The following is a 52,093-nucleotide window of genomic DNA, read 5'->3' on the forward strand; positions in this document are numbered from 1 at the left end:
AATTTTTCGGCTCGCTCGATTTTCCTCAGCATGTAACTTTGCGCGTTCAGCTGCAGTCACAACGCCGTCTGACTTCGCTGCACGCTTATCAGCTTGAATCTTTGCCTCCCTCATTTCCAAATTAGCCGTTTCTCTTGAAGTTAATTCACCCGATTGCACACCTTCTGCAATTCTCTTCTGTTGATTAATTTGGCGCTGACGAACGTTGGGTGTCGCGGTCGTTTGCGCAAATGCAGGGATTGCAATTGCGATTGAAACTAAAGTTGCTAATAATTTCGTCATTTTCATTTCCCATCAAAAAATTAGATTGAATCGATTGCGAACAACTGTTGATAAATCACTGGCGAGCAAATCGCTCGTAGCACTATAACGCCAGAGACCACCGCCAGATGACTGATTTCTTGTAAGCAAGGTAAGCATTTGTAACGAAAAACGAAGCTTTACTTTTGTTTGCGGAATACTCAAAGTTGAATCAGCAAAGATATGTTGCCTTAATCAAAGCTTGCATCAAAAAGATCTAATCTGTCGGTACAAAAACCATCCACCCCCCAACTGCTTATTTCATGCGCACGCTCAACTTCGTTGACGGTATAGCAAAACAAGCCGAAGCCCCTATCCTTAATTTGTTTCGCCCAATTTGCTGTCAAGTGCTGCTGATTTGTATGCAAGGCAATGGCACCCGTTTTTTCTATCTGCACTCGCCAATTCGGACTGAATTCGTCCAATAGTAAGCCACGCGGAATGTCGGGTGCTTGCCGTTTCGCTGCCATCAAGGCACTTTCAGAGAAAGAAGAAAAAAGCGGTGCCTGAGCAGTCGAATCAAACTGTTGCAACCAAGTTTGCGTCAATTCCGCCACGACTTCACCTGTCTCTACTTCATAGCCGGGTGCTGGTTTGATCTCGACGTTCATCCAAATGCCCTTTTCTCGGCAGTATTTAAAAATATCTTCATACAATGGAACACGCACATTTGCGTAACGCGCATCAAACCAAGAACCCGCATCCATTTCTATCAATGTTCTCGCGAATGTACTGGACACTGTACCAACTCCAGCAATAGTTCGACCGAAATCAGGATCGTGCATGAGCACTGGAACACGATCTTTTGATAACATCACATCAAACTCAACAGCGCGAAAGCCATGTTCATAGCCGTATTGCATTGCCACCAAGGTATTTTCCGGAGCAAAAATTCCAGCGCCACGGTGAGCAACGACTTTTGGATAGGGCCACATAAACACTCCTTCAAAGCAGAATCGGACAAATTTCAGGCTTACAGCATATATGCATACAACAAATCAACACAAGACTTCACTTGGACATCTTCGCGTCTTAGATTTAACTCGCGTTCTTGCCGGACCGTGGTGTACACAAAATTTAGCTGATCTCGGTGCGGAAGTTATCAAAGTCGAACGACCTGATCAAGGTGACGATACAAGATCCTGGGGACCTCCATATTTAAAAAATCAGGACGGCAACGAGACGAGTGAAGCAGCGTATTACTTAGCCGCCAATCGCGGCAAACAAGCCATTGCCATCGATATCGCGACGCCAGAAGGTCAAGCACTTATTATTGAGCTCGTGAAACATTCGGACGTCTTGATAGAAAACTTTAAATGCGGTCAATTGAAAAAATATGGTTTGGACTACGCAACGCTGAGCAAGCTTAAACCTGATTTAATTTACTGCTCCATTACGGGATTTGGGCAAGATGGCCCTTATGCAAACCGTGCCGGCTACGACTTCATTATTCAAGGCATGGGCGGCCTGATGTCATTGACTGGCGAGCGAGACGGCATGCCAGGTGGTGGCCCACAAAAAGCTGGCATCGCGATTACTGATCTCATGACTGGCATGTATGCGACGGTCGCGATATTGGCAGCGCTAACCCACAGAGATCGTACTGGAGAAGGCCAATATATCGATTTGGCACTACTTGACGTACAAGTCGCCATGCTTGCCAACATGGGTTCAAATTACTTAACTAGCCAATCCTCACCACAGCGATGGGGCAACGCCCATCCGAATATCGTTCCCTACCAAACCTTTCCAACTGCTGATGGCCATATCATCATTGCTGCGGGCAACGATATGCAATACAAGAAATTTGTTACGATTGGCGAGCGTCATGACTTGGCGAACGATCCACGCTTTGCAACTAACCCCCTTCGAGTTCAACATCGAGAAATATTAGTGCCGTTACTCGAGGTCATGTGTAAAACGAAGACAAAACAAGCTTGGATTAGCGCACTTGAAGCCGCCGGCGTACCTTGCGGCCCAATCAACAATCTCGACGAAGTCTTTCGCGATCCGCAAGTTATCGCAAGGGAAATGCAAATTCAACTTGATCATCCCATTGCGGGGTCGGTGCCACTGGTCGCAAGTCCACTGCGCCTCTCTAAGACGCCTGTTCAATATCATCAAGCGCCCCCCACCTTGGGTCAACATACGCAAGCTTGCTTGCGCAACATTCTCAACCTCAGCGATGAAGAAATTCATGCGTTGCAGACCAAACGTATTATCTAACGCACCGGGTCGTCTTATTAGGCGCTACTCCGCAAAACGACCTGTGAATTGCTCCTCAACGGCAGTCAACTACGTCTATGTATGACACGTTATTGTCATGCGCCCGCGTATTTTTGCGATGCATCGTGCAATGCAGATCAAGGGTGAAGAATTTCTACATTTCAATACTGGAATTATTATGCGTAAATTTGCCCTCATCGCCATAGCGCTTATCATGACCCAATTGACCGGTTGCGTCGTCCACCGCTACCGAAGCGAACCTGTGCGAGACTACGGTACCTACAACAGTCAATATTCAAACCAGTACCCAAATCAATATAGCAACCAATACGCCGATCAATATGCAAGTCAATCGAATTATCAACACGATACTTATTCGAGCGCTTACCAACAAAGACCGAGCGACGTTGCCCAAATTATCAGTATCCGTCAAATCGGTGAGACGCGTGAATCAAGCGGTGGTGGCGCGGTTGTGGGTGCGATTCTAGGCGGGATTATTGGCAATCAGATCGGCCGGGACGATGGTCATTCTTCCTATCGTGGTCGCGGCCATGCATATCGCCGCGGTGGATCCGATAATGATGGAGCACGCGCAGTAGCGACTCTAGGCGGTGCGATTCTTGGCGGCGTAATCGGAAATGAAATCGACCGTGGCAATTCTGAACAAAGAAGCTTTACCGAAATTACCGTAAGAATGGCAAATGGCCAAGCACAAGCAATTTTGATGGCCTCGCCAGGTCAATTCCGGGTTGGTGACCGTGTAAGAGTTGGTTACCAAGGAGGAAAATGGATGATCTTCTAAAATAGCTAGCAATAAAAAAAGCAGCGTGTGAAGTTATTCCACGCTGCTTTTTTTTATTCAAAACAAATACCATTTTTGTTGGAAAGGCAACCTCCTTTGACAAACGCCGCCTAATCCAACCGACTTGCCTCTATTTTGCAGCCGCTTTTTTTGCTGCGCCGGCGAAATCTCCAGCATAGTAATGTGCGATTTGTTCAGGCTTCACAAATTGACGAATCGCGGCATTCACTTGATCTAAAGTCAAAGCAGCAATTTTTGCGTCAAGTTCAGCATCAAAAGCCATACTTCTTCCCAAATACAATTGATTGCGTAAAGCACCCGCTAACGCAGGATCTTGCGCGCGACGCAATGCATAGGTTTGTGCCAAAGCTTGTTTTGCATCCGCCAATTCAGCCGCTGTGATGCCGTCTTTCACAAATACAGCCAATTCTTCCTTGATCGCGTTTTGCAAACGTTCTAAATTTTGCGGTGCGAACATAGCAGAAATCGCAAACGTTGCAGTCTTATCTAATGCGGGTACGGATACAAAACTACCGACACCATAGCTAATCCCTTCTTTCTGGCGAATACGGCCAAACAAACGCGATTTAATGCCGCCACCCAACACATTATCGGCGACTAACAGTGCTGGATATTCCGGCGCACGGTCATTCAATTCAAATGGCAATTCAGCCATATAAATCGCATTCGCTTTATCAGGTGTTTCCAATTTTACAGACGCGCTTTCCGCGGGAATTGCCAGAGTTGGAATACGGGTAAATGGACTAGCGCTTTTCCAATCGCCAATGACGGTTGCCAATTTTGCTTTCACGCTTGCGACATCGAAGTCACCGACCAAACTCAATTCAGCATTACTTGCACCGTAGAAGTTTTTGTAGAAATCTTTGACAGCATCCAATTTCGTTGCGCTGTACTCCGCGATACTTTCATCGATTGTCGAAGAGTAACGAATATCGCCTTTCTTGTAAGGAGCATTTTTCTTCGCTTTCATCGCCTCAGAAACGACTGATTGCGGCTCACTACGTGCACTTTCCAACGCAGAAAGATTTTCCTTGATCAAGAGCTCAAATTCGTTGGTTGCAAAGCTTGGCGCACGCAAAACTTCGCGCAACACATCCAACAATGCTGGTAAATTTGCGCGGACAGTATCGAAACTCACCGTCACGTTTTGTCCAGACCCAGATACATTCAATTTTGCTTTCAACTCACCTAATTTGGTGTCTAACTCTGCGCGTGTGAACTGGCTAGACCCGCGCATCAACATATCCGCTGCGAGATCGGCTGGCACTTTTTGGCCAAACAATGAAGTTTCATTTCCTAAATGTAGGCTGAGACGACCACTCACAGTTTCACCACGAGTCTTTTTACTCAACAATGCCACTTTCGCGCCATTTGCCAAGTTGAATTTTTCCGTCCGTTTATCAATATTTGCTGGTGTTGCGTCAAACGTCTCACCCGCTGCCACTTTCGCACGTCCTTTGTAGCCATCCACCAATTTTGCAACATCTGGGACATCAGGAATTTCAGCGCGGTCAGGTGCAGCGACTGGAATGAACTGGCCAAAACTACGATTGTCGGCTTTAAAGTAATTCTTCGCGACGCGATTAATATCCGCCAAGCTCAAAGCTTCAACGCGGTCACGTTGTAAGAAAAATAAACGCCAGTCACCTAATGCTATCGATTCAGACATACTCACGCACAAACGTTGCGGATCGTTGATCGTTTTCTCCAATTCATTCAGAAGATTCGTTTTTGCGCGCTTCAACTCGGCTTCGGTCACTGGATTCGCACTTAAACCTTCGACTGTTTCGATCAAAGTCTTTTTGGCTGTATCAACGCTTTGGTCCTTGCTCAACATGGTTAAATACATTGAGTAACCTGGTTCGGCCAATTGAAAAACGATGTTTCCCACACCAACCGCTTGTTTCGTTTCAACCAACTGTTTATGCAAACGCCCATTTGGTGCTGAACCTAAAATATCACCCAACGCTGCCAACGCGGCCGCATCTGCGTGACTGCCTGGCGCCGTTGGATATAGCACTGCGGCCATTTGTTGATCTGTTACGCGACGTACAGTCACTTCACGAACGCCGTCCCGTGCTTGCTCACGAGTCCAAGTTTTTTCTAATTGGCGGGTCGGTTTAGCGATCACACCAAAGGTCTTTTCGATATATGCCAAGGTTTTTTCAGTATCGAATTTACCCGCGACCATCAATACAGCATTGTCAGGTTGATAGAATTTACGATAAAAACCTTGCAGATTCTCGATCTTGACACCTTCAACGTCGGCACGTGCGCCGATGGTATTGTTGCCGTAGTTGTGCCAGTCAAATGACACTGCGGCTAGTTGCTTCCACAAAACACGGAAAGGATTATTTTCGCCAATTTCCATCTCATTACGGACAACCGAGAATTCCGTGTCGAGGTCACTTCGAGCGATTTTGGAATTGATCATACGATCTGCTTCCATGCTCAGCGCCCATTGCAAATTATCTTCGCTTGCTGGAAAAGTCTCATAGTAGTTGGTACGATCATAGAAAGTCGTGCCATTGAATTGCATGCCACGCTTACTCAATTGATCCATCAAATTGCCACTTGTCTTTGTCCCTTTGAACAACAAATGCTCCAATAAGTGCGCCATCCCAGTTTCGCCGTAACTCTCATGGCGTGAACCAACCAAATAGGTCACGTTGACTGTTGTCGTCGGTTTGGATGCATCCGGTGCTAACAACACACGCATACCATTCGCCAGACGATATTCAGTAATTCCTTCAACTGATGTGTAATTCACGGCAGGCGACACTTTCGCAGTTGCTTTTGTCGCTACCTTGGCATCCGCAGCAGACACCGACAATGGTGCATTCAAAGCCCCAAAAGCGAGAGCAAGGGTTAGGCAAATTGGTTTTAATTTCATGTGATATCCCATCAATGATTAAGGTCGTGGTGCAGGAAATGCTGTGATATTCAGTCCCGCCAGTGCTACAAGTATTTCTTATCGTTAATTCAACAAAAACGAAGTCAGCAGCATAACAAATTTGACTTGTTTTGCGTTGGCTTTCTGATGAAATTCCCATTAAACCGGACGAAAGTTCGAATTGGTGACTCGAAATTAGCTCGCTAATCGAACTAAGCAAATCGAGTCGATGAATTTTCTTTCCATTACTTTCTATTACTTTCTATTACTTTCTATTAAGCAATGCGGCTGCTCTTTATTATCCCTCTCCGTATCTACCAGTATCCACCATGTAATGACTTAACGACTTCAAACCATTAACTTTATGGCAAAATCTAGATCGTTTTTCGCTGAGATATTGATGAAAACGCCGTCGGACAAAGTGTGTGTAGAGCTAAAATGTGATGTTTTGCCGAATTCTATCGGCACCGACACAATCCCCCCCAGAAAAGGAGAAAAGATGAAAATAAGAAAGATGGTATTCAGTACGGTGACTATGGCAATTGCCGGCCTTGGTATGAGCGCCCAAGCCTTCGCAGATGGACGTGGCTTCACCGTCGAAGATATGGTGAAAATGGAGCGTGTCGTCAGCCCCGTTGTTTCCCCTGACGGAAAGTTAGTCGTGTACGCGCAACGTAGCACGGATGTGGAAAAGAATCGCAGCCGATGGGATCTGTGGCAAATCGATCTCACCGATGCACAAGCCGTCCCGAGAAAACTCACTAACCTTGGTAGCAACAATGATGGCAACAATTCTGGTCCTCAATGGTCAGCAAAAGGTGACGCCATCTATTTTGTGTCAAGTCGTTCGGGTAGCGGTCAAGTTTGGCGTCTTCCCATCGCTGGCGGTGCGGCTCAAAAAGTCACGGACTTCCCCATTGATGTCGAAAGTTTCAAAGTTTCACCAAGGGAAAATCGTATTGCAATCGCGATGGAAGTATTCCGCGACTGCGCCGATCTAAGCTGCACCAAAAATCGTTTAGAAGATAAAGCAAAGGTAAAAGCTTCCGGTCGCCTCCATGACAAACTGTTCATCCGTCATTGGGACACTTGGGCGGACGGTCGCCGTAATGTTTTATTTTCCTCGGCTTTAGATGCCAATCATATTGCCAGTTCACAGGCCGTCAGTTTATCCGGTGGCTTGGAGGCTGACGTTCATTCTAAACCCGATGGTGACCAAGAAGATTACACGTTCACACCGGATGGCAATCAAATCGTTTTTTCTGCACGTATTGCGGGCAAAACCGAGGCTTGGTCAACCAATTTTGATTTATTCAAGGTACCCGCGACTGGCGGTTCTGCGCCTCAAAATCTCACTGCCGAAAACCCTGCTTGGGACGCGAAACCAAGCTTCTCTCCCGATGGAAATACCCTCGCTTACTTGGCGATGAAGCGACCTGGCTTTGAGGCAGATCGCTTTCAAATTATGTTAATGGATGTCAAAACAGGTAAGAAACGTCCACTTGCTGAAAATTGGGATCGCTCTGCCACGAATCTAAATTGGTCAGCCGATGGTCAATCACTTTTTACGACTGCATTCGATCTAGGTCAGCTACGATTATTTAAGATTGATATCGCATCTGGCAAAGTAAGTGCCCTCAGCGATCAAGGTTCGGTTGCGGGCTACGACATACAAGGTAACAGTGCCGTCATTGCCAAAGCCGATTTGCGCTCGGCTGTCCAGCTATTCCACTCTGATCTCAACAAAGCCAATTGGCGGCAAATTACCTCCGTCAATCAACAAGCCCTTGCCAATGTCCGTTTCGGTGACTTCGAGCAGTTTAGTTATGCGGGGGCAAAAGGTGAAAAAGTGTATGGCTATGTGATGAAACCTTGGAACGCGGAGGCAGGTAAAAAATATCCAGTTGCATTCATCGTCCATGGTGGGCCACAGGGAAGCTTTGCGAATAACTGGAGTTATCGCTGGAATCCGCAAACTTACGCGGGCGCTGGCTACGCTGTCGTATTTATCGACTTCCACGGCTCTCTCGGCTATGGACAAGCTTTTACCGACTCGATCAGTCAAGACTGGGGCGGCAAGCCACTCGTCGATCTGAAACTAGGAATGGCTGCAGCAGCGAAACAATTTCCATGGCTAGATAGCAGTAAAGCTTGTGCACTCGGTGCATCCTACGGTGGCTTTATGATGAACTGGATCGCAGGAAATTGGAGCGATGGATTTAAATGTATCGTCAACCACGCTGGGATTTTTGATAGCCGATCTATGTATTACACCACAGAAGAACTTTGGTTTACCGAATGGGAAAATGGTGGTCCGTATTTCAAAGTGCCAGCTAAGCATGAAAAATTCAATCCTTCCGCGCATGTGACGAAATGGAAGACTCCAATGTTGGTCACACAAGGTGAACTCGATTTCCGCGTACCCAGTGCACAATCGTTTGGCGCCTTTACTGCCTTACAGCGTCAAGGTATCGACAGCCAATTATTGACCTTTCCGGATGAAAATCACCACATCTTAAAACCTGCCAATTCGATCCTATGGCATAACACTGTCTTAAATTGGATGAACAAACATTTGAAATAAATTTCAGGCAAGTTCATTAAAGGCGAGTGAAATAAAAAAGGGAGTGCAGCTTGAATGCACTCCTTTTTTTACATGGATCCATCACGATGTTCCAAGCCGCTAGAAAATAGTCGCTTAGTGGTCGCCTAGTAGTCGCTAAGCGTTAGTCAATAAACGATAGTCGCGATGAAAAAAAAACATCAAGTCAAATGCATATCAGTTGCCGCGATACCGATTAAGCTAATTGCGACTTGGGTATCAGTTGGTGTCACTGCTGCTGCAATTTTCATCCCTTGCGTAATGGCCTGATCTGACGAGGCGTAACCCAATCCCCAATCAATCGCAAAGGTTTTAGCAACCGCAATCTTATTGTCGAGCAAGTCCGCAACCCAACCCCAAGTCGTATTCCCTTTAAAACCATGTGCTGCGTCTAGTATGGTTGAAACCAGACTTCCCCGATTCGCCTTGCCACTCGATAACTCGCCGTTCCAATAGCTCAATCCATCTGCATCAGCCCCATCGCTACGCCCCAATACATTTCGGTAAATCACATTAATGAAATCGGTATTACTCATGGTGGCAGAAAAACCTGTGTAGTCAGAAAATTGCACACCCGCATTATAAAAAGTCTCGGCGATCGTATTGAGCTTTTGCCCATTGAGCATTTCACTAGTCCAATAAGCCAAGCCATCAGCGTCTGGAACACGATTAAAAAAGGCCACATACAGCTCAATTAAGCGTTGCACATCTGCCGCTGGCGCTGATTTTGTCAACGCTTGAATTTGCAAATTCACCGTCATATCACTAAATTGCAGGTTCTCGATACTATTTAGCGTGTCGGTCGCAATGCTGCCAGATTTCGACACGACAGTGAGCGTGTCGCCGACCCGACTCAGCTTAAATCCATTCAATTTTTCCGCATAAACGACGGTATCATTCCCAGCATTCCCGGAAATCGTGTCACTCCCGACACTACTCGTTAAGACATCGTTACCTGAGGTTCCATTAATGAATTCACCGATCGCTGTTTTAAAGCTATAGCTCGTGAGTGCGCTCGATGCATTGCCACTGCTATCTTTAAAAAGCCCCGCCGACATTTGGAGAACATAATTCTTCCCATACTGCAGATTCACCGTTGGGTTCACCGTCAAAACATTCGATGCAATACTTAGCTGCGCGCTGGTTTGAACATCAAAAGTTTCAACGACAACGCCCTCGCTCGTTTTCAGCTGTATCGTTCCCGCCCCCTTCACGATCGGCTCGTTAAAAGTCAATACGAGATCTCGATTGACTGCCACATTACTTGCCTGGTCGACAGGGCTAAACGTGATCACCGATGGGCCTATGGTATCCGCAAAATAGGTCGTCAAATCGATAATGTCACGGCCATTATTGAACGCTAAGCGTTCTACATTGATCAGGGTTGCATGAAATTGTGAGCTAGCGCCTGACACTGTATCGACCTGAATCGTGCCGTCGGCGTTCTTGCTAATCTGGTACTCACGTCGCAATGATGTGCCCAAATTCAAGGTATCGATTCCACCCAAGCCGTCAATCACGAATGTTCCAGGATTCACCACTAACCACGAGTCGTCCTTGTCTGTGCCTTTGATGGTTGCCATATTGCTTCCTTCCTTGTGTTTAACCGTACGCGACCTAAATTTAAGGACCTAAGGGTTTCGTTTGATAAATAAGCCCAGCATGATCGACAGCCAAATAATTCACGCCCGCTTGCTCCAAAAATTCCAAGCCATCGGCCTCAAGCAACATGGCTATGGTAGTACAACTACCTGCCATACTTGCGAGCGGAGCCGTCACGGATATCGAGCGCCAATAGCGTACTGGCCATCCAGTCTGGGGATTGAGAATATGGCAGTATCGCTGTCCATCCAAATCGAAATATCGTTGATAATCACCACTTGTTGCAAGCGCCCCTTGGGCAATCGGCATGGTCGCTAAGATTTGTTCGGGTGCACGTGGATTCTGTATCCCAATTTGCCAATCCGATCCATCTGGTTTTGGGCCAATAACTCTTAAATCTCCCCCGAGATTTACGTAGCCCGACTTTATGCCATTTTCCATCAGTTTCTGCGCTGCACGATCGACTGCATACTCCTTGCCAAATCCACCAAAGTCCAATTCCATTCCAACCTTAGGCAATTTGATTTGTTGATCGTGACGTTCAACATCTGTCCAACCAATCAAATTTTGATAGGCAGCGAGATCTGCCTCACTAGGTAAGCGTGCCTCATCGAAGCGCCACACTTGACGTAAAACACCCGCCGTAATATCAAAGCGTCCACGGCTCGACCGATATAAGATGTCCGCATAGTTCAGCAATGACCAAGTTTCGGTATCGACTTCAACCGGTGCATACCCAGCGGCCTGATTGATCTGACTGATCACACTCATGTCGGAATAACGCGAATACTTTTGTTGAATACGCAGTACTTCCTCGATCGCGCATTTCACTGCTAGCGATTCCGCGCTATCACCATTTGTATTGTTTGAGCTCGGTGTCGCACTATCAGGTTGAGACGCGATCACAATTTCACAATCGCACGCCATCGCTTTAAAAGGGTGGCGATGAATTGACATCATTGAATTTTCTCCGCGTTTTGGCATTAAAACTGACGACTCAATCCCAACTGTATCGTTCGAGCGTAAAAAGTCGGCAAACCCAAACTTCCCGTCCCAAACAACTTTAACCCAGCGGCCTGTCGATATTGTTCGTACTTCAAGTCCACTAACCAATCCTCACCCAATTTTTTACTCAGCTTGAATCCGTAAGTCACGGCACCAAATCCAGAAACCCGATGATCTTCTGAATAATGAATTGCGCCTTCTGGTGGGTTCGGTGGAAATGGAAAATCCGCAGGTCCCGCATCAACATAAAAATCAGCGGCAGTTTGGCTATGTAAACGCAAACTCGGTGTTAGCGTCCAATCATTCGACAAGTTTTGAACATAGTCGAGATTGAAGGTATGAGCCTTAATACCCCAGCTATCAAGATAGTAACGATAAGCAAAACGCGTCGACGCATCAAGCGCATCCCAATGGTGATTCCAACGCAGATTCCAAGTTTTGTTATCACGCTCTCTTGGACGCTCATCAAAGACTTTATAAGGATCTGAAAAATAACCGCGACCACGCGAGAACCCTATCCCTAATTGCACAATATCGACGGGGGTAAGTACTTGGGACACACTCAGTAGTACATCCCGCACTGTCTTTTTTTCATTTTGTACCAGTTGGTTCGCAGGATTAATCACATCATTGCTCGCACCTGCGGCAAATGCATACGTGGTATTCCTATCCACTGAGGAAAAATTCGCTTGAAACATCAAACCTTTGGAGATGTAATCCTCTTCATGCGAATAATTTAGACCCAAGGTATAACTACTATTTTCGTAATAACGCGTCAGGTCCATATCCGCTGCATTGCGTCTATCCTGCATTTTTTTTAAACCCGAGCCGTGATATGCCGGTGATGCTCCCGATATCGCATCGGTCGTGATTGAGCTGCCGAACATCCAGCTGCCGGCGAATGGTGCAATCAGCTTCAACGCAGTCGCCTTCACACGAATCCGGTCTGCATTACTTTGATAATCAAAATAGTCTAGCTGTTTGATCGCTAACGATCCCTGTTCAGGCGGCTCATCTGCACAGGCTGGCGCGCTCGCCACGAGAGACATACTGGCGGCCAAGAGTAGGGAGCCGACTCCCGCATTCGCTTTCTTCAACGCCGAATCATCTAAATGAGTTTGCATAGTGTCTATTAATTGCAACCGCAGCCACCGCCGCCCACGCCATTACCACCGCTGGCGCCCTCTTTACTAAAATAAATATGATCATTAAATTTGCCGTCCAATACATCACGGTCAAATTTCATGTCTTGACGTGCCAACTTTCCTTTTTCCCACGCTTGCACTTTCGGCAGTTGGGCGCACCCCGTCACCGAGAAGAGGACTAGCAAAGTGAAGCAGATTTTTTTTGATGTGGCATAAAACAACATGCATCTCCTCCAAACAGGTTTGATTGAACAGGCCATGTTGCATGGTCGATCGAATTCAAGACGACGACACACTCTAGCAGTTTTCCGATCGCTCGCTCAATAGTTTTGACTCAATTTAAAGACGAATCAGGAAGTCACTACGATAAAAATTGTTACAGCATGTATCCATGGTTTTTTTATCTTTACGCTTGCACAAGACTCTCTTCTTATTTTGTCCCGCATAAAGAAAAATCTTCTACAATACTTCTACCAACCATTTCGGAGCGAAGCCATGACGATCTTTAGCGACATCCAGCGAACCGCAATCGCCTCGCTCTTATTGCTTAGTTTTGCCAAAGCATATGCCATTGAAAAAGGGCAAATTGCACCTGATTTTTCCTTACCAAGTCAAAGCAAACAAATCAAACTCAGTGATTATCGCGGCAAAGTGGTGTACCTCGATTTCTGGGCATCTTGGTGCGCGCCATGCAAAAAATCGTTTCCCTGGATGAATGCATTGGAGGCAAAGAATGCAGCAAAAGGACTACGTGTGATCGCGATCAATGTTGATGCCAAAACAGAGGATAGTCAGATCTTCTTAAATAAAGTTCCCGCACAATTTGCCATTGCATTCGATAACAAAGGTCTAACTGCGACACAGTATCAAGTCGCTGCGATGCCGAGTAGTGTTTTAATCGATAAAGATGGCAAAATTATTGCTATTCACAAGGGATTTAATGAAGAATCAGCAAAGACAATCGAAGCAGAAATTGATGCGGCACTCGCCAAATAAGCCTTGCCAAAACGCAATTTTTCAATATCGCTTGAATCCCACTTTTACCTATTAACGAAGGTATAAAAAAACCCTTTCCTGCAAGCAGAAAAGGGTTTAAGGGCCCACACTAAAAAAGACCGGCTTGCGTCTCGAAATTTGCGACTTGAGTCCGTCAATACCCAAACGCAAGCCGTATAACTTATTGCGCTAAGGCTTTGTTCTGCGCATCCAGCCAGACTTTCAAAGGCGCAAAGTAATCCAAGATCGCTGAAGCGTCGAGTTGATCTTCTCCCGTCACGGCTTTCAGTGCTTCATTCCATGGACGACTGGTTCCCATTTCCAACATAGCTTGGAACTTCTTGCCAGCAGCTTGATTTTCGTAGATAGAACAACGATTTAGTGGACCGCTATAGCCTGCTTCGCGGCAGAGCGCTCTGTGCAATTGAAATTGTAAGATCGTCGCTAGGAAGTAACGTGAATAAGGCGTATCCGAAGCAACGTGATATTTTGCACCCGCATCAAAACCATTCGCAGCAGCCGGAGCTGGACGTTTTACGCCTTGATATTTCTCACGTAATTCCCACCACACTTTGTCATAATCTTGTGGCTTGACGTCACCGGCGTAGACTTTCCAGCGCCATTGATCAACCAAATAACTGAATGGTAAGAACGCGACTTTTTGTAAAGCGCGATCCATCAACACGCCGATGTCCTGTGAAGGATCTGGCACTTCACTCAACAATCCTAATTTATTTAGATAATTGGGAGTCACCGACAACGCCACCGTATCACCGATCGCTTCGTGGAAACCATCGTTTGCACCACCTTTAAACAACAAAGGCTGCTTGCGATAAGCGAGATCGTAATAGATGTGTCCCAATTCATGATGAATCACCAAAAAATCTTCACTCGTTTGGTTAATGCACATTTTAATCCGTACATCTTGATCGCCATCCACGTCCCACGCCGATGCGTGGCACACCACTTCGCGGTCACGCGGTTTAGTCAATTGAGAACGTTGATAAAACGATGCTGGGAGCTTTTCCATCCCAAGTGAAGTATAAAAACCTTCTGCCATTTTGGTCATGGCTTTTGCATCCAAATTCTTTTGCTTCAATGTTTCAGCAATATCTAAATTCGCTGCGGGTCCTTGTGGCTTCACAATCGGATATAAATTCTCCCAAGACTGACTCCACATATTGCCAAACAAATGCGCCGGAATTGGCCCACTGCTCGGCACTTCATTTTTACCATACGTTTGCTGCAACTTGAGACGAACATATTGATGCAATGACTCGTAAAGCGGCTTGACTTGTTGCCATAAGCGTTCGGTTTCGGCGGCAAATGCATCGGCTGGCATATCGTATTGCGAACGCCACAAAGCGCCCGTGTCGGCAAAGCCCATTTCACGTGCGCCTTTATTCGATACGGCAACGTATTCAGCGTAGCTGTTTTTGTAACTGCTCGCAGTTTGATGCCAGCCCAACCATGCCTCTTTCATCTCCACCGGATCACGACTCTTCGCCAAAATCGCTTCCAATTGTCCTAAATTCAAACAACTGCTCTCATCCGCTGGATTTTTACAATATTTCCCTTTGCCGTAGGCGCCATTCATTTGTGCAGACAAGCGTGCATAGGCTTCACGATCTTTGTCATTGCTGAGGCTCAAACTCAACTGCAAAAGTTTAAGCTTACGGCGACTATCCGCAGATAAAGGCAGCTTGTTATAACGTCGTGCTTGGATCGCGATCTCACCGACTGCGCCCAGCAACACTTCATTCGCTTGCGCGGCGATCGCTTCGGTGTCGTCGGTAATATGTGTTTCATAGACCCATGCTGCACGTTGTGCAGCGTTTCCGAGTTTTTCCAAACGCGCTTCGGCATTTTTCAAAAAACGTTCGGCTTCCACCACAGTCGGTGCTGCTTTTTTACTCTGTGCCTGAGTGGCGAGTGGTAAACTCAAGATCGTCAGTCCAGCAACGGCGGCTGCGATTTTTTTTATGTGTAACATCTGCTCCCTTTCAAGAAATCAATACTTTGGCGATTCACTGCAATCAGTTTTAATCCGATGACAAGTTTACACCCAGAAGCCTCCAATTTAGGTAATAAAATGACATTTATTTTGATCTTATGCAGACAATTTAAGGCAGTGGCACGGCTAGACACAATGCGAACAAGCAACCGTTCACACTGAATTTCGACCTTTCGCGCAGTAGACAGTACGATCGATCACATTGTTTACGTTTTCCTTCGAACACGCTTTACGATGCGGACAATATCAACAAATAGCATTTCTAATCATCCTCATGCAATCTGTTCACACTCACATGCAGCGACTTATACAAACGTTGACACAATGCGTGCGTCAACATCTCAAAACGTTGACATGGTTGATCATCTTTAACACGGCTATCGCGCTGTTCATCACCGTCGTGCTGCGCACTGGCCAATCTTTATTGGTCAATTGGGTTTTCTCCATGTTAATCGGCTTCAGCATCAACATTGTGATTAGCGCAATGCGTTGGGTCATTTGGCGTCAACAAAAACCTCACCGTATCGCCTTTCTCATCGTGTGCATCGCGGCCGCCCCCATTGGTTACTTTATTGGCGGCTCGATAGGCATGCTGTACTACGGATACAAAGCACCCAGTTTTATGAGTGTGATGCGCAGCGGCGAGGGCATTTTGGTCATTATGAGTGCCTTCATTAGTTTATTTGGCGGCGTGTTTTTTTGGAATCAATCCAAGGTCGCGGAACTCGAAACAGAACAAGAGAAAGAGAAAGCGCGTAGCGCGGCAATCGAGCGTCAAGCGATGCAAGCGCAATTACAATTGCTCCAAGCCCAGATCGAACCCCATATGTTATTCAATACTTTAGCGAATCTTCAAGGTTTGATCGCAATCGATCCGGAACGCGCACAGCATATGCTAGGACAATTGATCCGCTATTTACGCGCCACCTTAAATTCCTCTAGAACGGAACAAACAAACCTAAAGCACGAATTCGAATTACTAGAATCTTACCTCGAGTTATTGGCGATCAGGATGGGGAAACGTCTCAGCTATCAAATTGAATTACCAAGCGAGTTAGAGCAATGCGCTATCGCTCCCATGCTATTACAACCGCTAGTCGAAAATGCGATTAAACATGGTGTCGAGCCCAAATTAGAAGGTGGCAACATATTCGTAAAGGCAGAAATGCGACAAGACGCTCTGCAACTCAGTGTGATCGACACTGGACTCGGCTTACCTCCTGACTACGATGAACACTACCGCAGCCCAGACAATCAAAGTCATGTTGGAAATGCGAATGTTCGAGAACGTTTACTCGCACTATATGGCCCAGGCGCTCACCTCCATTTAAAAAACAATGCGCCACAAGGGGTCATCGCAACGCTCACGATTCCCCAATCTCATCCGAACCACGTCTGACACGAAGACCCGCTACGGATCGAACTCACCTTAACTATCCTTGACCACACAGGCTTATGAAAACAATTCATGCTCTTATCGCTGAAGATGAAGAAATTCTTGCAATTACGCTCCAAAAATCATTGGAAAGATTATGGCCAGAACTCAAGCTAGTCGCCCTCGCTGCAAATGGTGTCGAGGCCGTCAACATGGCCCTCAAAGAATTACCAGAAATCATCTTCCTTGACATTAAAATGCCGGGCAAGACAGGGCTCGAAGTCGCGGAAGAGCTCGCAGAAGAGTGGCCCGCTGATCGCGACTTTCCACAAATCGTCTTCGTCACTGCCTATGACGAATACGCGATTCAAGCTTTTGAGCAGGAAGCATGTGACTATGTGTTGAAACCGATCAATGACGCGCGCCTCGCAAAAACTGTCCAACGTCTACAAACGAAATTGCGCGATGAAGCACCATTGCCCAACCACTCTACTGATGTGACAGGCGCCGACCACACCACTACATCGGATTCTGAATTAGACAAAATGATAGCGAGTCTGAGCAAGCTCGCTCCTGCGATTTTAGGTCATAGAACAGTGACGCCAGAACGTTTGACCATGATACGCGCTGCGGTCGGCAATCAAATTCGCATGATCCCAATTGAAGACGTACTGTATTTTGAAGCGACTGACAAATACATCAACGTGGTCACTGCCGAGCAATCAAGCTTAATCCGAATGAGTCTACGAGAATTGTTGCCACAAATTGATACGCAAATTTTTTGGCAAGTTCATCGCAGCTATATCATCAATACGCGTTACCTCCAATTTGCGACGCGTGACGAAACGGGCAAATTGAGTTTGCAATTAAAGGGCAGTCCACAAAAAGTGCAAGTCAGCCGCGTCTACGCCCATTTATTCAAGCAAATGTAAAATACCCATCAACGCACCTCTTTGTTGAATTCTAGGAAGGTACGCAATCAACAAACAGGTGCACTTCAATCTCACTTTTTTTATGCTCCCTATGCAAACTATCGATTGGCAATGTCATGACTTCTCCGCACTCAGCGTCGAACAACTTTATGCAATATTGCAAGCGCGTTCGGAAGTATTTGTGGTCGAGCAAACCTGCGTCTACCTCGACATAGACGGTGCCGACCCATCATGTCGCCATTTGATCGCGTGGACGACTGATCAACAAGTCGCAGCCTATTTGCGCATCGTACCGCCAGGACTGAAATTTGCTGAAGCCTCGATTGGCCGGGTACTAACGACCCAGTTGGGACGGGGCAGCGGGATTGGTAAGGAATTGATTGCACGAGGCTTAGCCGCCTGCCAAGCAGCATTTCCCGGCAATGATATTCGCATTGGAGCGCAACAATATCTGGAAAAATTCTATCAATCGTTTGGCTTTGTCACCGTCTCAGAAATGTATTTGGAAGACGATATCCCGCATATCGAGATGCTGTTTTCGCCTAAACAATCCTAGCAATCCACGCAGTCCTAGCAATTCTCTCAATCATAGAAATCAGCGCCAAAGACTGCACTCTGCTTGAACATACTGCAGCACCCACGAATACGGTCGGCGTCAGAGGCTACAATTGATACAAGTAATTCATTTTTACAAAAGCACGCCGCCCAGTTTTCAAAGACAAATCCTCAATGCGTTGTAGGTAACTTGGATTACCCGTCAGAGCCAAATTTTCCTGACGGTTACCATAGCCTGCGATCAAACTTGTACCGGGACTTAACATATAGCTGACCTGCAAATCCGTATTCAATTGTTTGCCAGACTCCAAGGCACTCCAGCGCGGATCGCTCGCAAGTACGTGATAATCAGCAATCAAACGCACACCCAAAAAGCGATTATGTTGATAACTCAATTTGCTCCGCCACATGAGATTACGATAGGCATTCACGACGCTCTGCCCCGTACTCAGCTTTGCCGGTAATTGCAAATCATTCCAAAGCAATTTTTCTTCTAAGCGCCACTGTGGGTGCGGTTTATACACCAGAGTCAGATCGATACTCCGGCCTCGTCCCATCGACGCTGCCGCATTTGATGTAGGCGTGTAGTTGATGCTATCCATCACACCAAATTCGGTCATCACGCTCAAACTCGGCAACCAGTCAGTTCCCAAATTAACCTGCCAACCTTGTTTTTGGTAATCCCGCCCAGCAAAACGTTCAAAGCCGCGTCGTTGATAAATTTCTAGCCAAGAATTTCGACTTGCCTCGGCCAACCCACCCAAATAGACATTCCAGTCCTGCAATTGATTATCTTGATTTCGAGTGATCTCCGTGTTCGCGTGCAAACCCAATTTTTGCAAATGCTCGTATTCGTCCAAATGCCAAATGTATTTAGCTTCTTGTTGCAGTTGCTTGACATCAGTACGAGGCAAAAACGCCAAGCTGGTCGCAAAATTGGCACTCGTATCAAGATATTTCCCCTGGTATTCCCAATGCCGACCTTGATGCTTTGCCTCAATCAACATGAGGTGGCCTTGAGTTCGACCAGCTAGCTGACTTTGCCTGAAGGCTGCATCACGATCACTGCCATCGCTGCTATCAAGGCTGACGTGACGAGATGCGATGGTCTGGCTGCGTGCAAATTGAGCCTGCCATATCCAATTTTCGTCAAATTGATAACGTCCATCGATACTCATCACCGTGTCGCGTCCCAAGGCCGACTGACCGGACATTTGTTCTTGCGGTCGTATTTGGCGTTGGGTGAACAAAGCGCCGAGCGCCAGATCATGTGTCAGGTCATTTTGGACGCGCGCCATCGCGATCGTTGCTTTCGACTCACCTTGTAGACCATCCTCCCCCGCCGCTTGATCATCGATCAGCAAGCCGCCATATGCCCAAGCCTCATGTCGACCGGTGATGCGTACGCCAGCCTGCGGTTGATGGATCCTCCTTGAAAAAAACAAAGGGCTAGGCGTGGTAAAAAAACTCGCGTTTTCTAGGAAGAATGGACGTTTTTCGGGAAACAAGACTTCATAACGCTTTCCGACAACGATTTGTGGCTCATCCGAATCGACTTCACTAAAATCAGGTTTAAGTGTGAGATCAATCGCCGTCGAATCCCCCAATACCCATTTCGCATCGAGCCCCGCTTGGACTTTATTGTCTTGTTGCCAGTAAGGACGTTGGAAATTTTCCGTATTCAGCAATTGCGAATTACCCATAAAAACAAAGGGATTGATTTGAGCATTTCGCCCGGCGCTCAATTTTTCCGGCAACTGCAGACTCGCCAATTGCGGCACAAAGCCGGCCACTTGTTTAGTGATCAAGGGCCAAAATGATTCTTCGTTCAAACGCGTAATCACCCGCCCGACACCGATCCCCCAAGTCTGCACATCGGCACTCTTAAAACGCAAACTTTTTAATGGAATCGCGATGCGCACAACATAACCATTTGCTGTAATTTGCCCTTCGGATTCCCATTGCGTATCAAAATTCACATCGGGCTCTTGCCCCTCTGTGCGCTTGGAATCTTGCTGCACACCATATGGATTCACAAAAAAAGAAAATGAACGTCGCTTATCGTGAAAGGTATCCAACTCCAACACGACAAAATCTTCCCCATCCATATTGTCGCGCTTTGAGATTTTGGCGCGAATTTGGTCGGGCTCATCTTGTGCAACAAACACCGCGTAAAAATGAGTATCGTCATAGGACAAATAAGCCGTAGTAGGACGCGAAGCGGGCACCCCATCACCCGGATTGCGCTGACGAAAATCTGTGATCGCCAAACCGGCATCGCGAGGAATTGTATCGAGATAATCCCGCAATTGCGGTGCAGACTTGGCGCGAGGGATCGTATTGTTCACAGAGCCCTGTCCAAGTTGCAATGCGCTTGAACTCGCCACACTAGAAGTCGCAGCTGCTAAAGCAGCAAAAGAAGATGCTGCGGAGTTCGCCGACATCACCACTGAAATGAGGGACAACATGCAGGCAGGGAAACACAATTTTTTTAACATAATTCTTGACAAGCTTGGCATCACGCACAATGGCCCACTTAGATTGATAAATATTCATTTAGTTCCACTACTATTTTGCGTGACAATATGAGTGAGTTTGGCGTCATTTAAGGTCGAAAATCGACGTTTTCTTCGAATCTCGCGTCACTTCAGGCGATGAACGCCATAAACGCCTTCCCCTGCGGTAAAATGCTTGCCAATCAAGTATTTAAAATCCTTTTACAAAGAATTCCGCAATGAGTAATAAACCTGACAACAAAAACGCTGAAGCCCCAGTCATCTCCAACTTCTTACGCGGCATCATCGACCGCGATCTGGCCGACGGCAAATACACGCGCGACGGCTTGCCCAATGTGATCACGCGTTTTCCGCCTGAACCGAATGGCTATTTGCACATCGGTCATGCCAAATCGATTTGCTTGAACTTTGGATTAGCACGTGACTACCAAGGTCGCTGCCACTTGCGTTTCGACGACACCAACCCAGAAAAAGAAGATCAAGAATATGTCGACACCATCATGGACAGTGTCAAATGGTTGGGCTTCGATTGGAACTATGGCGAGAAGAATGGCGATAGCTACACTGGCGGCAGCCACCTCTACTACGCCAGCAACTACTTCGACACCTTTTACGCGATTGCCGAATACTTGATCGAAGCGGGACACGCCTATGTCGATAGCCAAAGCGCAGAAGACATGGCCGCCAATCGTGGAGACTTCTCCAAGCCAGGCGTGAACTCGCCTTTCCGCGATCGTCCAGCGGCTGAATCTTTAGATTTATTCCGCCGCATGAAAGCCGGTGAATTTGCCGATGGCGCTCACATCTTGCGCGCCAAGATCGACATGGCATCACCAAACATGAACATGCGCGACCCAGCGATCTATCGCATTCGTCATGCGCATCACCACAATACCGGCGACAAATGGTGCATCTACCCGATGTACGATTACGCGCATCCACTCGAAGACGCAATTGAAAACATCACGCACTCGATTTGTACTTTGGAATTCCAAGATCACCGTCCGTTCTACGACTGGATCATCGCCCGTGCCGCCGAAGGTGGTTTCTTCAAACAACCGGTGCCACAACAATACGAATTCGCGCGTTTGAATTTGACCTATGTCGTCACCTCCAAACGTAAGCTGCGCCAACTCGTCGAACAAAACATCGTCAGCGGTTGGGACGACCCACGCATGCCAACCATCGTCGGTATCCGTCGTCGCGGCTACACACCCGAAGCGATTCAACTCTTCTGCGACCGCATTGGTGTTTCCAAGTCCGACGGCTGGATCGACTACAGCACTTTAGAAGGTGCATTGCGTGACGACCTCGACCCAAAAGCACCACGTGCCACCGCCGTCTTGCGTCCACTCAAACTGATCATCGACAACTTCCCAGAAGGTGAAGCAGTAGCTTGTACCGCACCTATCCATCCACACAACCCAGAGCTAGGCAACCGTGAATTCACGATCAGCAAAGAACTGTGGATAGAACAAGAAGACTTCATGGAAGAACCAACAAAAGGTTACTTCCGTCTCTTCCCAGGCAACAAAGTTCGCTTGCGTTACGGCTACGTGGTCGAATGCACCGGCTGCGACAAAGATGAAAACGGCAATGTCATCGCCGTGCATTGCAACTACTTCCCAGACAGTAAATCCGGCACAGAAGGCAGCGCCAATTACAAAGTCAAAGGCAACATCCATTGGGTGAGTGTGTCTGATTCCTTAGAAGTCGAAGTACGTTTGTACGACCGTTTATTCACCGACGCGAATCCAGATGCGGGGGGTAAAGATTTTATGGCTTTGCTGAATCCATCTTCACTCGAAACGATTCGTGCTTTTGTTGAGCCAGGCATGGTCAATGTTGAACCTGATACGCGTTTGCAGTTTGAACGCCATGGCTATTTTGTGGCGGATCGTGTGGATTCTGTGAAGGGTAAGCCTGTGTTTAATCGGGTGACTACTTTGAAGGATAGTTGGGGGAAGTGAGTTAACATCGCATTTCAGAGATCCGACTGTCAGTATTCCTTAAGAACTACTGTAACTTGCTGAAGATTTTGTTGCTCAATTTCAGCTTTTGGATTATTTACTAATGCTGATATTCCCTTCTCTTTTTTTTATTGCTTTCCCTTTTTGCTTTATAAATTAAGTGTGAATCAAAATGTGAATGACGTTTGACGATTTCTGATGCTAGACTTGGCCCTAGTTTTTAAATAGATTCGTCAGCTTTATTTATTTCTAGACAAAAAATAAAATTCAATGAACCTTGATCCAGTTTCCTCATGGATCCGATTTTATTTCACTTTTTTGGCATTTAAAAAGGGATGTGTTATGCAATCATCAAAAAAGACAATTCAACTTGCATTAGCATCATTAATAGCAGCCTGTCATTCAGAGTCATCGGTTGCCTCGCCGCAGCAAGCTACTGAGAGGTGTTACGGAATCGCAAAAAAAGGCCTTAATGATTGTGCATCCAAATTTGGAGCTCATAGTTGTGCAGGACAAGCGTTAAGAGACTCTGATCCTGGCGATTGGATAAAAGTGCCCAAAGGAACTTGTATCGATCGTGGGGGAATTCTTGCTGGACAATCCACGAATCCCAAAACACCGATGGCACCTGAGCCGCAAAGAGAGGTCACAAATATTAAGTCTACAGAAAGATGTTACGGGGTTGTAAAGGCCGGCCAAAACGACTGTGCAACAGTCAATGGAGTTCATAGTTGCGCTGGTCAAGCAAAAAAAAATTTTGATTCATTTGATTGGCGAAAGGTACCTGCAGGAACATGTTTGTCAATTGGAGGAAATCTAGCGCCTGGAGAAAAGGCCACAAAACTTAAAATTGCAGAAGATGAACAAATTACCCAAAAAAGCCAAAATAGTGATACTTCTATTTCAGGATTGCAAGAGCTGGTTGAAGCAGTGATAGATTTAAAGCAACTGTCCACTACCCGGCGCAGTACTCCCGAATCAAATGGGGCGAGTTCCAGATCACAGCCTTTGCCCTCCACTTCATCATCCTCCAATGGAAGCTACGCTACTTCAACGAAACAATATGTGGAAAATGCCGCACCGCGTTGCATTACGACTCGCTCACCGAAATCAGGGGAAATTGTATTTACAAATAATTGCACAGAAACCGTATGGGTACATTGGCAAGCCCAGGTAAATATCGATAAAGACCCATACATCTCCCCTGGTGCAGCTACAAAGTTAGCAGGTGGAGAATCGTACCTAACATATTCTAGTGGCTTGCAATATATGGCATGTCTTGATTACATTAATGAAAAGAAAGTACATGCAGAAAAGTGGGTTTGTTACTATGAAGGCAGATAAATGAATGAACGGCTTCAGCCATGTAGGGTGGGCACGTTTTTGTGCCCACGCGGAAGATAACTTCAAACATATAAATAATTGATTGTTTTAATACGACAATTCGCATAGCTGGGGTCAGGCCTTACATTTGACATTTTGAGAAGGCTGTCCAATTGATCCTAATTTTTTTACGAGGAGCAGGTGCTCTCATTTCAAAATTTCCCACACCCTATTACATTTTTTCCTTAATATTATTTGCAATTGGCACCGATACTAAATTTACTTTAGTACATATCGAAAAACTTCCACCCCTTTGAACAAGCTGGATTACCTCTAGGTTTAGCTATGCGATATCACATTCTTGCTTTCTCATTTCTCTATGCCATTTCAGCACTTTCAATTGCTGCCCCTCAAGATAATGCGGGCAAAAGTCAAGATACGTTCTCATCGACTATTCCCGTCACCCAACAACGCGAAATCTACGGTGGTGTAAGTTGGCTTGATCGGCATGCGCAAATCCTTGAGCGCAACAAGATAGTCAAGCCTGACCTAGTTTTTCTTGGCGATAGCATCACCCATTTCTGGAGTGGTGAACCTGTATCGTATCGTCCCACCGATGCCGCTTCATGGAAAACGGCGAACAATGGCTTAGTCGTGACAAACCTAGGCTTTGGCTTTGACTACATCGAGAACGCGATCTGGCGTATACAAAATGGCGAACTTGATGGGATCGCACCCAAGCTTATCGTCATCAATATCGGTACCAATAATCTCGGCCACAAAGGCGATAATCCCGAAGCCTGCGAACGCGGTATGAAGGCACTTCTCAACGAAGTTCGTGTTAAGCAACCCAACGCAAAAATTCTGTTGTTGGGTATCTATCCACGCTTTGAGCTCAAACTTGCTGATGCGATTGTTGACACCAACCGCCGCTACGCCTCACTTGCCAAAGATGGCGTGACTTTTCTCAACATTAGCGAGGCACTCTATGAACCTGGAAAAGCTCCTGCGCCTTCCGCACAGTTATTCCGCGATGGTCTACACCCTAACGCTGCGGGTTATGCAGTCATCGCCGAAAAGCTTGCACCGATTATCCAAAAACTGACATCCTCCTTTTAAACTTTACTGATGCATGAATGGGGTCAGTTCTAACTTTCAAGCATTAAATATTTTTTTGACGAGCACATAAAAAATACTCAAAATCACGAAGTAATCAACTAACAAAAAGTACATGTCACAACCCCACGTCATCGTTATCGGAGGTCCCAATGGTGCAGGTAAATCCACCATCGCGCCTTTGGTCTTGCGTGATTATTTAGCGATCCCTGATTTTGTGAATGCAGATTAAATCGCTGCTGGTTTATCTGCGTTTAATCCAGAAGGTGCAGCCTTAGTTTTCACACCTTAGGCACAAAACCAGTAAACCAGTGGACATCCACCACATAAAACCAAAAAAATAAGCGAGCACTCAGCTCGCTTCTATCACCATTTCAACACAAAACCACACCAACACCAACACCAACGATCTCGACACCTTAAGCTTCTCACTCACCTAAAGTCGATCAATAATGCTCGTCGTTTGGTCGAGCCCTCCTTTTTTATTTTGGAATCACGTAACAAATAAGTACAAGCGCACACTACATCATGTACAAACCGGTATCGCAACTCCAACCACGTGGCGTTTCTTTAGATGTTCTGCGTAGGCACGCAAGCGCTCTATCTGAGCGATTGCAGTACCACGCGTCATCGCTTTAGCGCGTGTAGCCTTGATAAACTCTTCTGGTGTAAAACCAAGGCGATTCAAGATCGGGGGAACGCGTTGCGACATCGCATGCTTTTTATCGCTGCGTACAATGCGTGCTGCCCAATCGACGAGCTCGACGTAATCACGTGCGGTGCATGGTAGACCTTGGGCTGGTGCGACACTGAGTGAATTGCCAAAAGGATGGAGCGGTATTTTGTTCTGTTTTGCGAGCGTTGAAGGTACTGTCGATTTCTGCCGTTTTGCCTTGGGCTCTTTGAGATCTTGTAAGCGCGGGGTCAAGCCTTACATTTGACATTTTAAGAACGCAACAAGGAGACGAAGCAAGTCATCTATTCATATATTTTTACCTCGCACCTGCAGCTTCAAAAATATTTTCGCTACCCAAGCAGCGATTATTTATCTCTCAAACTACGCACAATCGTGGTGAGTACACTTTGATCTACGCCGACGTTGTTTAAGACCACAGTGAATTTTCCATCACTCAAGCGATAGGCAATTAGGGATCGATAGTTTGCTGTTTTTCCGGGTGTCCAGAATGTTGCTTGATTGTTTTCTAAAACAACACGACCACCCAGTGCATAATTTTCGGAAGCGACATGCACCGTGCTCAGTTGTTGCAGGCTGGATGTCGACAGATATTGCGTGTTACGCAGTGCATCCATTATGGTCCGTATATCAGCAACACAGCTATAGAATGAACCTGATGCCGCAGCAAATTTCGGGATTATGCTTTGTTGCTCTTGACGCGGTTCGCTAGAAGAATAGTTTTTCGCGTCCAAGTCACTAAACGGAAAACTCGCAGCAGGCAGCCCCGTATTCGCTAAGCCCAGTGGTTCAATTAACTCACGATTGACTAGCGCTTCAAAACTTATTTTGCTAGCTCGCTCAAGCAGTGCTCGTATCAAAATCCAATTAGTTACTGAATAGTCCCAACCTTCGCCTGGTTTAAATGCGAGCGGTGCTTGTGCCCACTTCAAATAAGCGTCTTGTGCATTGATCGATGATTGCCGCAAGGACGAATCCAGCCGCAAGGCGGCCGTTGCACCATCGGGGATGCCACTTGCGTTACTCAGCAAATGACGGATCGTAACAACATCACCTGTCTGCTTTGGCAAGCCATCAAGATAACGAACGATTGGCGCATCAAGGTCTAACTGCTGCTTGTCGACAAAGCGTAGAACAATTAATGCGGTGAAAAACTTAGAAACCGAACCCACTTGAAAGCGTGTATTTACATCAAATTTACGGGTATTCTTAAAGTCTGGCAAACCGAAGCCTGAGAAATGACCAACATCTGCACGATTTTCTGCATGAAAGACGACACCGTTAAAATCATGGGGAACCACACTTTGTAGCGCGTTATTTCCCACATGCGCACGCGCTGGAGTGAAAGTAGCAAGCCACACGACAAACACAATACTTAATAATCGCATTCCTTCTCCATTTATTCGTTAAAACAATCGTAGCTCGGTATTTCGCTTCCGATTGACAGCGTTATTTTTTAAAGCAATGTAGGGCGGGTGCAACCCGCGCTGTAGCTACGCTCAAGGATTTATCGCTACAATTTTTTCATAGTTTAAATTCACCGCTCTGCATTTTGAAACTGCTGGCGGCGCGGGTTGCACCCGCGCTACATTTTTCGTCTACATTTCAGTCGCGGCTAAATTCGCTCATCTTTGTGTCGAGGACGGAAAGTTTCACACAAATTTTGAGTGCAATAAATTCAAGGTTATTGGTAATACTTAACCACCGCATGCGACTCGACGAATTGAAGTTTGCCCCAGTTTGCTTTCGCCACATCACGTTGGTTACTACGTGCATCGAGTAACGGTCTCTGCTCGGTTCCAATGCGCATCTCTAACAAGACTTCGACCTCTGCCGATTTTTTATCGGCGGCGACATTGACAGACTGTACTGTCATTTCCAAGTTGGTATAAAGCTCCTGCCCACTTTGCGCTTCTAACTTCTGTTTTGTCTCGCGAAATTCATCCACCGCTGCACAGGCCTTCGCTTTATTCAAGGTTTGAATCGCGGGGGTGACATGGGATTGATAACGTGCTTTACCAGTTAATTTTTCATGAAAAAAGTCACACACTGCCTTCGCATCACCACGGTCAAAGGCGGACATGTAGTCGCGATACATGGCTTGCACTTTGTCTTCATCGACTTTTTTTCCACCAACTAAACCATACCATGTTACGGCGGCAGCACCCACCAATACCAAAATCAACTTCGCAATCATTGATGCTTCTTTCACTTCTCAAAAAACATGATCATCAGACTTTCACTATTATGTTCAAGCAACAAGACTCAGATTGCATTAAGAAATTCAAATAAAGCTGAATGTAATCACTAGACCAGTTTATTGCACCACAATCTCAACGCGTCGATTCATTGCACGCCCTTCTTCGGTTTTATTTGTCGCAATTGGCGCGAAGTTAGCGACACCTTTCGCGATGAGACGGCGCTTATCTACGCCGGCCTGAATCAAAGCCTGCACAATGCTTTGAGCACGGGCTTGGCTTAGGCTGAGATTGCCATCGATGTTGCCGATATTATCGGTGTGTCCGACAACGATGATATTCAAATTACTCTGCACTTTGAGTGCATTGGCGAGTTCACTTAGCTGTGGTTGACTCTCTGCCTTCAACTCCGTCTTACCTGTGTCAAACATCAATCCATACAAGGAAACGTGGCCAATGTTATCTAAGCTTTGCTTTAAAGCCTCGGCGTTCACGTTGACCTGTCCCGTTGGCTGGCTTTTCTCTTCAATAATTTGGATAAAAGTGGACACCATAGGATCGACTTTTTTGCCACCACCAAATGCGAGCGAGTTATACACAAGCACGTGGGTCTTGGGCACTCTACCGTTGGCAGGAAAACTGCCAACAATCAGGCGCCCTTCTTGATTATCGATAGCGTCATAATGACTAAATCCATTGTGATGTCCGTTATCCCATTTGAATTGGCGCTCAAAGGGTTTCGCTTGATCACGCCAAGCACGATACAGGTCTTCACATTTTTGATCGCAGGTGACGCTGACTTGCATACCCGCTTTCAGCAAAGCATCGCGATAATTCCGATGAACTTCTAGCGTTGTCTTACCTACAGGCGAAAGATAATGTAAGCGCGTTTCTTTGCCTTCTAGCAGTTTCCATTCCGCTGTTTTCATACCATCCAACTTAGCGACCTTAGCTTGAGGTATGGCCGCTTCAGTCCATTCTGTCTGCAAATACCCTGTCATACGAGAACCCTGAAAGCGCTGTATCAATGGATGGTCTTGGCCTTTGGGAATATCACCAATCTGGGCAAAACTGAAAGAACTTACCGAGGTAACAGTGGCCAGCATTACGACTAACGATGCGGTACGCACGATATTCATTATTTTCTTTTTCATAATTAAATAAATGGTTAGCAATGTGGTTATTTTAGCAAATTATTTGCGATGCAATCATCGTGCATTTAAAAGCCTAAGCGCACAAAAGCTCTAAAGAGAATGTGAAAGTAATCATAGGAAATTTCTTAAAAACATATCTGACCATATCGACTTTTTTGGTGTCATAATCGCGACGACAAAAATAAAATAAATAATAGATTTTTTACCTAATTTCGAAGATATCAACAGCATTCATTTTTTAAAACACAAAAATCAAAAAGACCACATGAATCAATCTCACTCAAACAAAGACGAGGCACTTGCATCGGGCACCGCTATTGATGAAACCACTCAACTGCATACCCATCAAACACCAACCAGACCTTTATATTTGTCTTTCCTTAAGGGGATTGTCTATATCGTTTGGTGCGGTGGCGTGGCAAGCCTAGGGGCAATTTATGGGGTCACAGCTTATTCATTTTTTATGCATGTGTTGTCTGTTGGCAGCGGTGTGATGTTGACTTCATTTCTGGTTGGCGTGCCCCTCGCGATGGGATTTTTGGTCGCCTATCTTGCGGAAAAAAGAAAAATGCGAGGGGTGGCGATGGCGGGTGGCTTGACGATGCTCTCGCTGAGTCTATTCGCCTTTGCAGTAGGGGCCTTGTTCCGCGAAGGAATCATTTGTTTGGTCATGGCATTGGTTTTGTTTATTCCTTTCATGCTACTCGGTGCTTTGCTTTCAGCGATCTTCTCCTCAACCAAACCAAATCATTCTGGAAAGTTGTCAGCCGTGATGTTTGTGATGCCCTTTGCTTTCGGCAGTGTTGAACAACACTTCGATGCGACAACGGTGCATCAGCGCACAGAACGTTCCGTTTATATCGAGGCCAGCCCAGAAAAAATATGGAAACTCATTAATTTCCCTCTGAATATTCAAGCTTCAGAATTAGAAGGTGGCATCGCCTATAAAATCGGTGTGCCATATCCAATTGAAGCGCGTACTTTGGAACCGAAGGTCGGGGGCAAGCGTCAATTGGTCTGGCAACGCGGCGTGCGTTTCGAGGAAGAAATCACAGAATGGCAAGAGAATCGTCACATTGCCTGGAAATACCTATTTAGTCCTGAATCGTTTCCAAGTGGCGCATTGGATGATCATGTGGTGATCGGTGGCAAATATTTCGATATTGAAGACACCTCATACACGCTCAGCCCTGAGGGTAGTGGCACTCGACTAACCGTGAAAGTTGGTACACGTGTGACTACACATTTCAATTGGTACGCAGATTTTTGCGCGCGTTATTTGGTCAGCGATACGGCAGATACTATTTTGAATTTTTATAAGCAACGTGCGCAAGGAAGTTGAGGAGAAAACTTGACCGCCTTCAGTTCAGAATAGGCGGTATCGGGTGAGTAGGCTGGAATGCGAGGTCAAGTTTTGGTTATTTGATTCAGTATCAAGGAAAAACCCAAAAAAAGGGGCAAATATGCATTTCAAGAATAGAAATTTAACCAAGAAAATACAATCAAATCGTATTGTTCCATTAGAGCCATTGGAAAAAAGACTTACCGAATTCGTGAGACAGGCGGTTACGATCGGTACGCCAATCTCGGGGATCGTTTCAGTTGCCTACCTTTGGTCATACTTGACCTATATTGGCCGTCAGGATCAGTTATTGCCAGCGCTATCCAACGCAAAAGGATTACTCGCACTTTTCGGTGCGTCCTTGCTTTACTTTCCGCTGCTCATTTTAGCATTTCTACTGCCTGGAATATTCACCTATCGGTCATACCAATTTCTGAAGAAACACGCCCTCTTCGATGACAATATTCCACACCATCTGATGGCAATGTGCCTGATTACAGTCAATCTAATCGTAATAGCAGAAATTGCGCGTCGAGCGATGATCGATAGTTTTATTCATCTCCCGGCATGGGGCGAACTTGCAATCACACTACCTCTTCTAATGTATTTTAGTCTGCAGCGATACCGCAGGCTAAATAAGAAAGAGTACGCAAGCTTTTCCTTCCGACAGGAACTACGTTTTTGTACACTTGGCGTAATAGGATGGTTTGCTGCAATGATGGTTTGCGTGCCGTTAAGCCAAACCTTGCGCGACAATGACGTCGGCATTTTAAGTAAGATTTTTGATGCACTAGTCGTGAGTGCATCTTTACTCGCAATTGCTCCTCTGTTTGTGCGCTTGAAGCGGCAATGCATGACTTCTGCAGAGTTAATTCAAAAGATGAGTCTTGCTACAATATCGATCTTAATTATCGTACTTCTCTTTTCACCGCAAGTTTACGGACTAACACTCAAAAGAGTTGCTTATTCACTGGGGATGCGTGAGAAAGGAACAAATCGGTACATTTTGAATGCCAAATACTTTGGGCGTGATTTGAATACCCATTGGCAAGTAGAGAGGCTCGATGGCGATCTGTATTTAGTCACTGCGCGAAACTTATTCACTTTTGGCGATACGGCAATCCTATGCCCAAGCAATTACAAGAACATTTCTTCGACAGAAATTCGAAATCGTGCAAGACATGAGTGCCTTGCTTTATCCACTTCTGATATTCATCCATGGTGGCAACCATAGAAGGTGATTGATTTAAATAGATACTTCAAAATTTCTGAAGCGCAATGAGTACTCCTTCAATGAAGCAAAGCATGATCAGAAAAGAACATAAGTTTCCCCACTAATACACGATTAATAGAAAGTCGAATAAGATTTGTAGCGTCAACATTCCTATCCAATTAAAAGGAAAATACAAAAATATCGACTTGTTTTGTTCATCTAAAATCTTACATCTTACAAAAATATCGACTTGTTTTGTTCATCTAAAATCTTACATCTTCAATTCAAAAAAGTAGTGGCAAACGAAGTGAGAAAGATAAGGATTTTAATCGAAATTAATGAATTCAATCTCACTAAACGGATTCAATTGGTGGGAAATTTGTAAGACAGGCTGCTAGTCGTAGCCCTGATTGTCCAATTAAAAAAACAAAACTTTATCGTCACTAGCTAAACGTCTATCGAATACACTTGCATGTCGATTGTAACCAAACTGCCAAAAGACATGCCGTCAACAATCAAAGCCAGTTCTTGAACAGGATACAGGAAAGGAAAACATTAGAATTGTTCAGCCGTATATAGAGAACATTCTTGCAGTTTATGTGACAAATTTCTTATTGCGGTAGAGAAAAGCGAAATAGCGGAATCCATTTCAATACAAAATTCAAGCAAGTGGAGAACGTTGGGATTGCTTTGAACGTGTACCAAATGTTTTGCGCTAAATCGTTGAAGAAATGATCGCATCGACGTTGTCCTGCTTTCATTTTCAGGAAAACTCTGGGTACTGGGAATTACGAACGATTGTGGCCGATCCTTAATATAAATCATCCACAGAAAATCGTTCATTTCAGTCACCAACGCGATTCACATCACGATATTCTAACTTCCCGCAAATCCCCCACTGCCCTACACCAACTATCTGTGAAAAACAATCAAATCCTGACCTTAGCTCTGTTTCTAGTATCATGTCGAGGCAAAAAAATTCCTGACCAATTTCAAGCGATGGCAGGCGTATAGGAGAATGACGGCTGTTCATTCTAAAATTTAAGTATTTCGATGAACGTCAGAATTGTTGCCAATTGTCTGCATCGATTATCGTGGTTGTGATTGAACGTGGTTGTGACAATCAAACCTGCTACCGCAACTTAGTTTAGCCTTCCATGGCGGATATTGATCATTCTTTCATCCGCTCTTTGGCGTGCTTGAAGCTTCTCTGCCTCGCTAGCTTCAAGGAAAAATTCGGTGTTTTCGAAATATCGAGTTGCAATTGTATCTCCCATACTATTCGCAACAAAATACCAGGCCATCGCTTCGATTTTATCTCCCATATTGAGGGACATTGAGCCGAGCGTGGAGGCTGATTTGATATGTCCTTGGAGAAGTGAGGACTTCAGATCGATTCTCAATTGATCAAACTTATTGAGTTCATCCGGACTTTTTTTTCCTGACCAATTTGTGCGCTCCGCAAGCAAATTTATCGCGTACGGATTCTTTTCTCGCGCAAGTTTCCAAAGCTCATCATCTGACTTACGCATGAGATCTAGCGGAGTTAAATATTTCAACGCTTTCATTTTCTCTGGTAGATCTCTCAATTCTAGTTGCAATCTTTTCGAATACTCGTCGTCATTCAGCAGATCAGCTTTATTAATCGCTGCGCCATTCTGTTTGTTGACCGAAGCAGATCCGATCGAAAAAGGGGAGTCTTCCCATGGGCTAGATTGCCGGGACTGAATCGAACGGCTAGTGTTTGGATGAATACGAAGCTCACCATCGTCAATACGAGCGTCTAAATGGATTGGTTGTAGTTGCTCTACTACTTTTTCATCATTGAAAACTTGAGTTAACAACAGAATTGTAAACGTCGATCCGAACAATATCGAAAGAGAGATTTTCATATATAAGACGTGTGGCGCAATAAATCGTATAAATGTAGGGCGCGGCAGCCTTTTCGTTTAAATTTTTTCTACATGTTTTAGAGCAGAAATTTAATATCGAAACAGTATCGTATTTGAATCACACACGACTCCCTCGCCTTGCATCAAACACTATGAAAGCTTACCATCCATCGTAAGATTGTTCTGTACCCAAGCAGGAAATAATCTTGGTACCATCGAACTTTTTATTACTCACCCAGGCTCGACCACTATCATTGGCTTGCCGCAATCCAGTCCATGCTATGGCTCCCCATTCAGAAACCACAATGGTTTTTGCCCCTCCCATATTTTGAAATTCGCGATTGGCAGCTGCGCAAGCCGCATATCTCAAATCAGCCTCGGTAAGTATATTTTTTAGACCTTCAACAGCAGAGTATGCTGCACGTTTTCTCGCTGTGGTCGCCGAAATTGCACCTCGAGTGGCGCGGTATGCTTGGGAAGTATCGACGACAGCCAATCCATAGTATGTGTTTATGTAGCTAGTGTCTTGACGGTCTCTGAAGCCGATCGTAGTTGAAGTCGTAACACAGGCGTCGAGGCGTGGTCGATCGGCATCAGGATTTCCCCATTCTGCAAAATAGGTATTTTTGCAGTGACCCAATGGGTTAATGTCGAAATTATTGACTCTGTCAATCCTTATATAGGCGTGATTTGCGACTGTGGATCGTTCTAGCGCATGTGCCGAAACTGAAGTTGCAAATCCTAAAAGGCCTGCAGTGAAGGCTAAAACCAATTTCAATCCTTTTTTTGACTCCATTTTATCTCCGTATAAATTTGTATTCCCTCGTCTAAATGTCGAGAATCCAGATATTCATCGACATTCATCTAAAATCGAAGAGCGCAGAAGGGTATCGCCCGCCAACGGTAATTGCAAAAACGAATGTCCTCACCAAGCATTCACTACCAAAAGACCATTTGGTTTAGAAGCAATGACACGTGGTTAGATTGTCATTTTGCACATTTATTTTATATGTTTTTTTTATTATCTTTCTAGCCTGTCTGAGGTACCATCGATGAGGCATTGACAAGAGAAATTAGCCAATTAAAAAATTCAATTGGTTTTTTTTGAGAACGCTGCGAGTACAGATTCAACCAGATTTTTCCAGCTATCTATTGACGCCAATGGGTTGGATCACAGAGCAAGGTCACAAGTTTTGCAATAACGAATGTTTCACTTCATGCACCATTACTCATCATTGCTCTTCAGAGTCCACAAGATCATTCATCAAATCACCTTACTACTCGGCTAGCATTTTTTTATCGAGAAGACCAAAAAAATAGTCCATCGATATAGAACGACCGAACGAACGTAAATGGTTAAAAAACGATGCAATTTAAATTGCATGCACGTCTTATCGATTCAACTTTACATTCTCTATGCAGTACCATAAATACTTAAAATTGCTTTTTTATGTATACCAAATTACTATACATTTTAAGCATTAATAATGCTTAAAATTTAAGTCAACTTTAGGCTAGAAAGAGCATTGGCGTAGATTCCAATTTCCATCTCGAAAGGACAATAAATGCCCGATCAAAATCGCTTGTCGCCAGCATTAACCGTCGCACTACCAGAAAGATCATCATTTCTACTACCCGCCCTAACGATTTGGTGTAGCTTCATCATTTATTTAGCTGCACGAAAAGCTGATCTAAACATTACTTTTTTGTTGCGCAAACTTGGGCATATGCCAATATCCACATTGACCATCTATTCAATGCTCGCTGCTTTTACCGTTTTTCTTTTAGGGCATATCGTTGACCTAATAAGCCAAATCATGTTCGAACGCCTACTCGCGGATAAGCTAGATGGTTTTCCGCATGAAAGGATTGTTCCAACTGAATACACCACTAAGCGCTACAAGAATTTTTTGTTGAGAAAAATTTCGAATTTTAAATTACCGACATTTTTCTACACTGGTGCAAAATTGTTTGTAGCAAGTATGATTATGATCGCGGCGATCAAAATATTGGAACGTATTCCAAACTTGCATCCTCTTTCAGTTTTTTTACTGGAGAACTTGCTGAACTACTCTTATTTCGCCTTATTGACTTCAATCGCATTTGCATTGATGGCAGCTGCAATCAAATACGCCCCCATTAAAACGCTAAAAAAGCGCCGCAAATTTATTGCCAGACTTCGCCACAACACTCGTAGGAAAATACGAGCGAATTTATTTCTCCAAGTTTTATCTAAATTTCTGCATTGGTTGTTCATTACTTGCTTTTTCATCCCCCTATTCGCCTACGACATTATTGATCGAAACATACGGGCGCTATTTCGATTAAACAAAGAAATTGACAGGCAGACCTTTACCCGTTTCGAATCTGTAATCGCTAAACGTCTCAATGTGAAATGGGTTGAGCTACAAAATAATGACAGATTCTGGCTTCCATTCTTCATACTATTGTCGAGCAATCATGCCGCATTAAAATTGATACAATCGATTCGCTTGGCGTCAATTTTTTCCAGAAATCAAGCATTAGCATGCTTCATCGCAGCTGGTTTCTTTGCAGGTGCATTTCGTAGCCAGTTACCAGCGGTTAGCGGCCTATTAAACAAAGACCACACGATTAGTATCGCCATAGTATTATTTTGTATGGGCTGCTTTTTTCATTGGCGCTTTTTACAGCAGTATTACAGTTTTACAAAATTAATGATTCGAGCAGTTGCCACTCTCGACCATACGTCAAAACCCAGCATTGAAAGAAGAAACTCCACAAGGCGAGACTGGTTCTGAGACGTCATTATCGAAACGTATTCCCCTGTACAGTTAAAGGGCAATACGTTTCGATTTCCTTTGCCTACCTTAAGAAATTGGCTTAAATGCGAAGAAACAAAAACGCCAAGCCTTGAATTCGCATCTTCCGGAAAAAGGACTTGTGCCCGAGGCGATCTGTCTCCAATATCCGGCTCATGATTCTTTATCACAAGCAAAATCTGGTATATATCGTATCAAGTCGCTGAAAATCGACCACACAAACATACAACTCCTACAAACTTTTCCACTTGTACTTTTAACGTGAAGTAGAACAAAATGTGGATTCATCCCACAAACTCACTGCGCCAAAATGAAGAAACACTTTTTCGCACTATTGATATGGTTCGCGACCATCGTGTCCTCGCTGCTACTCGTGAAAATAATGCGCGTGGAGAGTCTTGCCTTTGCTTGGGGGCTTAATTTTCTTTTGATGTTCTGGATATCAATCTACGTTGAAACACAAACCAAGGAACTCAACGCCCCCTACTACAACGCGCAAGATTGGGAGCGTAACGGACGCATTTATGAAAATTTCGGCATCCATCTTTTCAGACAATTGCTGGTCATCATCGGTTGGGAAAAATTGAACAAGAAATCCAATCCTGTCGAAAAAAACGCGCAAGCTTTAGCGCATAATCTTCTGCGCACGAAGAAAGCCGAACTTGGCCACCTGATTATTTTTCTGCTCGTTCTTGGCGTGAGCATAGTCGTAGCATGGAATCACGGCTTGCGAGCCGCCTTGTGGTTAATGATCTTCAATATCGTACTCAATTTCTACCCTGTCATCTTGCAACGTTATAACCGTCCAAGGATAGAACGAGCGTTAAGGCTAATCGAAAGAAATAATCAACGTCGTCGCAACCAGCACGAGATCATGAATCGAATGCCCACACGATGCAATGAAAATTAATAAGAAGATATACTCTCTATGGCGATAGAGATAAGTCCGCAGTCTAGTCTGGACTCATTAATACATCAGTGAGTTGACCTTGATAACCACATTTATTTCAGCGCATTGCTACAGAATAAAAATTTGGAAAGGTGGGCTAGCAGCTGCTTTTTCACTTACTGTCTTAAAAAAGTTTGGAAAGTTCAGTCTTTGTACCTAAGACTACGCGAATATTAAGTTACTATCAAAATTAAGCTGATCAACATTGTGTTAGATCTCAATAGTCAACACACGCAATCAAACTACATTCTCGCGCCACGACGAATTTCATCAAGTCGTTCTGCCGCCTTTTGACGCGCCAACAAACGTTCAGCCTCATTTGCCTCAAGGAAGAATTCTGCATGCTCGAAATATTGCTTTGCAAAAGTATCTCCTAGACTATCGGCGACATAAAACCAAATCATGGCTTCTGACTTCTCGCCATTTCTCAAGGCCATTGCACCGAGCGTTGATGCAGATCGAATATGTCCCTGATTGAGAGTTGCCTTTAAATTCAAGCGTAATTCTTCGAAATTCTTACGTTCTTCGTCGTTCATTGTTTTAGGGGAATCAAGACGCTCTGCGATCATATTCATCGCGTAAGGATTCTTACTCTGAGCAAGTTTCCAAAGGTCTTCGTCGGATTTCGTGAGGAGTTCGGCAGGGATACGATATTTCAACCTCTCCATTTTTTCAGGCAACCATTTTTCCTCTAAGGCTGCTTTTCTGTTCTCGGCATCGTCAAGTCTTTTTATTGCGGCCGAAACTTCAAATTCATCATCAACTTCAGTACGACGAAAATTTCCCGTTCCTTGAGAGAATGGAGAAGCACCCCATCCGATATTCGCTTCCCCACTCAGCACCTCTTTGAATGCTTTCGCACCTTCTACATCGATTGCTGCCTTGGACTTTCCAAATCCCAGCACCGCAGCATCAAACTGTGACCCCTCATCAAATTTAAAAAAAGCCGAGGCAATTGTACAAAAAAATAAAATAACTAATGTCAATCGGGCTCGACTCGATTTCAGAATGGAATTCATTTTATTCAGGACACACGGATAATGATTAAGAATGACCCACCGAGTACGCATCAAATTGACACGCACTCGAAGTCAAAGATAAACGATGAAACAACTTATCTATTCGTTCAACGCTTGTTCTAATCCAGTGCAAACAAATGATTTATCTAATGGAGATTCACCGCCCGCTCCATTAAAAAACGCTCTACCTGTACCATCATCATGTTCTAGACCGCTCCAAATAATGGCACCATATGAACGAAGCAAAATCGTTTTCGGCCCGGCTAAATTGATCAAACCACGATTAACCGCAGCGCACGCATAAAAGCGCTTTTTCTCAGAGGAGAGTTTTTGTTCCCACATCAGTAGTGTGGCGCTATCTGCTGCGCGTTTACGTGCTTCCGTTGCTGATATAGCGCCACGAGTTGCACGCGCCGTTTCGGATGTACGAACAATAAAAGTATTTTTCGTAAAGCGATCCCTGTATCCTCCCTGAGCGTCAATAAATCCTATCATCTTCGAACCCAAATCAAGGTAATTTTGATAGGAATATTCTCCTCGCCCCCAACTCCAGCCGCATTCATTCGATTGCCGGCAGGGTGAGTACACGACATTTCCATTCATCGTGATTTTCTCGACCGTGATCATCACATGATTTGCTACCAAAGTTCTTTCCAGTGCGTGGGCTGATAGATAGGTTGATATTCCCAGAAGACAGACTAGGCCTTTCACTAATAATTTCGTATTCATTACCACTCTCCTCATTCTATTTTTCACATTTGTCTCGTCATCATTGAATGAGCATGCCAATACTGATGGTAATGCTCTTTAAAGATTAACGAGGTCGCTATAACAAAATTTATTCGCGCTATTTTTCGAAGTTCGATCGGCTCTTAATTTCCGAATTTACTTTCAAAAAATTTCACGAATTTTTGTTGAAAAATTGTATGCGCAGCCATTTTGGAATGAGAATAACCCTATTAGATTAATTCATTTAAGGGATTGCCTTAACATCAAGATTAAACTTGAACTAGTAACATTTCCTTGTTCACGTAGCCTGATATCGAAGCTAAAAAATCGCAATCTTCATTTGAAAATCATCTTCCAGACTTAAGTTGATTTGAGACTCACGCAATTGATCACCAAAATCCCTTCAAATGCTCTTTCTTCATCGTGTTGATGCCGCCATGTTGAATACGTGAATTCGTTTTGCATCTATGAATAAGCGCCAAAACGCGCTCACTAAGCCTTAGCACTTAGGGGTGAAAATCAATGCTCAACTCAGTTCTAAGACAAGTGATCGATGATGGTGGAGGCATATCGAGTCGACGACTCTAATATTTGATTCCTTCGTGACTCAAAAAGGCAAACCAGATCAGGACTGTTCGAGAATCCGTTGTAATTGCCGTGCGAATTCGTCGAAGAAAAGTCCAACATGCAAACCATCGACAAATACATGATTAACGCGAATATTGAAAGGCAACATCGTCTGTCCATCACGAATGAGGAATCGTCCCCAAGAGACGCGAGGAATGGCATCGTCTCTATTGAGGCTTAAAGTGTGATCTAAGCCTGTAAATGCAATCCAAGGTAGCGACGATACAAACACCAAATCATCACGTCCCTCTGCACTACTAAAATTAAAATAACTGGTTGACTCTGCAACGGCTTGTTTCAGATCGCGATCAAATTGCATCAAATCATTGCCACAATCCATGGTAATGATTCGAAACAAATCCTCTCCTTTTTTGAGATGGGTAAAGGATGGATGCACTGCATCGTGTAAAAACACCGCATCGTCACGAATACGATAGCGAAAATTCTCAATTTGGTTCATGGACTGAATCGTCAAATAAATCAAAGTGCTGTTGAGAGAAATCGATTTTGATTTGACGAATTCGGGTAAGCCTGTGATATCAACTGGCGTGTTCACATTATAAAAAGGCAAATCGACTTTTCTAAAAAATGCAAAATGCTCGCGTCGATTCCAAGTGCTGATATCAATTTTTTTCATGTTGTTGAGTGAATGGTTCTATCAAAGCTGACTTTGCTTGTGAAGCTCTCGCCGCTATCTGAATAGCAAATTTTCTTTCTTTGGGTGTTCGTGATGCATATCGTGCAAAAAACATCCCCACCGAATTCATAAATGGTTCGGCCATCGAAGCGTAATGTTATCCATTCCGAAGAAAGGCGATGACGAAAGTAACACCAACTATTTACTTAGAGCAGAGTCTTAGTTCATTTTTCCGAGATCAATAAACGGTCGATTCGGTTTTTGTCCATGTCGACGACTTCGATCCGAAACCCTTCCCATTCAAAGTGTTCAGAAACTCTAGGAATATAACCAAAATGCGTCAACACAAAGCCCGCCAAGGTGTGATACGAGCCTAATGTTTCCTCGGGAAATCTGACCTCTGAATCGAGAATCTCTCGAAAACGGTCAAATGACACGCCGCCATCAACCAACCACGAACCGTCTTCACGTTGTACGCAATCTTGTTCGTCTTGATGATCGACCGCAACCACATCACCCACCAATGCGCCCAGCACATCGCTCAGTGTCACGATTCCCTCGATTTCACCGTATTCATTGATAATGAGGGCTAACTCGGCTCGATTTTTCTTAAAAGATTCGAGCAACTGCATGGCGCTCAGTGCTTCAGGAATAAACAGTGGTGGCTTGATTGCTGCAACGATATCCAAACTTTGCATTGATTTTCTTTCGATGGCCTGATCGAAAAGATGTCCACCATGAATAATGCCAATCACATTCGAGAGGTCGCCTTTACAAACCGGAAATCGACTATAGGGGCTAGACGCAATTTTCGCTAGATTATCTTCAAGCGGTTTTTCAATATCGATAAAGTCGATATCCATTCGTGGTGTCATGAGTGAGACAACGCGAATATCATCCAAACGAAGCGCGCGCGACACAATCTCGTGTTCAGTTTTTTCAAAAAGACCGGCATCCGTACCTTCTTGTAACATACCGGCGATCTCTTCTTCCGTCACCGCAACATTTTTTGCTTGATGCAATCCAATCAATCGCAGCAAGGCTTCAGTCGTGATTGTGAGGACTTTAACGAAAGGACCCATCACTTTGGATAGGTACTGCATCGGCATCGCAATGAGCGATGCGACCGTTTCAGGATATTGCATCGCAATGCGTTTCGGTAACAATTCCCCCAAAATCAAAGAAGAAAACGTAATGCAAACCACAACGATTCCCAATGCAACTTCACGCGCAAACTCAGCAATTAAGGGTAAAGTTTCCAGCTTTGGCGTAAGCTGGGCGACTAAGGATGCTTCACCGAAAGCACCATTAAAAATTCCGATAAGCGTAATACCTACCTGAATAGTCGACAAAAACCGACTTGGGCTATCAGAGAGTTCGAGCGCGACTTGTGCACCACGGCTACCACTTTCGGAAAGCTTCTGTAATCGAATACGCTTAGAAGAGACGACCGCAATTTCCGACATGGCAAACAAGCCATTGACTAAAATTAGGCCAAGAATAATCAATATGTCCATAGGGAGAGACGTTTAATCAAAAGATGCCCTCTGTAGTTTGCGAAAAAGTATTGTACTCAAAATCTCCTCGACATCCTATGCCATTTTCTTGTCGGATTGCCGGCGTCTCTAGAGTTGCTTGGACGACTTATCGAGGCGACATGCCTACGATGACTCCTAAGGTGTGACTTCTTCTCCCTCGTTTAAGATGATGAGGGGAATTTGTCCTTCCGGCCTGTCATGTATCCTTTGTCGTACCGTCAATAAACGTTGTAGTGCGGAATGGGTACTATGGTCGCCCATCTTCCAACTTGCACTTCCATACCCCCATGGGATCATTACTTTGCATCCCAGCTCAACGGCCGCGCTCAATGCGTCTTCGGGTGTTGTATGAACATTGCGGTAGCGTTCCCCATCTTCTTTATGATAATACGAGGCAATCGGCAAAAGGCAGACATCGATCGCGCCATAGCGCCGACGAATATCTTTGAAATGCGGCGAATAACCCGTATCGCCGGCAAAAAATAGCGACTTACCTTGCGACTGAATGATCCATCCATTCCACGAACTCTTGCCGAAATCGTCGTAAATCAGCGGAACCAAAATACGATTACTAAAATGATGCGCAGGAACGGCGTGGATTTGTAATGCTGCGAGATTGTGCTGGGCGTACCAACCCATTTCATTAATTTGATAAGCACCGCTTGGAAAATGGTCTGCAAATCCAAGCGGCACCAAATATTCTGCACGGTTACCGATCCGTTCAATATCCGCCTTATTAAAATGGTCGTAATGAATATGCGAATAAAGAACCGCATCGGGATTTGCTAAGACTTGGTTCGTCAAGCCCGGCGGCAAACCGCGACTAAAACCCCGCAACAAATGGAATCCCCAATTCACCGGCCAATCAAATTGCTGCGAGACAGGATCCAATAAGACTCGCTTGCCATCGTTTGTCACAATCTCAAAACTGGCATGTCCGAACCAGCGTACCTTAAAACCGCTGTTGAGTTGAACGTTTGGCTGTGTCCCTGTGTAGCGACATTGCTCCGCAGGGTTCTCGGCCTGGCATTGCAGTGTTACTTGCTGTTGATAGCAATCCGCATCACAAGTGAAGGGATAACTTTGCTTGCCAGGGTAGGCGTTCTGATAGCGCCCTTCTTGATTGATGATTTGCTTGTAATCATTCGCATGGCTTACTTTGACTTGGTTGGGATGTCCACAGCCAAACAGCACAATGAGCGACGCCAAACTGATACTTGAGGAGCGCCATAGTTTGAATCGGAGGAAGTGACTTCGCATCGTTGAGTCCCAAAATTAACAAAATTAAATCAGTGTCGAAGTATAAATTTAATTTGAGAATTTCGCCGAGGAACACGCTGCTCAGGGATACTGCTTGGCGTCGGACACCATCCAAAGCAGGCGCAAATCAACACAATACAGCGCACAGTATCGCAAGCAACGACTCTTGGCTCGGTATGGCAATAAACCGATCTAATGAAAAAAAGTCGGCAAGAAACGACAAGCGTTGTCACACAAATATTGTATGCCAAGGTTTATGTTCAAACAGGAAGCGATATTTAGCAAGTTAGACTTATAATTTCTCAAAGCAAGGATACGCATACAGGAGTCACCCCATGCAAACAAAAAAAGTGTTTTTTGCAGCGTCAATTTTATTTTCATTCGCCTTAGGGACATTGCCAAATTTTTCGGCAGGACAAGATACTGCGACAAAGAAACCGCTGCTACGTGCGATCGATCATATAGCACTTAATGTCAAAGATTTAAATGCGAGCATGCATTTTTATTCGACTATCTTAGGCTTAGAGGAAATTCCTGCAGCAGCGGCAGGTCGCAAATGGCTTAAGATCAACGATGGTCTGCAATTGCATTTGCTCGGGGAGCGCCAACTAGAATTAGTTCAAAATAAAAATATTCATATGGCTTTTCGCTCTTCCAATCTCGATGAATTAATTCAGCAATTGGATGCCAAGCAGATCAACTGGGGGAGTTTCAGAGGTGAAAATAGAACGATCTCAGCATCACGTAATGATGGAGTTCGACAAATTTTCTTTCAAGATCCTGATGGTTATTGGATCGAAGTCAATGATGCAAAGTGACATATCGATTTGAATCGATAGACCAATCACGAGTTAATACAACGCTTCACGTATTCTGAATGTGTGTCGGATTCATTCTGTCTGCGAAGGCATTTATTCCGTAGCTAAGTTCCCATTTTGCCAGCTTGCAATGTCGCTTCTTACGTCTTTACCGCGGCCCGAATGAACACTGCGTGCTCTCGTTCAAGTAATGTGCTGCCGACCACTCGGCAATGGCATGTCGATCGAAATGGATCCGTCATGGCTCTTCAATCTAGTCGAACGGTATCGCCTTGATAAATCTCGCTCACTCTTTCAAAGGAATGAGCGCCTTCAGCAGGCTCAATCAAAACAATAGAGACGCTATTTTTTCTTCTGAACACCAATTACGGCGATTTCCACCCGACGATTTTCTTGCAAACATTGAATCTGCTTGGTTCTCGACATATCATTTGGGCATTTTTTAATTGGCTGATGTGGCCCCATTCCTTGCGTTGAAATTGGATTGGTCAAACCGCGTGCGATAAAAAAGTGACGGAGGGTCTCTGCTCGTTGTTTAGACAATTTCTCGTTGTATCGAATCGGGCCAAAATGATCCGTATGTCCAGTTATTTGAATCCGATCAATTTGGGCATAATGCGATTTGATGGCTTGAATGAGTTCGTCCACCGCGAGGCGTCCGGCAGGCAATAGGCCATCAATATCCACGCGATCAAATTTAAAGAGTGCGTCCCCATTGAGCGTCCAGTTTTCCACACTTGTTTGCGATACGCTTTCGACCTCTACGACCTTTACTGGTGCTGATTCTTGCACTACTTCGGTCGTTTTTGCAACATTCTGTTGAGGACACAAACCATGTTCAGCCTTTGCCCGATCTATGAGTTGTTCCGCTATGCCAATATAGGGTTGCGCATGCCGCCATTGTTGCTGCTGAAATTCATTCCCAGCGTGCACCAATTCTACTTCTGCACAAGCAACAAGCGCTGCCACGCATGAGAAGCCAGGTACGGATTTCAATGCAAGTATTTGCGCTTCGAGATCATCCCTAAGATGTTTTGCGCCATTAATAAATGGCGTTTTTAAAGCAGGATTTCTCGGGTCTACTTTATCTCCGTCTTGTTCCAAATATTCTGAGATAAGTATCGATTGATCCAATGCATCCTGCGGGAATGGACTTCTATCATTACGCGAATATTCATGACGCGACACATCAAGCCAACATTGCGCTTTTGCCATACTGTAGTCATTGAGTGGATGTTTTCCAGTCATATTTAAAGTACGCAAACGTTCTTGCTGCGCGTCGTAGAGTTTGAGATCGACTGCTATCCGCTGATCGCTGTATCTCTCTTGTGCCGGCGTCAATTGCTTATTCGCCGGGCTTGGTGAGGTTTGGGCATTCGCCGTCGGTACGCTAGCCGTCATCAGAATGACACAACAGAATTGCGCAAACTTTTGTAAATACCGCGTTTCAAAAACATGCGACACAGAACGCGAACTGCCTACCACCTTCGAGTTAGTACTCGGACTTATGTTCGAACATATATTCGAATTGATATTCGAATTGGTACTCGAATCCACACGCGCATTGCATTTCATTTATTTATTCCTTTTCGACACAGATTGTTCGAGATGTTGACGCTAACGTCAGACTACCGATTCAGCTGCAAAAGCAAGCAAATTTGTCTTCGCCCTATGATCAAAACTTTATTCATTCATCGTCTTTTCTTTCGACCCAGAAAACAAAGTTTGATCAAACTTGAATCGCATCCGCAAATAAAATCCTTGCGCGGTGTAATCACTTGTTAAATCTCGATCACGATAGCCGTTAAAATTGTAGCCAGCGCTAAGCCATAAATTCTGTCGAAGTAGATAACCAATCTCCAGACCTGTAGCGAATTGATTTTCACTATTTTTATTGCTGCGCATACTACTCAACAGAAGTCCCAAATCCCAATTCTCGGAGATATCGTAAATAATTCGTCCGCTCACCATCCAGGCACGATAACGGTCTGTACTTGCCCCATCTGTAATCGGCAGTGTCTCGCTCACCGATTTTGCGGCAAATCTTCCGTTAAACCACCACGGGCGCGCCGGATGATAGTTACTTTGAATACTAGCGACCAGCACATTTCGTGACTCGCCTAGTCCATTCACTTGGCGCTCACGTTTATCTTCAATCATCGATAACATATCGAGTTGATTTTCATCGACTGGTCGATACGCAACGCCAACTTGAAAACGATTTTGCAAACCATTCGGACGAATATCATGGTTATCGATCAACATATTGTAGTTGCGCACCAAGGCTGTCCAATCACGATTCAATTTTCTCGCTGCAGCAACGGTCGATAAAAAGCTGTCTTGAAGATTATTCGAGGCGGCCAAATTCAATCCTAAATTGAGCCGTCGCCATTCTAATCTTGCAGATCCTTTCCAATCTTCCGCTGCGGTGTAATCTAAGCCGAGATTGACCGCAGTCGCCTTTTGGGGCGTGCCAGAAACAATCGCTAGTCGTTCTGCACCGGTGCTCAAGGCAACACCCTCAGCGACATTCCATAGATTTCTTACACCACTGGCTAACTGTTGCTCCTGTCCAGTTGTCGCATCGCGCAGACGATATTCACTGAAGAAATTTCCCCCTTCCATATAGGTTGAGTCAATTCCGAACGCAAGCGTATTGCTTTGGCGATTTGGATCTAGGCCGTAATACGATGCCAAGCCAGTTTGGCTTTCCGCAAGTGCGTAGATACCTGTCCGTTCACTAGCCTGAAAGCGCGCGCCAAGTTTTACCCGATGTTGTTCATGATCACTTAAACCATTTTCGACGAGACCATCGACCGTCCACCGATCCGCCAGTTTTGCTTTGGCCGAGAAATACAGCGTATCGCTTCTTAGATCAGCGACCGTTGAAGAAGGCACACTAGTGCCCATGCCAACACCATTTAAGTTGGACAATCCAGAGCCCATCCCTTGAAAACCACCGTTGGCGCCAGGGAAAAACGCACTGCCGGGGGAAGGATTTCCGGCGATACTACTCATCAAACCAACCAGTCGTCCCTGCTCAGTGCTATGACGAACCCCCGCACCTAATTGAACATCCTGTGAAAGACGATAGTTGACCCCCGCGCTTGCACCATCTTTCTTCGCATCAGTATCATTTTCTTTGATTTCTCGCGCGTCCACCACGAGTGTCACATCAGATGTAATTTTTGCAGCGACATTCACACCAAGCTGCGTACTATTGGGTGTCACGCCTGCACTAGGATTACTAAAATTCGCATCCGTCCGATTCGCCCAAGCACGCATTCGTAATTGCTCGTCATCATGATGAATTTCGATACGCTCGGCCTGTCCATGTACATCGCCAAATATTTTCGTACCGCTGCCAACTGACGGCAAACTTTGATTTATTGCTTGTCCATCCGATTGTGCGATTTCGGCAATCAAAGTCGTCTTATCAGTGAGTTTCGCACCGACGTTGGCACTACGCAATTGATATGGACTAAGTGGATTTTTGTCTTCAAGAAGCGTTGCGCCCACACTCAAGTTAGTCGAAATTCTCAATTGTCCGTCGGCCCCGGCAATCCAGAACGGATCGCCGCCTTGATCAATTTCATAGCTGACGCGCAAACTTTGAGGGTTTCCTTGATCGTCTAAACTGGGCAGTGGACGCGTCAATAAAATACGACCACTAAATGGCTCAAAATTGTAGTCCGTCCAACGCTGCAAAACTTTCGTTGAAATAACACGACGCAGGTCGTTTTTATCGCGCAAAAGAATTTCAATTTTATCGGTATTCTCTAGCGCATTATTGCTCTCGACAGCGAATGGACCACTGGTGCCATTCGCTCGTAATTCTTGAACGACTTGACGTAAGGTATCGCGGCTCGCATACGCATTCACAAAGCCTTCTTTGCCTTCGATATGGGCGCGAACACCATGAAGAGTCCGATTATAATTGCCAAGCTGCGACAGAGTATTCCCAGCGACCATACCCGAGCCTAGGCTTTGAACAAAGCCATTGCCAGTATTAAAGTCACCATACAGGACAAAATCACGCCCCTGATCTATGCGAACAAACAGTTTTCCCGAGCTATTTGCATCCAGACCGATGACACTCGAATCACCAAACACCGGATAGTAGGCGTCAGGTCGAATTCCTGCAGCAAGCAATTCACGACTACTCTTATCAGAGTCATAGCTCATCGTCATCAAAGCATCGCCACGAATTTTACCCTTAACAAACATCGCAGCTCGTGCAGCAACGTTGGTCTTACCGTCATTAAATCGCCGACTCCATGCTTGCAATTGGCGCTCAAAACCATCATTTAACCCAGCGGGTTTAACATGAGCGTCATATTGTTCCTTGTTCATGCGCAATATGCCCTCAACAAGTCCGACGGCAATCATATCGCGCAGCTCGGCGTCAAACGGAATCACTCCCTCAACACTTGTGGAACCGGCAGTAATTCGTAACTTCACATCCTGTGGATGGTTCGGCGCGACTAAAACAAACCGGGCTTCGCCTTTTTCCAATTTCAACTGATTGCCCGGTGTACGGCGATCCTGATCAAAACTAGGCGACGCCAAATTTGAACTTGCGTTTTGATTCAAATCGAGTTTGCCACCATTCACTTCTATCGTCACTAAGCCATCGTCTTCTAAAAAACGCCCGTCTTTATCGAAGGCAGAAACGACAATCTTGAGACGTGAAACTCCGTTCGCCACACCGGTCGCACCAAAGACATGCACCTCTAATTTGGCAACTTTTTGGTTCTTGGCGTACGGCCCTTCCAATACGATCTGTGGCTGACTTTCAAAGTGCAAAACACCCACTGGACTTTGGTATCGTTGGCTTTGTGCACCCAGCTCGGGCGCCAATTTCAATACAACCTGATTGTCCTGTGCCTGCGCCATTTCTGCGCAGGCCAGTGCTACGATCGACGCCATGACACGCAAACAGCGTAATTGCGGTAAGGTTCTACCATGAGTCAAAGATTTGCCCCTCACAATTTTCGAATTACTAGGCATAACGATACGACTTTCTCTCGAAGCATTGTCTACGGCAAAAACCATGTGGTTAGATATGTTTTTCATGAGTTAACCTGCACAATCTGGAAGCGCTGGAGCAGATTGCATCTGCAACTGTGGCAAAAGACTATTCGCTGGCTTCGGTTTCTTAATCATTTTCTTCGCAGCTGGATTAGTCGGCTTCACCACCACTTTCTGTGTTGTGTTTGCTGTCGTTGGCCGTACTTTTTTTACTGGCTTCATAATGACTGGCTCTGGCATCGTCAAGACAGCCGTGCGCCGCGGGATACAAGCAATTTGAGGTTCAGAAACCACTCGTCCCAGTAAATTTGCTTGCTCAATTGGCGCAGGTGGTGGCGCAACTGGCTCAGGCGGTGTTGCAACTACGGCGGCCACTGGGGCCAATACTGCTGCCATCTTTAGTGGCGCTTTGTCTTCGTGGTACTGAGGCACGCCTATTTCACCCCGATGACGACGGCGCACAACTTCATCCACGACGCTTGCCGTGCAACTTCCCTCGATAAAATCGGCACGATGTAAATCGCCACGACGCAAGTCGAGGAACAAACTTTGTGCATCACCTGCATTACGATTACTACTTACGATTAATCGACTAAGTTTTGGCAATGTCGATGGGTCGGCGATCATCACATGGGTAGTCGGAGTCAAACCACAACGACTATATTTCCCTTCAACATCGGTGATCGCAAAACTTCCATCTTCGAGATACAAACGAACACCAGGAATACCAAGCTCTTCGGGATCTTGCATTTGATTGTGATTGCAATCTACATAGACTTTCCCAACGACACAGGCTGCTTCAGTAAAAACACCCCCTGTGACCTTAACTTTGACTTCTGCTTCATTTGAGCAAAGATCCGCACCCTCCAAGCAAGCTCGAACGCGATTAATTCCACTTCCGCGATCACTACCGATACCGATTCGTACACGATAAGTTAACTTGAGGACTGCATTTCCAGGCATTAATCCAAGCGTGAACCGTAAGCCATTTCCCGCGATAGTTTGTGGTTCGGCGATATGTTTACCATCAACTTGTGCACTACCCGCTATGTAACTAAATCCCAGAGGGAGAAAGTCGTTCGCCACAACAGCACCGATCACACCTCCGGTCGTATCCGCACGTTTGACTAGTACGGTATATCGGACGCTGTCACCAATCTCCGCATTTGGCCGATCAACTTTCTTATCGATCGCGATACGAGGCATTTCGCAGGCGTCGACAGGGATGTGGTTGTTAACAACATCGGGGCCATTCTTTGGATCGAGGTATAGATGACTGAAATAAGTCGTATTTTGTTCAAGAGATGGCGCTGTCTCTTGTGTTTGTACCGCGCAAATCCCATTCTTTACACCATTCGTACAATTTTGGGGGGCTTGCAAAGTCCCTGATTGAGGACGAATTAGTTTGCTGTAACTACCGCCATCTGGGGTAGTAACGCGCAATTGATAATCACCAGCGCCTTGACACTCAGCTGGCGCGGGGTTCGCAAGTAGGAAACTATATGCGCCATCTAATCCACCCAATTGCCCCACCGAGGTAGTCATCGAGCTTCCACCTCCAACCAAGCAACTACTTGGCACTGGACGGCCAACTGCGTCTAATAATTCGACTTTGACACCTGCAACGGGTTTACGTGTGTTGTTACAATAAACTACCCCTTGCGGGTCCAAAGGCAAGCTTTGATGCGTACGCGTCACTCCACAGGCTGGGATCGACAGCTGTCGAATCATCGCCCCTTCCACAACCCCAGTTCCTGGTCGTGCACTTGGGTCATTTCCACCATTCGGATCACGCGATACAGGACGGCCATAATAAGCACCCGTGCTTGGATCTTTAAATCGAACACTGTAGCCATCGCCAGGTAAAAGGCCATCTACGCGGTAGGTACCATTCACATCAGTTACCGCTGTCCCGACGACTGTTCCCTTACTATCCAACACTTCCACCACAAAGCCAGCCTTGGGGAGCTCACTCGAATCCCGTTGACGATCATGATTGATGTCGATCCAGATTTCACCGCTTATTGCTCCCAGAGCCTGCAATGGGGTGACATCTTCATAGCGATTATCAGCGTTCGTTGCTGGCACATCCAATTCACCGCCACCCTTCACGACCACGATATTTGTCACGGAATGACTACCTGGCTCACAACTCAGGCCATTCGATTTCACCAAATTGGCAGCAACTTTCACTGAAAGCAAGATTGGATTTGGATGATCGGCGGGTTGGCTACCTGCGGCACTGATAACTACTGAGCTAGAACAACTGAGCTGATTCGATCCAATGCTTGACGCACTACAATCCCACCCTGGAATCTGTGGAATCGCAGCAATTGTCAAACCACTTGGCAGGTAATCTGTTACGGTATAAACACCATTACTTGGCGCTGATCCTTTGTTTGAAACTATGATTGAATAAGTGCCGATCGTTCCTTCCGTGAAAACAGATGGACTATGGCTCTTCCTAATGGACAAATTGACGATAGGATTAGGAGGCAATACTCGATTTGTGACGGTGAGTGCATTCGTATTGGCTGCAAGCAGCATCACTTTTGCAGGTGCAAAAACAGCCTGATTTGGCGTGCTCAATGTATAGCCATCGCTCAACTTTTCTCCGGACATGCTGACTTCATTAAAAGTACACGTTTCACCTTGTACCAAGCCCGTGATTGTGCCGGTGGTTCCTGCTGTAAAACTCGTGGTCTTGGTGCCGCTGATTGAACAAACCGCTTGCACACCGATTGTTGGTTGCGTCGTGACCTTACTTGGTACGGTGTCACCAGAATACAGCTTGGTGA

At 45.3% G+C, this 52,093-nt stretch carries 39 protein-coding genes (1 of these 39 cut by a window edge); 16 read left to right on the forward strand and 23 right to left on the reverse strand.

Going from position 1 to position 52,093, the window contains the following annotated elements:
• Together KDM90_RS04725 and ugpQ are read right to left on the reverse strand one after the other, a co-directional pair.
• Positions 1-282: the 5' portion of a hypothetical protein gene (locus KDM90_RS04725; protein ID WP_212674391.1), read on the reverse strand. It extends 36 nt beyond the left edge of the window; 282 of the gene's 318 nt are visible here — the first part of the coding sequence; it begins with the start codon at positions 280-282; the stop codon falls past the left edge of the window.
• A 209-nt stretch (positions 283-491) separates the two neighbouring features.
• Positions 492-1,235 (reverse strand): glycerophosphodiester phosphodiesterase, encoded by a 744-nt coding sequence (gene ugpQ / locus KDM90_RS04730; protein WP_212674392.1) that lies wholly within the window; start codon positions 1,233-1,235, stop codon positions 492-494.
• A 49-nt stretch (positions 1,236-1,284) separates the two neighbouring features.
• On the opposite strand from ugpQ, the gene KDM90_RS04735 reads away from it, so the two are divergent.
• Complete coding sequence (locus KDM90_RS04735; RefSeq protein ID WP_212674393.1) at positions 1,285-2,526, forward strand: CaiB/BaiF CoA transferase family protein; 1,242 nt, start codon at positions 1,285-1,287, stop codon at positions 2,524-2,526.
• Positions 2,527-2,704: 178 nt separating this feature from the next.
• Positions 2,705-3,328: an outer membrane lipoprotein gene (locus KDM90_RS04740; RefSeq protein ID WP_212674394.1), complete on the forward strand. Its 624-nt coding sequence runs from the start codon at positions 2,705-2,707 to the stop codon at positions 3,326-3,328.
• A gap of 130 nt (positions 3,329-3,458) precedes the next feature.
• Here the strand turns inward: KDM90_RS04740 and KDM90_RS04745 are convergent, their stop codons facing one another.
• The gene (locus KDM90_RS04745; RefSeq protein WP_212674395.1) at positions 3,459-6,242 is read right to left on the reverse strand and encodes a M16 family metallopeptidase; all 2,784 of its coding nucleotides are present in this window, start codon (positions 6,240-6,242) and stop codon (positions 3,459-3,461) included.
• 499 nt (positions 6,243-6,741) lie between these two features.
• Here KDM90_RS04745 and KDM90_RS04750 point away from each other — a divergent pair, with 499 nt between their 5' ends.
• Entirely contained in the window at positions 6,742-8,826 is a 2,085-nt protein-coding gene (locus tag KDM90_RS04750) for a S9 family peptidase (protein ID WP_230409584.1), read from the forward strand.
• 179 nt (positions 8,827-9,005) lie between these two features.
• On the opposite strand, the gene KDM90_RS04755 is transcribed toward KDM90_RS04750, so the two are convergent.
• Genes KDM90_RS04755 through KDM90_RS04770 form a run of 4 tightly spaced genes read right to left on the reverse strand, consistent with a single transcriptional unit; the run spans position 9,006 to position 12,820 of the window.
• Positions 9,006-10,427, reverse strand: coding sequence for an Ig-like domain-containing protein (locus KDM90_RS04755; protein WP_212674396.1), 1,422 nt, complete (start codon positions 10,425-10,427; stop codon positions 9,006-9,008).
• A gap of 40 nt (positions 10,428-10,467) precedes the next feature.
• Complete coding sequence (locus KDM90_RS04760; protein ID WP_212674397.1) at positions 10,468-11,406, reverse strand: FAD:protein FMN transferase; 939 nt, start codon at positions 11,404-11,406, stop codon at positions 10,468-10,470.
• A 23-nt stretch (positions 11,407-11,429) separates the two neighbouring features.
• A complete protein-coding gene (locus KDM90_RS04765) occupies positions 11,430-12,575 on the reverse strand; it encodes a DUF3570 domain-containing protein (RefSeq protein ID WP_212674398.1) in 1,146 nt (381 codons plus the stop codon).
• Positions 12,576-12,583: 8 nt separating this feature from the next.
• The gene (locus KDM90_RS04770; protein WP_212674399.1) at positions 12,584-12,820 is read right to left on the reverse strand and encodes a DUF4266 domain-containing protein; all 237 of its coding nucleotides are present in this window, start codon (positions 12,818-12,820) and stop codon (positions 12,584-12,586) included.
• A gap of 271 nt (positions 12,821-13,091) precedes the next feature.
• Between KDM90_RS04770 and KDM90_RS04775 the strand changes: the two genes are divergently transcribed.
• Positions 13,092-13,592, forward strand: coding sequence for a TlpA family protein disulfide reductase (locus tag KDM90_RS04775; protein WP_212674400.1), 501 nt, complete (start codon positions 13,092-13,094; stop codon positions 13,590-13,592).
• A 181-nt stretch (positions 13,593-13,773) separates the two neighbouring features.
• Here KDM90_RS04775 and KDM90_RS04780 read toward each other — a convergent pair whose 3' ends face one another.
• On the reverse strand, positions 13,774-15,585 hold the full coding sequence (locus tag KDM90_RS04780) for a M2 family metallopeptidase (RefSeq protein WP_212674401.1): 1,812 nt from the start codon (positions 15,583-15,585) through the stop codon (positions 13,774-13,776).
• A gap of 349 nt (positions 15,586-15,934) precedes the next feature.
• On the opposite strand from KDM90_RS04780, the gene KDM90_RS18235 reads away from it, so the two are divergent.
• From KDM90_RS18235 to KDM90_RS04795, 3 genes are all read left to right on the forward strand, one after another.
• A complete protein-coding gene (locus tag KDM90_RS18235; RefSeq protein ID WP_212674402.1) occupies positions 15,935-17,005 on the forward strand; it encodes a sensor histidine kinase in 1,071 nt (356 codons plus the stop codon).
• A 56-nt stretch (positions 17,006-17,061) separates the two neighbouring features.
• Positions 17,062-17,913 (forward strand): LytR/AlgR family response regulator transcription factor, encoded by an 852-nt coding sequence (locus KDM90_RS04790; RefSeq protein ID WP_212674403.1) that lies wholly within the window; start codon positions 17,062-17,064, stop codon positions 17,911-17,913.
• A gap of 91 nt (positions 17,914-18,004) precedes the next feature.
• Positions 18,005-18,469 (forward strand): GNAT family N-acetyltransferase, encoded by a 465-nt coding sequence (locus KDM90_RS04795; RefSeq protein WP_212674404.1) that lies wholly within the window; start codon positions 18,005-18,007, stop codon positions 18,467-18,469.
• 106 nt (positions 18,470-18,575) lie between these two features.
• On the opposite strand, the gene KDM90_RS04800 is transcribed toward KDM90_RS04795, so the two are convergent.
• Positions 18,576-20,936 (reverse strand): carbohydrate binding family 9 domain-containing protein, encoded by a 2,361-nt coding sequence (locus KDM90_RS04800; protein ID WP_212674405.1) that lies wholly within the window; start codon positions 20,934-20,936, stop codon positions 18,576-18,578.
• Positions 20,937-21,202: 266 nt separating this feature from the next.
• Here KDM90_RS04800 and KDM90_RS04805 point away from each other — a divergent pair, with 266 nt between their 5' ends.
• The 4 genes from KDM90_RS04805 (at position 21,203) to KDM90_RS04825 (ending at position 25,625) form a co-directional block, all read left to right on the forward strand.
• On the forward strand, positions 21,203-22,954 hold the full coding sequence (locus KDM90_RS04805) for a glutamine--tRNA ligase/YqeY domain fusion protein (RefSeq protein ID WP_212674406.1): 1,752 nt from the start codon (positions 21,203-21,205) through the stop codon (positions 22,952-22,954).
• Positions 22,955-23,296: 342 nt separating this feature from the next.
• Positions 23,297-24,298: a BufA1 family periplasmic bufferin-type metallophore gene (locus KDM90_RS04815; RefSeq protein ID WP_329605290.1), complete on the forward strand. Its 1,002-nt coding sequence runs from the start codon at positions 23,297-23,299 to the stop codon at positions 24,296-24,298.
• 324 nt (positions 24,299-24,622) lie between these two features.
• A complete protein-coding gene (locus KDM90_RS04820) occupies positions 24,623-25,396 on the forward strand; it encodes a GDSL-type esterase/lipase family protein (RefSeq protein ID WP_212674407.1) in 774 nt (257 codons plus the stop codon).
• 112 nt (positions 25,397-25,508) lie between these two features.
• A complete protein-coding gene (locus KDM90_RS04825) occupies positions 25,509-25,625 on the forward strand; it encodes an ATP-binding protein (RefSeq protein ID WP_212674408.1) in 117 nt (38 codons plus the stop codon).
• A gap of 294 nt (positions 25,626-25,919) precedes the next feature.
• On the opposite strand, the gene KDM90_RS04830 is transcribed toward KDM90_RS04825, so the two are convergent.
• The 4 genes from KDM90_RS04830 to KDM90_RS04845 form a co-directional block, all read right to left on the reverse strand.
• A complete protein-coding gene (locus KDM90_RS04830) occupies positions 25,920-26,321 on the reverse strand; it encodes a hypothetical protein (RefSeq protein WP_212674409.1) in 402 nt (133 codons plus the stop codon).
• A gap of 113 nt (positions 26,322-26,434) precedes the next feature.
• Entirely contained in the window at positions 26,435-27,475 is a 1,041-nt protein-coding gene (locus tag KDM90_RS04835; protein WP_212674410.1) for a serine hydrolase domain-containing protein, read from the reverse strand.
• Between the two features lie 296 nt (positions 27,476-27,771).
• The gene (locus KDM90_RS04840) at positions 27,772-28,284 is read right to left on the reverse strand and encodes a hypothetical protein (protein ID WP_212674411.1); all 513 of its coding nucleotides are present in this window, start codon (positions 28,282-28,284) and stop codon (positions 27,772-27,774) included.
• A gap of 120 nt (positions 28,285-28,404) precedes the next feature.
• The gene (locus KDM90_RS04845; protein WP_212674412.1) at positions 28,405-29,424 is read right to left on the reverse strand and encodes an OmpA family protein; all 1,020 of its coding nucleotides are present in this window, start codon (positions 29,422-29,424) and stop codon (positions 28,405-28,407) included.
• Between the two features lie 280 nt (positions 29,425-29,704).
• On the opposite strand from KDM90_RS04845, the gene KDM90_RS04850 reads away from it, so the two are divergent.
• Together KDM90_RS04850 and KDM90_RS04855 are read left to right on the forward strand one after the other, a co-directional pair.
• Positions 29,705-30,781, forward strand: coding sequence for an SRPBCC family protein (locus KDM90_RS04850; RefSeq protein ID WP_212674413.1), 1,077 nt, complete (start codon positions 29,705-29,707; stop codon positions 30,779-30,781).
• A gap of 121 nt (positions 30,782-30,902) precedes the next feature.
• Entirely contained in the window at positions 30,903-32,015 is a 1,113-nt protein-coding gene (locus tag KDM90_RS04855; protein ID WP_212674414.1) for a hypothetical protein, read from the forward strand.
• A 1,121-nt stretch (positions 32,016-33,136) separates the two neighbouring features.
• On the opposite strand, the gene KDM90_RS04860 is transcribed toward KDM90_RS04855, so the two are convergent.
• Together KDM90_RS04860 and KDM90_RS04865 are read right to left on the reverse strand one after the other, a co-directional pair.
• A complete protein-coding gene (locus tag KDM90_RS04860) occupies positions 33,137-33,886 on the reverse strand; it encodes a hypothetical protein (protein ID WP_212674415.1) in 750 nt (249 codons plus the stop codon).
• Positions 33,887-34,046: 160 nt separating this feature from the next.
• Positions 34,047-34,682, reverse strand: coding sequence for a hypothetical protein (locus KDM90_RS04865; protein WP_212674416.1), 636 nt, complete (start codon positions 34,680-34,682; stop codon positions 34,047-34,049).
• 1,213 nt (positions 34,683-35,895) lie between these two features.
• Between KDM90_RS04865 and KDM90_RS04870 the strand changes: the two genes are divergently transcribed.
• Together KDM90_RS04870 and KDM90_RS04875 are read left to right on the forward strand one after the other, a co-directional pair.
• Entirely contained in the window at positions 35,896-36,666 is a 771-nt protein-coding gene (locus KDM90_RS04870) for a hypothetical protein (protein ID WP_212674417.1), read from the forward strand.
• A gap of 331 nt (positions 36,667-36,997) precedes the next feature.
• Positions 36,998-37,597, forward strand: a complete 600-nt coding sequence (locus KDM90_RS04875; RefSeq protein ID WP_212674418.1) for a glycosyl-4,4'-diaponeurosporenoate acyltransferase CrtO family protein — start codon at positions 36,998-37,000, stop codon at positions 37,595-37,597.
• A gap of 281 nt (positions 37,598-37,878) precedes the next feature.
• On the opposite strand, the gene KDM90_RS04880 is transcribed toward KDM90_RS04875, so the two are convergent.
• The 5 genes from KDM90_RS04880 to KDM90_RS04900 form a co-directional block, all read right to left on the reverse strand.
• Entirely contained in the window at positions 37,879-38,655 is a 777-nt protein-coding gene (locus tag KDM90_RS04880; protein ID WP_212674419.1) for a hypothetical protein, read from the reverse strand.
• A gap of 99 nt (positions 38,656-38,754) precedes the next feature.
• Complete coding sequence (locus tag KDM90_RS04885) at positions 38,755-39,384, reverse strand: hypothetical protein (RefSeq protein ID WP_212674420.1); 630 nt, start codon at positions 39,382-39,384, stop codon at positions 38,755-38,757.
• A gap of 625 nt (positions 39,385-40,009) precedes the next feature.
• Positions 40,010-40,648 (reverse strand): CatA-like O-acetyltransferase, encoded by a 639-nt coding sequence (locus KDM90_RS04890; protein WP_212674421.1) that lies wholly within the window; start codon positions 40,646-40,648, stop codon positions 40,010-40,012.
• A gap of 224 nt (positions 40,649-40,872) precedes the next feature.
• Complete coding sequence (locus KDM90_RS04895) at positions 40,873-42,165, reverse strand: hemolysin family protein (protein ID WP_212674422.1); 1,293 nt, start codon at positions 42,163-42,165, stop codon at positions 40,873-40,875.
• 156 nt (positions 42,166-42,321) lie between these two features.
• A complete protein-coding gene (locus KDM90_RS04900; protein ID WP_212674423.1) occupies positions 42,322-43,446 on the reverse strand; it encodes an MBL fold metallo-hydrolase in 1,125 nt (374 codons plus the stop codon).
• A gap of 335 nt (positions 43,447-43,781) precedes the next feature.
• Between KDM90_RS04900 and KDM90_RS04905 the strand changes: the two genes are divergently transcribed.
• Positions 43,782-44,264 (forward strand): VOC family protein, encoded by a 483-nt coding sequence (locus tag KDM90_RS04905; RefSeq protein WP_212674424.1) that lies wholly within the window; start codon positions 43,782-43,784, stop codon positions 44,262-44,264.
• A 342-nt stretch (positions 44,265-44,606) separates the two neighbouring features.
• Here KDM90_RS04905 and KDM90_RS04910 read toward each other — a convergent pair whose 3' ends face one another.
• The 3 genes from KDM90_RS04910 to KDM90_RS04920 form a co-directional block, all read right to left on the reverse strand.
• Positions 44,607-45,665, reverse strand: a complete 1,059-nt coding sequence (locus tag KDM90_RS04910) for an OmpA family protein (protein WP_212674425.1) — start codon at positions 45,663-45,665, stop codon at positions 44,607-44,609.
• A 282-nt stretch (positions 45,666-45,947) separates the two neighbouring features.
• On the reverse strand, positions 45,948-49,340 hold the full coding sequence (locus KDM90_RS04915; protein ID WP_212674426.1) for a hypothetical protein: 3,393 nt from the start codon (positions 49,338-49,340) through the stop codon (positions 45,948-45,950).
• A gap of 3 nt (positions 49,341-49,343) precedes the next feature.
• Positions 49,344-52,093 (reverse strand): SdrD B-like domain-containing protein (locus tag KDM90_RS04920; RefSeq protein ID WP_329605291.1); only part of this gene is annotated, 2,750 nt, incomplete at its 5' end.

This window comes from Affinundibacterium fentianense (assembly GCF_018139545.1).
Classification (GTDB): Bacteria; Pseudomonadota; Gammaproteobacteria; order Burkholderiales; family Burkholderiaceae_D; genus Undibacterium; species Undibacterium fentianense.

Coding starts and splice junctions, on each gene's coding strand:
- ugpQ (WP_212674392.1), bottom strand. CDS start 1,235: ATGTGGCCCTATCCAAAAGTCGTTGCTCACCGTGGCGCTGGAATTTTT.
- KDM90_RS04735 (WP_212674393.1), top strand. CDS start 1,285: ATGCATACAACAAATCAACACAAGACTTCACTTGGACATCTTCGCGTC.
- KDM90_RS04740 (WP_212674394.1), top strand. CDS start 2,705: ATGCGTAAATTTGCCCTCATCGCCATAGCGCTTATCATGACCCAATTG.
- KDM90_RS04745 (WP_212674395.1), bottom strand. CDS start 6,242: ATGAAATTAAAACCAATTTGCCTAACCCTTGCTCTCGCTTTTGGGGCT.
- KDM90_RS04750 (WP_230409584.1), top strand. CDS start 6,742: ATGAAAATAAGAAAGATGGTATTCAGTACGGTGACTATGGCAATTGCC.
- KDM90_RS04755 (WP_212674396.1), bottom strand. CDS start 10,427: ATGGCAACCATCAAAGGCACAGACAAGGACGACTCGTGGTTAGTGGTG.
- KDM90_RS04760 (WP_212674397.1), bottom strand. CDS start 11,406: ATGATGTCAATTCATCGCCACCCTTTTAAAGCGATGGCGTGCGATTGT.
- KDM90_RS04765 (WP_212674398.1), bottom strand. CDS start 12,575: ATGCAAACTCATTTAGATGATTCGGCGTTGAAGAAAGCGAATGCGGGA.
- KDM90_RS04770 (WP_212674399.1), bottom strand. CDS start 12,820: ATGTTGTTTTATGCCACATCAAAAAAAATCTGCTTCACTTTGCTAGTC.
- KDM90_RS04775 (WP_212674400.1), top strand. CDS start 13,092: ATGACGATCTTTAGCGACATCCAGCGAACCGCAATCGCCTCGCTCTTA.
- KDM90_RS04780 (WP_212674401.1), bottom strand. CDS start 15,585: ATGTTACACATAAAAAAAATCGCAGCCGCCGTTGCTGGACTGACGATC.
- KDM90_RS04790 (WP_212674403.1), top strand. CDS start 17,062: ATGAAAACAATTCATGCTCTTATCGCTGAAGATGAAGAAATTCTTGCA.
- KDM90_RS04795 (WP_212674404.1), top strand. CDS start 18,005: ATGCAAACTATCGATTGGCAATGTCATGACTTCTCCGCACTCAGCGTC.
- KDM90_RS04800 (WP_212674405.1), bottom strand. CDS start 20,936: ATGTTGTCCCTCATTTCAGTGGTGATGTCGGCGAACTCCGCAGCATCT.
- KDM90_RS04805 (WP_212674406.1), top strand. CDS start 21,203: ATGAGTAATAAACCTGACAACAAAAACGCTGAAGCCCCAGTCATCTCC.
- KDM90_RS04815 (WP_329605290.1), top strand. CDS start 23,297: ATGCAATCATCAAAAAAGACAATTCAACTTGCATTAGCATCATTAATA.
- KDM90_RS04820 (WP_212674407.1), top strand. CDS start 24,623: ATGCGATATCACATTCTTGCTTTCTCATTTCTCTATGCCATTTCAGCA.
- KDM90_RS04825 (WP_212674408.1), top strand. CDS start 25,509: ATGTCACAACCCCACGTCATCGTTATCGGAGGTCCCAATGGTGCAGGT.
- KDM90_RS04835 (WP_212674410.1), bottom strand. CDS start 27,475: ATGCGATTATTAAGTATTGTGTTTGTCGTGTGGCTTGCTACTTTCACT.
- KDM90_RS04840 (WP_212674411.1), bottom strand. CDS start 28,284: ATGATTGCGAAGTTGATTTTGGTATTGGTGGGTGCTGCCGCCGTAACA.
- KDM90_RS04845 (WP_212674412.1), bottom strand. CDS start 29,424: ATGAATATCGTGCGTACCGCATCGTTAGTCGTAATGCTGGCCACTGTT.
- KDM90_RS04850 (WP_212674413.1), top strand. CDS start 29,705: ATGAATCAATCTCACTCAAACAAAGACGAGGCACTTGCATCGGGCACC.
- KDM90_RS04855 (WP_212674414.1), top strand. CDS start 30,903: ATGCATTTCAAGAATAGAAATTTAACCAAGAAAATACAATCAAATCGT.
- KDM90_RS04860 (WP_212674415.1), bottom strand. CDS start 33,886: ATGAAAATCTCTCTTTCGATATTGTTCGGATCGACGTTTACAATTCTG.
- KDM90_RS04865 (WP_212674416.1), bottom strand. CDS start 34,682: ATGGAGTCAAAAAAAGGATTGAAATTGGTTTTAGCCTTCACTGCAGGC.
- KDM90_RS04875 (WP_212674418.1), top strand. CDS start 36,998: ATGAAGAAACACTTTTTCGCACTATTGATATGGTTCGCGACCATCGTG.
- KDM90_RS04880 (WP_212674419.1), bottom strand. CDS start 38,655: ATGAATTCCATTCTGAAATCGAGTCGAGCCCGATTGACATTAGTTATT.
- KDM90_RS04885 (WP_212674420.1), bottom strand. CDS start 39,384: ATGAATACGAAATTATTAGTGAAAGGCCTAGTCTGTCTTCTGGGAATA.
- KDM90_RS04890 (WP_212674421.1), bottom strand. CDS start 40,648: ATGAAAAAAATTGATATCAGCACTTGGAATCGACGCGAGCATTTTGCA.
- KDM90_RS04895 (WP_212674422.1), bottom strand. CDS start 42,165: ATGGACATATTGATTATTCTTGGCCTAATTTTAGTCAATGGCTTGTTT.
- KDM90_RS04900 (WP_212674423.1), bottom strand. CDS start 43,446: ATGCGAAGTCACTTCCTCCGATTCAAACTATGGCGCTCCTCAAGTATC.
- KDM90_RS04905 (WP_212674424.1), top strand. CDS start 43,782: ATGCAAACAAAAAAAGTGTTTTTTGCAGCGTCAATTTTATTTTCATTC.
- KDM90_RS04910 (WP_212674425.1), bottom strand. CDS start 45,665: ATGACGGCTAGCGTACCGACGGCGAATGCCCAAACCTCACCAAGCCCG.
- KDM90_RS04915 (WP_212674426.1), bottom strand. CDS start 49,340: ATGAAAAACATATCTAACCACATGGTTTTTGCCGTAGACAATGCTTCG.